This is a genomic window from Micromonospora sp. WMMD710, from assembly GCF_029626045.1.
Taxonomy (GTDB): domain Bacteria; phylum Actinomycetota; class Actinomycetes; order Mycobacteriales; family Micromonosporaceae; genus Micromonospora.
Genome location: NZ_JARUBD010000001.1, coordinates 2549258 through 2606928 on the forward strand (window position 1 = coordinate 2549258; position 57671 = coordinate 2606928).

Genomic DNA, 57671 nt, shown 5'->3' on the forward strand with positions numbered 1-57671 from the left:
GGGTCAACCAGGCGCGGTCCGGACGGACGCCGGCCAACCGCAGCGGCAGCACGATGTTCTCCTCGACGCTGAGCGCGCCGATCAGATTGAACGCCTGGAACACGAACCCGATCCGGGTGCGCCGCAGCTCGGTGAGGCGGGTCTCGGACAGCCGCGACAGGTCGGTGCCGCCGATGAGGACGCGGCCCGCGGAGGGCCGGTCCAGCCCGGCGGCGGTCTGCAGGAGCGTGCTCTTGCCGGAGCCGGAGGGCCCCATCACCGCGGTGAAGGTGCCGCGACCGAACTCGGCGTCCACCCCGGCCAACGCGGTCACCCGGGTGTGGCCGGCCTCGTACACCCTGGTGAGGTGTTCGACGCGGACGGCGGCGTCGATGGATGGTCCCGAATAGTCGGGCATTCTGCTGGCCTCTCTCCCTGTCAGCGACCGGAACTGTGGGCACCGGAAACGCTATTGAGCTGGGAGAACAGCGACCATCCCGCGGGCTGCCAGGTCCGGGTACAGCAGGCGCTACCGCTGGCCGCCGTCCAGGTAGCGCAGCACCGCGGTGACCCGGCGGTCGGCACGGTCGTCCGGCGGGAGCTGCAACTTCGCGAAGATGCTGCGGATGTGCTTGTGCACCGCGCCGTCGGTGACGAACAGCCGCTCGGCGATGGCCGTGTTGCCCAGCCCCTGGGCCATCAGCCCCAGCACCTCGCGCTCACGCGGCGACAGCTCACCCAGCGCCGTGTCCGGCCGGCGGTTGCGGGCGAGCAGCTGCGCCACCACCTCCGGGTCGATCACGCTGCCGCCGTCGGCGACCCGGTGCAGCGCGGCGAGGAACTCCTCGACCCGGCCCACCCGTTCCTTCAACAGATAACCGAGCCCGGCGGCGCCGACCGAGAACAGCTCGGTGGCGAACGCCTGCTCCACGTACGCCGACAGGACCAGCACGGCGAGGCCGGGTCGACGCCGCCGGGCCTCCACCGCCGCCACGATGCCCTCGTCGGTGTGGGTCGGTGGCATCCGTACGTCCACGATCGCCACATCCGGCGCGTGCGCGTCGACCGCGGTCAGGAACTCGCCCGGGGTGCCCGCCGTGGCCACCACATCCAGGTCCTCCGCCCGCAGCAGCAGCGCCAGTCCCTCGCGCAGCAGCGGGTCATCCTCGGCGATCACGATCCGCATGGCAGCTCCACGTGCATCCTCGTCGGGCCCCCGGGCGGGCTGGTCAACGTCATCCGGCCGTCGTACGCCTCGACCCGCCGGCGGATGCCGGTGAGCCCGGAGCCGCGGGCCTCGTCGGCGTCGCCGTGCCCGTCGTCCCGCACGGTCACCAGCAGCCGACCCTGCTCACGGCGCACGGTCACGTCCACCTGGCTCGCACCGCTGTGCCGCACCACGTTGGTCAGCCCCTCGGCCACCACGAAGTACGCGGTGGCCTCGACCGAGGCCGCGCAGCGCACCGCCACGTCCACCTCCAGCCGGCAGGGCACCGCACAGCTGCCGGCCAGGCCCGCCAACGCTCCGGCCAGGCCCCGGTCGTCCAGCACGGGCGGCAGGATCCCGCGCACCACCGTACGCAGTTCGCCGAGCGCCTGTTCCGCCGCGTCCTGTGCCTGCCCGAGGATCTCGTCGGCCCGCTCCGGGTTGCGCCGTACCGCCCGGCGCGCGGCGCCGAGCAGCACGTTGACCGCGACCAGCCGGTTCTGGGTGCCGTCGTGCAGCGACCGCTCGATGCGGCGCAGCTCCACCGCGTGCGCGTCCAGCGCCGCGGCCCGGGTGGCGGTCAGCGCGGCGACCCGCAGCGACAGGTCGACCCCCGGCGGCGGAGGCAGCAGCCACCGGCCCGGCCACTCCTGCACGCGGGCCAGGGCCGGGCTGAACCCGACCGCGGCGGCCAGCCAGCCCAGCCCGACCAGCCCGACCACGAACGCCTCGGAGAGGCTCTCGATGCGCCACCAGCCCATGCCTGGTGCGCCGTCCTCGGGTGGGACCAGCCGGTACCACAGCGGGAACGTGATGTCCTGCAGGGCGTAGAGCGGAAGCGCGAGGCCGACCAGCCCGGACAGCAGGCCGGTGATCGCGTGCAGCGTGACCCAGCCGAGGTCCCGGCGGACGAACGGGTCGCGTACCGCCGCGCGCAACCCGAGCGGCACCGGCCCCGGTGCGGGGATCGGCGTGCCCCGGCGGGACAGCCGGGCGCGCTCCCGGTCGGCCACCGCGCGCACCGCCCGCAGCGCGCCCGGCGCCGCCAGCAGCCCCACCCCGGCCAGGCAGGCCACCGCCACGATCAGCGCCCAGAGCAGCGCGCCCAGCGCCAGCACGGCGGTGCCCAGCCCGCCGACGAGGCGCTCGATGGCGTCGACCACGACGCGGATGCGGCGCCACACGTACGCCATCCACCCCACCTCCAGCGCCAACATAGGCCACCGACCGCCCCGGTGACGGCGCCCGCCGCGGAAAGTACAGCCTGCTGTACCGCCGATCGTCGAGCTGGTGGAATCGTCGCCGCCGGGGCGGCTGCCTTAGCGTCGACGGTGTCGTCGCATCACCCGGCCGACCGGTGCGTCGTACCGCTCAGAGCGGCAGCCACCCGGTGCTGGTCGTGAACTCGGCCAGCACCTCCGGCAGCGGATCGACCCCGATGCCCGGCCCGGTCGGCACCGCCAGGTGCCCGTCGTCCAGGACGAACGGTTCGGCATTCCTGGACGTCCGGCCGGACGGTCCGGAACTTCTCCGGAAAATTTCGGCGGTAGCTCTTCGGATCTTGATCCGACCATCGGGACGCTGAGGTGATCTCGCGAGCGCTGATCGATTACTGACCAGGATGGACGACACTCCCCCAGGTGCCCCGCCGCCGGGCCGAGGTTGCCGCGATGTTTCCGGAAATTGTTGACAGGATGACGACCGGGTCAATACGGTCGCCATCGACGGCGCTCGATTGTCGTCACTCCCACTCACCGCGACCCACTCCTCCGGTCGTCGCGCAGGACGACCGGCCACCACCACCAGGCGGCACCACGCCGGTGGCCGTCACCGGGCCACCGACAGCCGGCCGCCACGAGGAGGAACAGGTTCATGACCGACACCAGTCACACCCCCACCCCACCGAGGAGGCGCGGCCGGATACGGCTGCTCCTCGGCGCCGCATGCGCGGCCGTCCTGGCCCTCACGGGCACGATGACGGCCACCAACGCGTACGCCGAGGCCGACCGGACCCTCACCTCGAACCTCACCGGCACGCACAACGGCTACTTCTTCTCCTTCTGGAAGGACAGCGGCAACGCCAGCATGACGCTGCGGGCCGACGGCCGATACAGCAGCAGTTGGGACAGGAGCACCAACAACTGGGTCGGCGGCAAGGGTTGGGCCACCGGCAGCCGCCGGACCGTCACCTACTCGGGCAGCTACAACCCGGGCAACAACAACACGTACCTCGCGCTGTACGGATGGACGCGCAACCCGCTCATCGAGTACTACGTGGTGGAGAACTTCGGCAGCTACAACCCGAGCAGCGGCGCCCAGCGCATGGGCACCGTCACCACCGACGGTGGCACCTACGACATCCTGCGCAGCCAGCGGGTCAACGCCCCGTCGATCGACGGCAACCAGACGTTCTACCAGTACTGGAGCGTCCGGCAGCAGAAGCGCTCAAGCGGCACCATCACCACCGCCAACCACTTCGACGCCTGGGCCCGCGCCGGCTTGAACCTCGGCACCAACCACAGCTACCAGATCATGGCCACCGAGGGCTACCAGAGCAGCGGAAGCTCCGACATCACCGTCCGGGAGGGCAGTGGCGGCAACCCGACCTCCGGGCCCACCACCGGCAATCCGGGGACCGGCAACTGCACCGCGACGCTCTCCGCCGGCCAGCAGTGGGGCGACCGGTTCAACCTCAACGTGGCGGTCAGCGGCACCAGCACCTGGGTCGTCAGCCTCGGCCTCGGCGGCGGCCAGAGCATCCAGAACAGCTGGAACGCGTCGGTCAGCGGCACGAGCGGCACCGTCACCGCCAGACCGAACGGCAACGGCAACACCTTCGGGATAACGATCATGGCCAACGGCAACTGGACCTGGCCGACCGTCACCTGCAGCACCGGCTGACCTGAAGCATTCCTCGGACACCGCATCTCCGGCGTGGCGGCCCCGGCCGCCACGCCAGAGACGTGTCAGAAAAAGTTCGCGCCGCCATGTCGAGATCTCGACCCCGGCTCCGTCCCCGAGGTGAACGCGACCAGGATGGGTCGCAGCCGCACCGAGGAGAGACAGACCATGGCCAAGTACCTGCTGCTCAAGCACTACCGGGGCGCTCCGGCCGCGGTGAACGACGTGCCGATGGACCAGTGGACGCCGGAGGAGATCTCGGCGCACATCCAGTACATGAACGACTTCGCCGCCCGGCTCGAGCAGACCGGTGAGTTCGTCGACGGTCAGGCACTCGCGCCGGAGGGGACGTTCGTCCGGTACGACGGCGAGGGGAACCCGCCGGTCACCGACGGCCCGTTCGCCGAGACCAAGGACCTCATCGCCGGCTGGATGGTGATCGACGTCGACACGTACGAGCGGGCCGTCGAATTGGCCGGGGAGCTGTCGGCCGCCCCCGGGGCGGGCGGGAAGCCGATCCACGAGTGGCTCGAGCTGCGCCCGTTCCTCACCGAACCGCCCACCATCACGGAATGACCGCACAGCTGGACGAGGCTCTGCTGCGGAGCCTCACGCCGAGCGTGCTCGGGATCCTCGGCCGCCGCGGAGTCGACTTCGCGGCGGCCGAGGACGCCGTGCAGGACGCGCTGGTCGAGGCGGTCCGCGTCTGGCCGACCGACATGCCGCGGGATCCGAAGGGGTGGCTGGTGACCGTGGCGTGGCGCCGGTTCCTCGACGCGACCCGGGCGGACGCGGCCCGCCGACGGCGTGAGGACCTCGTCGACGACGAGCCGGCACCCGGGCCCGCGCCGACCGTGGACGACACGTTGCAGCTCTACTTCCTGTGCGCCCACCCGTCGCTGACACCGTCGTCGGCGGTCGCGCTCACGCTGCGCGCCGTCGGCGGGCTGACCACGCGCCAGATCGCCCATGCCTACCTGGTGCCCGAGGCGACCATGGCGCAACGCATCAGTCGGGCCAAGCGCACCGTCTCCGGCGTGCGGTTCGACCAGCCCGGCGACGTCGCCACCGTGCTGCGCGTGCTCTACCTGGTCTTCAACGAGGGCTACTCCGGCGAGGTCGACCTCGCCGCCGAGGCCATCCGGCTCACCCGGCAACTCGCCGCCACGATCGACCATCCCGAGGTGGCGGGGCTGCTCGCCCTCATGCTGCTGCACCACGCCCGGCGCGCGACCCGTACCGCACCGGACGGCAGCCTCGTGCCGCTCGCCGAGCAGGACCGCCGCCGATGGGACACCGCGTCGATCGCCGAAGGCGTCCAGATCCTCCAGGCCGCCCTCGCCCGGGACCGGCTGGGCGAGTTCCAGGCGCAGGCCGCCATCGCCGCCCTCCACGCCGACGCGCCCACCGCCGAGGAGACCGACTGGGTGCAGATCGTCGAGTGGTACGACGAGCTCGCGCGGCTGACCGACAGCCCGGTCGTACGGCTCAACCGCGCGGTGGCCGTCGGCGAGGCCGATGGACCGCGCGCCGGTCTGGCGGCGCTCGCGGCGCTGGACGACTCGCTGCCCCGCCACTCGGCGGTGGCCGCGTACCTGCACGAGCGCGACGGCGACCTGGCGACGGCGGCGCGGTTGTACGTCGAGGCGGCCCGCAAGGCCCCCAACCTCGCCGAGCGCGACCACCTGACCCGTCAGGCCGCTCGGCTCAACACCAGCCGGCGCCGCTGACCGGCCACATCCGGGACCGGTCCCGATGCGCCGGCCCGCACCGCAGGGGTGGCCGGCGCATCGCCCGGTCGTTCCGGCTCCCCTACCAGGGCAAGTCCCCGGCCTCGTCCTGGAAGGTGCCGGTCGGGCCGTCCACGTCTGGGTTGCCGGCGACCGCCCAGCGGACCCACCGGTCGGCGTCCTTGACGAGGAGCAGGAGATTGCCGATCGAGGTCGAGGGATTTCTCGCCACGGCCTCTCGGACGTGACGATCATGATCCCGAGCCAGCGGTCGCAGTGCCTGCGCGGGCGCGTCCGTGCGGGATGCGACCGCCTTACGGACCACGGCCGACGGGTCGGACGCCAGGTCGATGAGGGTCATCTGTGCGGTCGTGGGGTCCTGCGCGACGACGAGCCGCGTAGCGGCGCCGCCACCCGTCGCACCGTCCGTGGCGGCACCTGACGCACTGTGACGATTGGGCCCGCCGACGTCCTGTTGTTTCCCCATGGGCGCCATCATGTCACGAGCCGATCGGGGGACCGCGGGCGTGACCAGCGCTTACGACGGCGCCGCACCTGTGGCAGCCCATCTCCGGTCAGCACACATCGTCACCCCGCAGTGCCGATCCCATGCTCGGCCAGCCGGCGTACGCCTTCGCCGATGTCCATTTCCGGCCAGAGTTGGTGCGTGACCCAGTCCCGCCACGCGCGCGGCGGCTCATCGGCCTGGAAGTAGGCGATCCCCTCAGCCTCGTCCATGGGCGCGGCCTCCCACCAGTGCCACCACACCATCAGATGCCACTCACCGTCGCCCATGCGCCAGCCAATGCTGTACCGCTCGATCTGCGGGTGGCTCGCCACGGCGGCAGGATCCGCCCGTGGGCATGGAGCTGTTCGCGTACGGCCGCGTCGAGGAGTGCGCGGGTCCGGTCGTCCATCGTCCGGTGCTCCTCAGCTCAGCTCTATCACGGGCCGGGTCAGGACCGCCGATGCTCAGCTCGTATGGGTTGAGCTGCGGGTGTTCATCGGCGTCCTGTTGGACGGTCAGCGAGGCGAGCGAGTCCTCGGGGGCGCGGAGTCGATCGACGGATTTCCCGGCTTCAGTGGGGGTTGGCCGCCAGGTGAGGCTGTGTGCTGGCTGGTGGCGGGTGCGCCTGACTGTCGCGCTGCCGGAGATTCGAGTCCTGCAAAGGACGCGAAGCCGTTGTAGTGGCCGAACGCGAGGCCGCTGTCCGGCCTCTCGGGCCGCTGTCCCCTTCGGGAAGTCGGGGCACCGGTTGCGTGCGGGCCGCGGTCCTGTCGAGGGGCTTCTGCAGCCCTCGGCGGCGCCGTCCTGGCCGTAGCGGGGGCAACGGCCGGGTGGCCGCGCCTGGGACCGGACGGTGGCTCTCCTTGTGGGCTCTGGCCACTGGGAGGTGCTGTCTTCCCTCTTCGTCCGGTAAGGAAGGAGTGAAATGCTCTCTGTAGTAGGCCGACTGACGCCACTGGTTCCAAGATGACGTGATGTCCCGGTTCAGGCGGCAGCAGGGGAGGTGTGCCGGCGATCGGTTCGAAGAAACCGTTGGCGTTCCTGTTCGCCAACGGAAGGTTCGTTTCCGGCTGTTTCGGGTGGTCTGGCTGTGTCATGGGGACGACATCCTCCTCTATGCGATCTGCATCTTCAACGCGTAGCGTTGCGGAACGGTTCATTCCGATGCGTGTGTTGATGGAAGCTCGAGTGTGATTGCGCAGGCGAGGCAGGATCCGTGGTGAGGCTACGGCTCGACGCTTATCACTGCGGTACTGGGCTCGCATGCGGTGAACAGGTTGCGGTGGGCGCCGGTGGCGCGGCGACGGCGGCGGCCATCCGGCGTACCGCTTCGGTGATCAGCTCCGGCGCGGTGGCCAGATTCAGCCGGACGTGACCGGCGCCGCCCGCGCCGAAGGCCGTGCCGGAGTTGAGCGCCACCCGATCACTTCGCGGTCGACCGGATGGTCGCGCAGCGCGCGCTGGAGATCATGCCGGACGCGCAGGAGGCAGGGCGCGCGTGCCGGGCCCTGCTGCGCCGGGTGGTGCGTCATCTGGCGGCCGAGGCCGGCATCCGGCAGTTCCTCGACATCGGTTCGGGGCTACCCACCGAGACCAACGTGCACCAGGTCGCGCACGAGGTTGATCCGGCGGCGCGGGTCGTCTACGTCGACAACGATCCGTCGGTGCTGGTGCACGGGCACGCGCTGCTCGCCGGCGACGGCACCAGCGTGCTGATCGAGGCGGACATCCGCTCCCCCGAGACGATCCTCGGGCACGCCGTCGTGCGGGAGAGGCTCGACTTCACCCAACCGATCGGTCTGCTGCTCTTCTCGGTCCTGCACCATCTGAACGACGCGGAGGACCCGGGCGCGATCGCGGCGACCCTGCGCGACGCGCTGCCGTCCGGCAGCCATCTGGCGATCATTCATTTCTGGGATCCGGCCGAGGAGCATCCGGAGACGTCCGCGACGGTGCGGGACGCCGAGCGGGTGTTCAACGAGAGCCTCGGCACCGGGCGCTGGCGCCGCCGTGCCGAGATCGAGGCGTTCTTCGGCGACTTCGAGCTGATCGAACCGGGGCTGGTGCCGCTGGCCGAGTGGCGGCCCGACGGCGAGGCCGTAGCCGAGCAGAAGGACAGCTACCACACCATGCTCGCTGGGGTCGCCCGCAAGCGCTGACGCACGCGGCCGGGTGGCGGAACGTGAATCTCGCCTGACTCGACAATTCTCCCCCTAGGTTCGATGCGCAGGACGCAGCCGAACCGGGGAGAGACGTGGACAGTTATCCGGCGATCGAGGATCACGGACTCATCGGCGACCTGCAGACCGCCGCGCTGGTGACGTGTGACGGGACGGTCGACTGGTTCTGCGCACCGCGTTTCGACTCGCCGAGCATCTTCGCCGCGCTGTTGGACAAGGAGAAGGGCGGCTACTTCCGGATCGCGCCGCACGACGTGCGGTACGTGACCAAACAGCTCTACCTCCCCGGCACACCGATCCTGATCACCCGGTTCATCAGCGCCGACGGGGTGGCCGAGGTGATGGACTTCATGCCGGTCACCGGCGAGCGGGCCACCGACGCGCACCGTCTGGTCCGCATCGTCACCATGGTCCGGGGCAGCATGCGCTTCCGGGTGGAGTGCCGGCCGCGGTTCGACTACGCCCGCGATGAGCATCGGTTGGAAACCCACCGCAACGGCTACGTCTTTCGCGGCCGGTCGACGTCGCTGACATTCAACCCGGTCGACCCGGCACGGCGGTTGATCTCCGAACGCGGCAGCATCCGCATTGAGGGCGGCGACCTCGTCGGGTACGGCACCCTGAACGAGGGCGACACCGGCGGGGTGGTCCTGGAGACTGCCGGCACCGAGCCGCGGATCATTCCGCCCGAGGAGATCCAGGGCATGTTCGAGTGGACCCGGGACTACTGGCGGCGCTGGCTCGAACGCTCCCGTTACACCGGCCGTTGGCGGGAGATGGTCGAGCGCTCCGCCATCACGTTGAAACTCATGACGTACGCGCCGACCGGCGCGATGATCGCGGCTCCCACCGCCGCGCTGCCCGAACTGGTGGGCGGCACCCGCAACTGGGACTACCGCTACACCTGGGTCCGGGACACGTCGTTCTCGGTGCACGCGCTGCTCGGCCTCGGCTTCACCGAGGAGGTCAGCCGGTACATGGACTGGCTGGACGAGCGGATCCGCGAGGCCGGCGACATGCAGGACCCCCTGAAGATCATGTACCGGGTGGACGGCTCCTCCGACCTGCACGAGGAGGTCCTCGATCACCTGGAGGGCTACCGCGGCTCGCGGCCGGTGCGGATCGGCAACGGTGCCGCCGACCAGCTCCAGCTCGACATCCACGGCGAGGCGCTCTACGCCATGCATCTCGCGGACGAGCAGGGTATCCGCGTCTCGCACCAGGTGTGGAAGAGCACCGTCCGGCTTGTCGACTGGCTCTGCGAGCACTGGGATCAGGCCGACGCCGGCATCTGGGAGAGCCGCCACCACCCCCGCAACTACACCTTCGGCCGGGTGATGTCCTGGGTCGCACTGGACCGGGCCGTCCGCCTGGCTCTTCGGACCGGCCGGCCCGGGAACGTCACCGGCTGGACCGAGCAACGCAACCACATCTACGACCAGGTCATGGCTCGCGGATACGACCGGGGCCGTGGCACGTTCGTGCAGGCGTACGACGAGAGCGTGCTGGACGCGGCCCTGCTCGCCATGCCGTCGGTCGGTTTCGTCACCCCGAGCGACCCCCTGTGGCAGTCCACGTTGGCGGCGATCGAACGCGAACTGGTCTCCGACAGCCTGGTCCACCGGTATGACCCGGTCCACTCCCCGGACGGGCTCCCCGGCCATGAGGGCACGTTCAACATGTGCACCTTCTGGTACGTCGAGGCGCTGGCCCGATCCGGCCGCCTCGACGACGCCCGACTCACGTTCGAGAAGATGTTCACCTTCAGCAACCACCTCGGCCTGTATGCCGAGGAGATCGCCGCGACCGGGGAGCAGATCGGCAACTACCCCCAGGCGTTCAGTCACCTCTCGTTGATCAACTCAGCGCTGACGCTCAACGACCTGCTCGACGAGGAGGCCGCCGCCCGCAGCCGCCGGTAGCGCGGGCCGGTCCCCGGGAAGGGCTTGACGCGTCGGCGTCCATCACGCATGGTCAACCTGCATCGATAGCTACGAATATATCGACACGGGGAGGACTGATGAAGGTCTTCGTCACCACCGCCTCGGCGGCAGCCCTGCTGCTTCTGGCGACGAGCGGCGCAACGTACGGCCAGCCGGCGGCCGACGTGCCCTGCGCCGGGCGGATCCACCCGAACCCGGGGTTCGAGCGCGGCACCACCGGCTGGACCGCCGGGCCCCGCATCGTCGTGTTCGGCGACGCGACCCGGCCCGCGCACACCGGCCACGCGTACGCCACCTTCGCGGGACTGGACGTGACGCGGGGCGATCTGCTGCGCACCACCGTCACCGTGCCGGCCACCTGCGACCTGACGGTCCGCTTCTGGGTGCGGACCACCACCACGGAAATTACCCGCGGTGACTACCTGAACGTCGGGATGGCGGTCACCGGGATACCTCCGAAGACGAGGTTCTCGCTGGCCTTCGACGGCGGGTCGCAGTGGCGTCAATACAGCATGTCGACCGGGACGGCGACGACCGAGCGCACCGCGACGGTCAGCTTCGTCGCCAGCGAGACGGCCGGCAACGGCACCACGGCCTTCGACGTCGACGACGCGTCCTTCACGCTGAGCTGACCCCAGCGCACCTGGGCGACCGGTGGCAGCCCGACGCCGCACGCCCCCGCGGGGCCGGCGGGTGGTTCCCGCCGGCCCCGCGGTCAGGGTCACCGTCCGTAGAGCTCGAATTCGTAGAGCGAGAACCCGTACGAGGTGGCCCGCTTGACCCCGTACACCCGAACGTAACGGGCGCTGACCGGGGCGAACGTGGCGTTGTCGACGCCGCCGTCGCCGGTGGTGGTGGCGAACACCGGCGTCCAGGAACTGCCGTCGCCGGAGACCTCGATCCGGTACGAGGTGGCGTGAGCGGATTCCCACCGCAGCACCGCCCGGCTGACGGTGCGGGCCGCGCCGAGGTCGACCCGGAGCCACTGGTTGTCGTTGTAACTGCTGGCCCACCGGCTGCCGAGGCTGCCGTCGACCGCCTTGCCCGGGGTGTAGCTGGTCAGGAACTGGGTGCTCGACGCGGTGGCCGGGCGGCCCTGGGCCAGGTTGGTGAGGTCGTCGCCCCGACGCGCCGGGAACGAGACGACCTGCTGGTAGGTGGGGCGGTTCTGCCAGGCGATCAGCGGGTGGGTGATGCCGCCCAGGCCGGACTGGGCGATCGAGTCGGCGCACCACTGGTCACCGGCCCCGCAGGACTTGTCGCCGGGATAGACCGTGCCGGCCGGCACCGTCGCGGCGTGGCCGAGCGCGTCGAGCAACGCCTGCCGGCAGGCGCCGAGGTTGCCGTTGCCGCAGTACGCGCGGCCCAGGCCGCCGGCCACCGGGTCGCCGAGCACGGTGCGCAGGTCCTTGTCGACGTAGCCCCACCAGCCGTGCTGGAACGACGAGCCCTTGTGCGCCTGCCCCTGCAACGCCCAGCTCACCGTGCCGTCACGGCCGCCGTTCTGGCCGCCGGACGGCGCCTCGTTCACCTCGATGGCATCGACCAGCGCGGCGTAGAGGTCCGGTCCGAGGCCGGGACGGAACTCGGCCGAGGCCAGCAGCGGCCACCAGGCGTCGAAGATCCGAATGGCGTCGGCGTGCTGGTAGACCTTTGAGCCGGGGGCCGTCTCCACCCGTCGGGTGCCGGCCTGCTGCCAGGCCCGCAGCTTGCCGATCGCGTCGGCCAGCGCCGGGTCGGTGACCGGCGCGCTGTCCAGCACCCGCAGCAGCTCGCCGAGAACCTGCTGGCCGCGCAGGTCGGTCACCGCCGCGTCCGCCATGATCGTGACGACGTCGGCGCGGCCGAGCTTGCGCTGAGCGATCGCGGCGCGCACCGGGCCGTCGAGCAGCTGAGCCCGGTGTACGGAGCCGAAGCTGAAGTTGCCGTCGGCCGCGCCGAAGTCCTTCGCCTGCTTGTTGTTCCAGCTGACGTAGTAGTCCTGGTTGACCGACTGCGGATGGGCCGAAGCCGGGGTGTAGCTGGCGTCGTTGGTGTCCGGGTTCCAGCCGGCCCACTCGTACGCCGGCTCGGCCTTCGTCGGCAGATTCGGGTCGGCGCTGGCGGGTCGGACTGGGTTCGACCCGGAGTTGTAGTACGCCGCCTCCGTCGAGTTGACGTAGAACCAGTTGAACGCGTACCCGACGCTGGCCGCAGACGCCTGGAACGCCGCCGCGCTGCCCATCGCCGACGGGTCGTTGTACGCCTGGAAGCCGATCGCCGAGTCGGCCTCGTGCCGGTAGGTGGAGCGCAGCTTGGTGAACGCGGTCGGCTGCCCGTTCACCAACCCCCGGTACGCGACCAGCCCGTACTTCGTGCGCAGTGCGCGCAGCGTGTACGAGCCGGCCGGGGTGGAGTCGGCCAGCGTCGGCGACCAGGAGTTGCGCTGCTCCAACGCCTCCATGGCGACACACTGCCCGTGGTAGAGGTAGCGGTTGGTGCGCAGCGTCGGCGCGCTGCCGTCGGTGGTGCACAGCGGCACCGCGTACGTGTCGGTCAGGTCCTGGGAGGCGGAGGTGGCGCTCCACGCGTAGTCCTGGCCGCGGCCGAGCAGGACGTAAAGGTTCAGCCCGGCGAACGCGGCACCGCGGGCGCTGATCCCCGGCCCCTGCAGCTCCTGGAGCATGAGCAGTTGCGGGGCGAAGTAACCGGTCTGCGGGCCGAACACGGCCACCGGGTTGCCGGTGGTGGTGTGCCGCCCGGAGACCACCACGGCGTTGGACATGCCGTGCGCGCGCAGGTTGGCCAGGCCGCCGAGCAACCCCTGGGTGGCGGTGCTGCCGCCGGTGCGGGCGGCGGCACCGCCGCTGGCGTCGTAGGCGAGGGGTTCGGCGGTCACCGTGCCGGCGTCCGGAAGCACCGCGCCGGTCGCACCGGGTGGTGTCGCGCCGTACGGGAAGCTCTGCCCGTCGTGCAGCGTGAGCACCGTTTCCGGGTCGTTCTGTGAACGGAACGCCTGCCAGACCCGGTCGCCCTCGGTGGCCCCGTACCTGGCTCGGGCGGCCACCCGGACCAGTGCGGACTGGATCTCGCTGCCGCCACCTCCGCCGAAGAGCCCGCCGACCACACCGGCGGTGGCGATCAGGTCGGTCATGGTGAAGTGCGTCGGTTTGCCGGCGCCGGCCAGCACGTACTCGCCGGGGTAGTTGTCGTCGGCGATCGACTTGTCGATGTAGGCGTTGATGCCGGCGATGTAGTCGACGACGTCGGTGTAGAGCTGCTGGCCCCGGGCGCCCTTGGTGCGCAGCGCGTCCACCTGGGCCTGCAGGTCCGCCTCCGAGTACGGCGAGTTGGCCCAGATGCTCTGCTCCAGCTCGCGGTTGCCGGGTGCGCCGCCGGCGAACGAGGTGAGCGTGCCGCGGCCGGCATGGCGCAGCAGGTCCATCACCCAGAGCCGGTCCTGAGCCCCGGCGTAGCCCGCGCCGAACATGGTGCCGGCGCGGGTCGTGCCGGTGACGTGTGGGACGCCGGTGGCCTTGTCACGCACGATGGTGACGTCCGAGCGTGGCGACACGGTGCTCTCGACCTGGGCGGCGGGGACGCCGAACGAGGCGTCGTTGTAGAAGTGGGCGATCTGCTCGTCGGTCAGCCCGGCGTAGTTGTAGACCAGGTTCGCGTACTCGTCGAGCTGGTCGCTGGAGTGTGCCGGGCGGGTGCCGAGCGCCTGGTGGGCCAGGATGGCGACCAGCGTGGCGTTGCCGTTCTGCCCGGGAGGCAGGATGTCGGCGCACTGGCCGAGGCAGTAGTCGTCGGGGGTGAAGGTGGTGGCCGCGAGCGCCGGCGACGGCGGGGTGACCGTCAGGACGCTCGCGGTCAACGTGGCGGCGGTGAGCGCCGCGAGTCGGGCACGAACTGTGGGTCTGGGCATGGCGATCCTCCGGGGACGCGGAGTCGGGCCGTACGGTACGCCCGGCTGCCGGTGCCGACCTCTCGCCCTCCGCGCCCGGGCGTCCACCAGGAGGTGAGAATGACTCACATCGATCTGTCGCAATGATCGATGCAGGACCACCGTCCGGGATAGCCGTCGTTCACCACGCGCCAATGCCGACGTTTCGCCATCCACCGCCCGTCGCGTTCACCACCTCGACCGACGGGCGTCCCACCGAGAATCACGAGTACATCAGGTGCAGCATCATCCCGGCCTCGGCGTGCGCCAGGTTGTGGCAGTGGTTTGCCCACATCCCCGGGTTGTCGGCCCGAAACGCCACCTCCCACACGTCGCCGGGGCGTACGTCGAAGGAGTCCCACCGCAACGGGCTGCCGGTCGCCGGCCGGCCGTTGCGCGACAGGATCAGGACGTGATGTCCGTGCAGGTGCCACGGGTGCACGACCGGGGACCGGTTGACGATCGTGAACCTCACGACGTCGCCGAGGCGGACGACCTGCGGCGAGATGTCCGGGTCGGCCGCGCCGTTGACGGTGTGGGCGTAGCGCGGAAGCAGTCCGTGCAGGTCGAGACCACGGTCGAGAACGAGGGTGAACCGCCTGTCGAACCGCGGCCATGGCACCGGCGAACTGACGCCGTAGGTGAGCGGATCCAGCACCGGCCAGGCGGCGGTCACCGCCGACACCGACCCGGTCGAGTAGACGGCCCGTCCGTCGACGAACAGCGCCACCGGCGTGGCGGGCGCGGTGAACACCAGGTCGTAGCGGCCCCCGGCCGGGATCTGCACGGCGGTGTCCACCAGCGAGGTCGGGCCGCGCAGGTCGGATCCGTCGATCGCGGCGACGCGGAACGGAGCACCGGCCAACGCGTACCGGTGGGTCGTGCTGTCGGTGTTGATCAGCCGTAGCCGCACGGGCACTCCCGCCCCGACCGCCTCCGTCCTCGGCTCGGGCAGCGCACGGCCCGCCAGCGTGTGCACCGGCACCGTGACGTCGACGCCGGTCACCGGTGCCGGGTGCACCACCAGGACACCGTAGAGGCCCATCCGCACGCCGACGTCGGAGACCGAATGCGTGTGGTACCAGTACGTCCCGACCTGGTCGGCACGGAACCGGTAGACGAACTCCTGCCCGGGCAGGACCGCCGCCTGGGTCACGCCGGGCACACCGTCCTGGCTGTTCGGCACGTCGTAGCCGTGCCAGTGCAGCGTGACGCCCCGATCGATGTCCCGGTTGCGCACCGTCACCTCGATGACCTCGCCGACGGCGGCCGTCAGCTCCGGGCCGGGGACCTGCGCGTTGAACGCCCACGCCGCGACGTCCCGGCCGCCCGCCCGCACCGTGGCGGTCGCGGCCGTCAGCGTGAACCGCCTGGTCGGTTCGCCGACGGTCCGCGCATCCCGATCTGCGTGAGCATGCGGTACGCCGGGCGCGGCGCCCGGGGCGACGACCAGCCCGGTTCCGGTGACCAGCGCCGCGGCGGCCAGCCCGAGGGCCACTCGGGACATCGTGCGGGACGGGCGCGCCCCGAGGGCGAGCCATGAGACCGCGGTGGCCGCGAGCACCCCGGCAACGGCCAGCAGCCCCACTCCCGCCGACGCGGGATAGCCGTGCAGGAGCGTCACGAGCAGGGCGGCGCTCTGGGCGTACCCGGCGAACAGGAGCGCGACCGCGACGGACCGGATGTCGCCCGGGGCCCGCAGCAGCCGCGGCCCGGCGACGGCCACCGCCGCGAGCGACAGGGGGGCGGCGATGAGGATCTTCTCCGCCGCGAACCACCAGCCGGCGCGGGCGAGCGCGGTGATGGTGACCGCCCGGGCGAGGGTGGCGAGCAGCGCCAGGACCGCCAGCCCCAGCGCGAGCGGGCGACGCCGCGCGGCGGACGCCGCGCCACCGCCCAGCCATCCGGCGGCCGCCAGGACCGCGATCACGAGATCCACCGCGAGGAGCGAACCGGTGGTCATGCCGGCTCCCCCTCGCGCACGGGCACGCGGGCGACTGCCGGCGCCGGTCGGTTCAGCTGGCGCGCCGCCCGGAGCACGCCGACCACGACGTGCACCGCCACGATTCCGTTGACCGCGTGCAGCCCGGCGATGGTGAGGCCGAGCGGCGTGCGGGCACCGGCGGCGTCGGTGAACGCGTTCGCGAGCATGGCGATGAGCGCCTGCAGGAACACGAGCCCGATCGGCAGGACCGCCAGGCCGATGAGCCGGCCCGGTGCCTTCGCCAGCGCGGCGGACAGGGCGGTGAGCAGGGCGAGAACGGGGATGACCGCCATGCCGTTGACGCTGTGCAGGGCGTACGCGCCGTCGCCCGCGGGTTTCGTGAACCCAACCACGGCGGCGAAGACGAACTGCAGGGCGAACGAGACGAGCAACAGGGAGCTGACGATGACGAATGCCTTACGCATGATGACCTCCTAGAGGTGCGCTGAGGTGAGTGCCCGGGCGACGTGATCGGTGGCCGTGATCGCCCCATAGGCGACGAGCCGCACGAGGTCGGCGTCCTGCGGATGGGAGAGCCGCCAGAGCGCGACGTCGCCCACGCTGATCGCGCTGGGCGCGAACGCCGCCAGCAACGCGATCCGTGTCCCGACACGGTCCCTGCCGGGTACGTCCCGGACCAGGTCCACGGCCCAGTCCGAGGGCCGGGCCGGGTACCGCCCGTCCTCCCAGCGCACGGTGGCCAGGACGGTCTGGCGTGCCACGTCGCCCAGCAGGTCACCGCCCTGGTTGGCGGCGGTACGCAACGCCGCGTACGCGACGCCGACCGGGCTCTGCCCCGCCCATGCCGGTGGCGCCGTCGTGCCGGTGCCGAGTAGCGGGAGGCTGCGGCCGGGCTCCTTCGGCCCCCGGGCCGTCGTGGCGTAGAGCCGGCCCCCGACCGACCGCACCAGCGGGGAGCGTTGCAGGCCGCCGGGCAGCAGATCGGGCTTGAGGAGCGCCGAGACGATCCGGTTGATGAAGTGGAAGGCGAGCAGGGTGCCGGTGACCTCGGGGGCGTACCGGCTGGTCCAGCCGGTGGCTGTCGGGCTGCGGCTCGCCTCGGCCCAGCCGACCAGCTCGGCTCGCCTCGGCTCGGGCGGCGTCCCACCCCCGGCGATGGTTTCGGCCAGCTCGTGCTCGCCCAGCGCGTGCAGCAGCATGACGTGGGCGTCGACGCAGAACGGGCAGCGGTTGGCCCGGGACACCGCCGACGCGACGAGCTCGCGGTCGACCCGGGACTCGTCCCCGGCGAGCAGGGCCTCGCGCATCAGCGCCCAGGTCGCGGCCAGCACCTCCGGTACGACCGCGAGTGCCTGGAAGGTCGGCGCCGGCCCGAGGAAGTCGTCCCACATCTGCCGGTAGACCTCTGCGGTCAGACCGGTCGCGGCCTTCGCCGGGGCGGGGGTGAAGAAGCGGTATGTCATGGGCTCGATGCTTGCCGCGACGGGCCGGGAACACGTCGTGCCGCCGCAGACACTTGCCCGGCCGCCGATACCGCGTCCGCGGTACGCCCTTCTACCGCAGGCGGCGGATGCTCGCTGATGACCGCCCGTTCTACAGTTCGACCCATGCGCCGCGACCTGCCGTACGCCCTCAGTGGCCTCGCCCTCGGCGGCCTCCTGCTCGGCAACGCCGCGCTCGCGCCGGACGCCGCGGCGATCCGGGCGACCGACGTCGCCCTGGTCCTGGCCATGGCGGCGGCCCTGGCGGTGTGCCGGCGGTACCCGGTGGTGGCGCTGGGCGTGGTGACCGCCGCCATGCTGGCCCTGCACGTCCGGGTCCACCCCGGGTGTCCGCCGCGTTCCCCGTCCTCGGCGCGGTCTACGTCACCGCCTGGCGGGGGCACCGATCGGCCGCCGCCCTGGCCAGCCTCGTCTTTCTCGGCGGCTTCCTGGCCCGCGACATCTCGGTCGCACCCGCCGAACGGCCCGGCCAGCTGATCGTCGAGCGGACCGCCCTCCTGCTGGGCTGGTTCGTGGCGGCCAACGTCGCCGGGCTCGTCGCGCGGCAGCGCCGGGCCTACCTCGAACAGGTCGAGCAGCGGGCCGTCGAGGCGGAGCGCACCCGCGAGGAGATGGCGTTGCGTCGCGCCGGGGAGGAGCGCCTTCGCATCGCCCGGGATCTGCACGACTCGCTGACCCACAGCATCTCGGTGATCAAGGTGCAGGCCGGGATCGCCGTGCACCTGGCCGGCAAACGCGGCGAGGAACCGTCGGCGACGCTGCTGGCGATCCAGGAGGCCAGCAGCGCCGCCATGCGGGAGCTACGCACCACGCTCGACGTCCTGCGCTCCCCCACCGATGACGACCGCGTCGGACTGGCCCGGGTGGGCGAACTCGCCGAGCGGACCCGAGCGGCCGGCGTACCGGTGCAGGTGACCGTCAGCGGTCCGGCACGGGAGCTACCGGCCGAGGTCGACCAGGCCGCGTACCGCGTCGTCCAGGAGGCCCTGACCAACGTGGCCCGCCACGCCGGCCCCGCCACCGCGCAGATCCACGTCGAGTACGCCCCGGCACAGCTGACCGTCTCGGTCACCGACGACGGTCAGGCGTCACCGGGCCGGACGACGACGCCGGGCGTGGGCCTGCGGGGCATGCGGGAACGGGTGACCGGGCTGGGTGGCACCCTGCGGGCCGCCGCCCGCGACGACTGCGGATTCACCGTACGGGCGACGTTCCCGGTGGACGGCCCGGCATGATCCGGGTCCTGCTCGCCGACGACCAGGCGCTGATGCGGGCCGGATTCCGGGCACTCCTCGACGCCGAAGACGACCTGGAGGTCGTCGGCGAAGCCACCGACGGCGCATCGGCCGTCCACCTGTCGCGGCGCCTGCGCCCGGACGTCGTGCTCATGGACGTGCAGATGCCCGGGCTCGACGGCATCGAGGCCACCCGCCGCATCGCCGCTGACCCCGACCTCACCGCGGTCCGCGTCCTCATCCTCACCAACTACGGGCTCGACTCCTACGTGTTCGCCGCACTCCACGCGGGCGCCAGCGGTTTCCTCCTCAAGGACGCCGACCCCGCCGACCTGCTGCAGGCCGTTGCCGTCGTGGCTCGCGGCGACGCGCTGCTCGCCCCGGCCGTCACCCGGACGCTCATCAGCGAGTTCGTGTCCGGTCCACCGCCGGCCGAGCCGGCGGCCGGACGCGAGGTTCTGACCGCCCGCGAACAGGAGATCGTCGAACTCGTCGCCCGCGGGCTGGCCAATGACGAGATCGCCCAGCGGATGGTGATCAGTCCGTTGACCGCCAAGACACACGTCAACCGGGCGATGGCGAAGCTGCACTGCCGCGACCGCGCCCAGTTGGTCGTGTGGGCGTACGAATCGGGACTGGTCACGCCACGCCGCCGGTGACGTTCTCCGCTGTGGCCCCTGGTCGTCTTCTCGTTCGGTTCGACCCTCGCGGCATGCCACCGACCGGACCGGCGTCCACCGCCCGATGACGTTCGTGGGGCGGGCGTCGTCCGGGTGAGAGGCTTGAGTACGTGGGGCTGAATACGGAGACAGCAGCGCGGCTCGCCGACGCACGTCTGGCGGAGTGGCAACGCGTCAGCCACGACGAGTGGCGCGCGATGCTCGACGACAAGGACGTACGCCAGGTGCTTGGCGAGGACGGCAAGCGGTACAGCGTGGTCAGCTACGCCCTCGACGAGGGCGAGGGGCGTATCCGCATGGTGGTGGCCGTGGATGACGGGGGCCGTTCGGCGTTCGTTCCGCTGGTACGTGACGAGATATGGTGCCGGATGGGCTGACGTCCTCGCTGTGAGGGTGGGGCTACCCGATGGAGCTGGCTGAGCGGTCCGCCACCGGAACAACCCTCGTACACATGGCTTCGACATCGCGTAGCCCCTCGTCCTCACCCCCGGCGGCAACCCGTGCGACCGGGTGGAGCGCCCCCGCGTCCTCGCCGCGCAAACCTGAGTACCTCGACTCATGCCCGGGCGGGGTGCAGCCGTCGAGGCTGGACCGCATGACGTCGGAAGCGGTCGGTCGACGGGGCGGCCCGCTTGTGGGATTCCTGGTCCTGGTGTGGATCTGTGGGCTGATCGCGGCGGCTGTGTCGGTGGTGGGTATCAGCCTGGAGCAGTGGAGTGTCAGCTACGACGGCCAGACCGGCGAGGTCGAGGACCTCCAACGTCGGGTGAGACATGCTCTGCTGGTCGTCGGGCTGGTGGCGACCGCCGGGCCGGCCGTCATCGCGCTCGTCGCGTACCGGCTACGGCTGAAACGCACCGCCGTCGTCTTCCTGGTGCTGACCGTCGTGATCGCCGTGCCCGCCGTACCGATCGCCGTCCTCTCCGGCTGGGACCTCGATTCGGCACCGGCACCGACGCCCGGCCCGCCCGGGCACTGCGTGGAACACAGTGGCGGGGACAACCGCTGCCCGGGCGGCTGACGGATCAGAGGAATGGATGTCGTTCCGGTAGGGCGACACGAAATATCGCCCCGCGACCGGCGGTGCACTTCCCACCGCCGGTAAGAGCTGGAACAGCGTAGGGTCGGCATGCAGTGGAAGACTGCCCGCCAGCCGCGGGCCTTCCGTCACCTGCACGCCGCGATCAGGCGAGTACCACGCTGCACGTTCACCGACCTGTTCCAGGAGGTTCGATCATGTCCAAGGACTCGACGACCAAGGCGAACGTCAAGAAGAAGGGTAAGACGATCAAGGAGAAGCAGACTGCGAAGCGCCTGAAGCGCGACGAGCAGAACGGGCACTCCTCAAACATCGTGCCTACCGGGCGCTGACGGTACGAGGTCTTCCCGGACGAAGGCCAATGCCTGCTCCGCCGCGACAACCAGGCCAAGGCCTTCACGGACGCCGGCGAGTTCCTGATCCAGCATCTCGGCGACTGACACCGGACCGTGCGCCGGCGGCCGGGCGCGGTGTCGGTCACTCCTTCGGCACTGGGCCGTGCGCAGACGGCCGCGCTGCGTGTCGGGTCACTCCTCCGGGGCGATCAGCCGGTCGTCGGCGGCGTCGCGGACCGTGATCGCTTCCACCGGGCAGGAGTCGGCGGCGTCGATGATGACCTCGGCCGGGGCGACGACGTCGGCCAGCGGCGCGGACAGGCCGTCGACCAGGCGGAAGTGCTCGGGCGCGGTACCGGCGCAGATGCTCGTGCCGATGCAGCGGCGCGAGTCCACCCCGATCCGCCAGGCGGTACTCACCAGGCCACCGGCATGCCGAGCAGACCCCGCACCAACATGCCGCGCTTCCACTGCAGCTCGGCCTCCGGCACGGCGAGCCGCAGTCCGGGCAGGCGAGTCACGAGGGTGGCGACGGCGACCTGCAACTCCATCCGGGCCAGTTGCGCGCCGACACAGTGGTGGACGCCGTGCCCGAAGCCCAGGTGCGGGTTCTGCTCGCGGCCGAGATCCAGCCGGTCCGGGTCGGCGAAGACGGTACCGTCCCGATTCGCCGACGACAGGGAGCCCAGAACCGGCTCACCTGCCCGGACCAGCACCCCGCCGACCTCGACGTCCTCCTTGGCGTACCGGGCGAAGGAGGAGCCGACGCCGAGCGGCACGTACCGCAACAGTTCCTCGACGGCGGCCGGCACCAGCGACGGGTCGGCCCGCAGCCGTGCGAGCTGGTCCGGATTGTTCAGCAGGACGTAGACGAAGTTGGGGATCTGGGTCACCGTGGTCTCGTGGCCGGCCGCGAGCAGCCCTGCGGCCAACTCCACCAACTCGGTCTCGCTGAGCCGATCCTGATTCTCGTCGCGGGCCCGCACCAACGCGCCGAGCAGGTCGTCGATACCCGGCTCGCGGCGGCGCTCGGCGACCAGATCACCGATGTAGCCCCAGAGATTGTTCAGGTACTCCTGGATCGTTTCCGGCGGCAGCGAGGTGGTCGAGACGATCGCCTCGGACCAGAGGTGGAAGCGGTCGCGGTCGGCGTACGGGACTCCGAGCAGCTCGCAGATCACCTGGATCGGCAGCGGCGTGGCAACGTGCTCCACCAGGTCGGCCGGAGGACCGATCCGGACCATGTCGTCGACCAGTGCGTCGGCGATCTCCTGGGCTCGGGGTCGCAGCGCCCCCACCCGCCGTGCCGTGAACGCCTTCGCCACCAGCCGGCGCAGCCGGGTGTGATCGGGCGGGTCCATGGTCAGCATGCCGCTGTACTGCTGGCGCGGGGTGAGCCTGGGCTCGTCGCGCTGGACGGCCGGGGCGCGGCCGAACCGCACGTCGCCGAGGACCGTGCGGACGTCCTCGTACCGGGTGGCGAGCCACGCCTCCTCGCCGTAGGGGAGCTTCACCCGGGTCATCGGCTCGTTCTCGCGCAGCTCGCCATAGGTCGGATCGACGACGAGGCGGTCGGGCACACTGAACGGGTACGGCCGCGCGGGCGGAACGACTCGGCTGTCGGCGGTCTGCGCGCTCTCCGTCATCCGGATTCCCTTCGTCGAGACGGCGTGATCCTCAGGCCGGCACCACGGTCGCTACGGTGCCGGATTGCCAGCGGCCAGGGCTTGCGAAGAGTCACGCATCAACGCTCAGTGATATTCCGATATCGGATCGTAGCGAGAGACGTCGATGATCGCCATGGAGGCGGGCCCGTTGCCGAGCTTCGGCAAGATGGTCTGGCGCTGGCCGCGGAATCGACGTGGGAGGACGGCAGCAGGTGACCTACGACGCTTCCCCGCCTGCCGTGCCGTCGGGACCGGATCGGATGGTCGCCATCCCGCCAACCCTGGCGGAGATGCCTTCCGGGGTGGCGGAGGCGGTGGCGAAGACCGACGAGGGGCGGCCGGCGGTGTGTCCTTGCTCGACGTCGATCCTGCTCTGGCCGCGGCTCGCGAACAGGTGCGCGGCGAGGCATCCCGTGCTGTTGGCGTTGACGACGTCCTCGTCGACGCCGATCGCTGGTGCGAACATGCGCGCGGTCGCTGCGCCGCCGATCGGGCCGAGGTGGTAGACGAAGCAGCCGAGATAGCCGAGACGGCGGCATTCGGCTGCGAGTCGACGTAGGTCGGGCCGCATGGCGAGCAGGTTCGGCAGCGATCTGACCGGTACGAGCAGGCGTGGTGTTCCCGGTGAGGCGACACACGGGACGTCGTCGGTGGCCAGGTCGTGCGGGCTGACGCCGAGGGCGGCGAGGATGCCGCCGAGTCCTGCGGTCGAGCACCACTGCCTCGATGAGCGACTCCTTGGTCGGGAAGTGCCGGTACACGGTGCCGGCGCCGACGCCCGCGCGGCGGGCGATCTCGTCGATGGGTACGCCGAGACCCTCGGCGGCCAGGATCTCGTAGGCGGCATCCAGGACGCTCTGGCGATTGCAACGCACTGATCCATTACTGCGACCCCGGCGGCCTGCTGGTCGCGTGGTTTCATGGTTGTCCCGACGGGGCCTCGCACCCCACGACTGGAGACGCCCGCCGATGAGAGGCCGCCACCGGAACCTGACCCGGACCCGAACGTTGGACCCGGAGCGCGACTACCTGGACATCTACCAGACCATGCTGCGCTACGAGTTCCCGTGGGACATGAAGCTCGGGCTCAACCTCGCCTTCAACCGGTCCTTCTCCATCCCCGCCATCGCCGCGGTGCACACGGCCACCGGCGAGCTGACCGACCGCACCCAGAAGCGCATCGACGACACCGGCCTCCTGATGTACGAGATGGTGCTCAACGGCTTCGACCAGCCCCGGGGCCGCGACGCGTTGCGGCGCGTCAACCAGATCCACCGCCCATTCGACATCAGCAACGACGACTTCCTCTACGTCCTCAGCTGCCTGGTGGTCATCCCGACGCGGTGGTTGCAGGAGTACGGCTGGCGCCCGCCCTGCTGCCACGAACGTCACGCCACGTACCTGTTCTACCGAGAGCTGGGCCGGAGGATGGGCATCACGGACATCCTCGGGTCGTACGACGAATTCGAGACCTGGTTCGACGCCTACGACGCGGCCCACCTGCGGCCCAACGAGGACGCGGCGGCCATCGAGCGGGCCACCCGGATGCTGATGCTCACCCGGATCCCCGGGCTGCTCGCACCGCTGGGGAACGCGCTGGTCAGCGCCATGTACGACACGCCGCTGCGGCGCGCGATGCGGGTCGACACGCCGGCGTGGCCGGTTCGGGCTGGCCTGCACCTGGTGCTGAAGACGCGCTCGCGGCTGCAGCGGTGCTTCGGAGCGCCACGGACGACGGCGTTGTTCACCGACGGGATCACCACCAAGAGCTACCCCGACGGGTACGAGATCAGCCAACTCGGTCCGCAGCACGGCCGCGTGCAGAAGTAGCACGCCAGGGCTGCTGGGCTCCGCCGTCGCGCGATCGACAGTCCACCGTGGATCGGGACGGTCACCTGGCGGGGGCGGGCGGGCTGGAGCTAGCGTGGACATCGGAGGTAGGCGATGGGCGCACCTCGGCTCAACCAACCGACGTTCCCGGTACGCGGCACCGGGCTCGAGCCCGCGCGGCTGCTGGCAGCCGCCGAGGCCGCGGTGACGTACTACCGTGCCCAGCTCGAACACGCGGGCGGTCCCCGCGCCTACCTCGCCGGACGCGGCCTCGGTGTTGTTGTTCAGCGGGAGTGGCCCTGGCGGGTTGGGTACGCCCCACCAGAGTGGAGTTCCCTGACGCGCCACCTGATCGCCACCGGTTTCACGGCGGAGGAGTTGGTCGGTGCGGGCTTGTCGACGCACAGCCGGCGGCATCCGGATCGACTGATCGACATGTTCCGGGACCGGATCATGTTCCCGGTGCGCGACGAGGTCGGACATGCGGTGGCGTTCCTCGGTCGCGCGGGCCCTGGCTCCGCGAACGGTGTGCCGAAGTACATCAACAGCCCGGACACCGCGATCTACACCAAGGGGCGACTGTTGTTCGGTGTCGCGGAGCAGCAGGAGCGCCTCGACGCACGGTGGGTGCCGGTCCTTGTCGAGGGGCCCGCTGACGTTCTTGCGGTGTGGCTGTCGTACTCCCGGTCGGGCCGCTCCGGCGCGGTCGCCCTCGCGCCCTGCGGCACTGCGCTGACCGACACCCAAGCCGCGATCCTACGGGAGCTACCCGGCGCCGGGCGGGGCGTCGTGGCGGCATTCGATGGCGACCCGGCCGGCCGTAAGGCGGTGGACCGCGCCTGGCAGCTACTCCGGCAGCAACGCATGCCCGGCCCGCTGCGCGCGGCCGAGTTCAGCGCCGGCGCTGACCCCGCCGACCTGCTGCGGCGGCCGGACGGTCGGGCTCAGCTACGGGCCGCGCTGCAGCGGCGGGCGGTGCCCATGCTCGATGCGGTGGTCGACCACCGCCTCGCCCGGCTCGTCAACCGGCACCCTCGGCTGCTGGAGGACATTGGCGGCAGGTGCGCAGCGGTGCGCGCCCTGGTGCCGCTGCTGTTCGAGGCGACGAGCCCCGACGAGGCGGTCCGGGTCGGCCGGCGCATCGTCGCCCACACAGGCACCGGCGTCGACACCGTCGTGATCGCCGCGCTCGAACACATGGAGGACGCGATACGACATGTCCCGCCCGGCACCGACGCAAGCGCGGGGCCCGAGACGGCATGACGAGCAGACCCGCAGAGATTCGGTCCCGTCCAGCCGCGATGAGAACGACGCCGAATACGACAACGCCCTCATCGCCCAGGCGACCGGGGTCGCGGTTGCCAGGCTGTGACGCGGTGGCACTGCCCGCACCGAGTCGCCACCTGGTCGCCCACCCATCAGCCCGGCATGCGACGCTCAAGTTCGGCGACCGACGGGCCCACGCCGCGTGGCCCCCGGTCACCACCGCCACAGCCGCACGATTCCTGGCATGACAGCACGTCACCCCCACCCCCTCTTTGTGCCCGGAGGAACGCAGACCATGGACCACGCGTCTCAGCTCATCCAGGAGCGGAGTGCCCCGCCGGCCACGCTGGTGATCTTCGGTGCCTCCGGTGACCTGACCCGGCGTAAGCTGCTGCCCGCAGTCGAGAGCCTGGCTCGGCATGAGCGGCTGCCGGACCAGTTCGCGCTGGTCGGCGTCGCGCGCACGCCGATGACCGACGAGCAGTTCGCCGAGAGCGCCCTCGGCGAACGCACCCTCGCCAGTAAGCGCCAACTCCAGGGCGGCGTGCGATACGTGGCCGGCGGCTACGACGACCCGGAGACCTACAAGCGGCTCGTGGAGACCCTCGACGAGCTGGACGCACGGCGGGGCACGTCCGGCAATCGGCTCTTCTATTTGTCCACCCCGGCCGGAGCCTTCGAGCCGGTGATCAACGGACTGGCCGGTGTCGGGCTCAACCAACCACGCGACGGCTCCTTCTCCCGCCTGGTCATCGAGAAGCCGTACGGACGCGACCTGGTCACGGCCCGCGAGCTCGACGGCGTCGTGCACAGCGCGTTCGACGAGCACCAGGTCTTTCGTATCGATCACTACCTGGGCAAGGACACCGTCCAGAACGTGCTGGCGCTGCGCTTCGCCAACTCGATCTTCCAGCCCATCTGGGATCGCTCGTGGGTCGACCACGTGCAGATCACCGTCGCCGAGACCCTCGGCGTCGGCAGCCGCGGCGGCTTCTACGAGGATGCCGGGGCGATGCGGGACATCGTGCAGAACCATGTGCTCCAGGTCCTCGCGCTGGCACTGATGGAGCCACCGGCCTCGTTCGAGGCTGAGGGCCTGCGCAACGAGAAGGTGAAGTTGCTGCAGGCGATCCGGCTCCCCACCGACCGGGACATCGCCGAGGCCGCGGTCCGGGGACAGTACACCCGGGGCGGTACCCGCGAGGAGCTGATGGCCGGCTACCGCGAGGAGCCCGGCGTCGACCCCCTGTCGCGCACCGAGACCTACGCCGCTATGCGGCTCAACGTGGACAACTGGCGCTGGGCCGGAGTGCCGTTCTACGTACGCACCGGCAAGCGCCTCCCGGCCCGGCTCACCGAGGTGGCACTACAGTTCCAGCGGCCGCCGCACCTGCCGATCCCGACCGATCAGCTCACCGGCCTCGATGCTGACGCGCTGATCCTGCGGATCCAGCCCAACGAGGGCATCTCGCTGCGCTTCGGTGCCAAAGTGCCGGGCCACTCCTTCCGAGTCCGCACCGCCACGATGGAGTTCTCCTACGACCAGACGTTCGTCGAGGAGTCCCCGGAGGCGTACGAGCGTCTGCTCCTGGACGCGCTGATCGGTGACGCGTCGCTGTTCATCCGCAGCGACGAGGTGCAGCAGTGCTGGCGGATCGTCGACCCGATCATCGACAACTGGGCGAAGGACAACTCGCCGATCCCCACCTACGAGGCCGCCTCCTGGGGCCCCACCGACGCCGACCGGCTCATCGGCCGGCACGGCCGCACCTGGCGCAACTCCGCGTGACCCTGCCGGTGCCCGGAAACCGCCGGCCGTCCGCCACGGCCTGGCCGTAACCGCGGCGGACATCCTGGAGGGGAGGTCACACTCGCATGTGTCGCCCCTTCGGCAGGGGCCGCCCGTCCGGGGGCGCCACGAGCGTCGGGCGCTGACCGATGGTGAGCCACCGTAGCGCCCATTCCAGCGGTCCGTATCGCAGCCGGCGTAGCCAGAGCGCGCTCAACACCAGCTGCCCGGTGAAGGCCGCCGCGACGAAGGCGAACAGCTCCAGTGGCGAGAGCGAGCCGGCCAGCCCGAACCCGATGCCGGAGAAGGCGATCAGGCCGATCAGGGACTGGCCGATGTAGTTGCTCAGCGACATCCGGCCAGCGGGGGCGAGCGCGGACCTGATGAGGCTCGTCCGGCGGCTGTGCATGAGTCGCAGCAGCGTTGCCACGTACGCCGCGGTGAGCAGTGGGGCAGTCGCCACGCTGGCGGCGACGCCGAGGGAGTTGTCGTTGCCGCCGGCTGTGGTGTAGACGAGGGCGCCGAGTAGGCCGATCGGAAAGCCGATTCGCTGGAGGCGGCGGAGGACAGGTTCGCTGCCGGTGATCCGGGCAAGCCATTGCCGGCGGCCGGCGACCATGCCGAGCAGGAACAGCGCCAGGGCGGTCGGGCCCTGCAGGGTGACCGCCTGCAAGATCAGCAGCGGCAGGCCGGCCAGGTGCTCGCCGATGTTCGAGGCCCAGCCGCCGAGAAGCGCCCTGGTGGCCGCCTCGCCGTTGACCAGCGCCTGCGCCTCGCTGGGAAAATACGCCGTCCGGTCGATCAGGAACGCGCCAGCGACCAGACCGGCCAGCACGATCATATAGAGGCCGACGGCGACGCCGATCGCCGTACGGTCCCTGGTCTTCCTGAGCAGCAGCAGGCCGACGCAGGCCACCGCGTACGTCATAAGGACGTCGCCGCCGTAGAGCAGAACCGTATGGAGCGCGCCGATGATGAACAAGCCGCCGATCCGGCGCAGCATGCGGGCCGTGAAGGATGCGCCGGCCCGGCCGGCCGCGGCCATTTGCAGCGTGAAGCTGTAGCCGAAGAGGAACGAGAACAGCACATAGAACTTCATGTCGATGAACACTGAGGACAGCGCGCGGACCAGGTCGTCCAGAGCCGAGCTGAAGCGGGGATCGGTCACCAGATTTCCGGGAAAGCCCGACGCCATGAAGGTGACGTTGACCGCGAAGATGCCGAGAAGTGCGAAGCCTCGAACAGCGTCCACGTCCAGGACACGTCTTGTCATACCCGTACCTCCAAAAACTCTGTATCGCGTACACTGTATGCAATACAGAGTTTCTGGTCGGAGCGTTGAGGACAAGACCGGGCGGCCGACTTAGGGGAAAGGTCAGGGACGTGGAACGCAGGCTCCCACCCGTCGTGGCCCGGTTGTGGGGGCGCGAGATCCCCTCCAGGCGTGGCCCCCGACCCGGCCTCGAGCTGGACACCGTTGTCGGTGCCGCGGTGCGGCTGGCCGACCGTGACGGCCTGGAGGGTGTGACGATGAGCAGTCTCGCCTCGGAGCTCGGGGTGGCGACCATGTCGCTGTACCGCTACGTCGGCAGCAAAGAGGAACTGCTCGTCGTGATGGCCGACGCGGCGACCCCCGAGCCGCCCCCGATCAACGGCCGGGCCTGGCGGCCCTACCTGACCGGGTGGACGAGGGCCAACCGCGACTTCCTCCTCCAGCGGCCCTGGCTGCTGACGCTCGGCCAGCACGCCCCGCCGCTCGGCCCGCGCACGCTGCGCTGGCTCGACCGGGCCCTCGCCGCGCTCGAGAGCACCGGCCTCAGCCACGCCGAGGGCATCAACATCACCACAACCCTGACCGGGTACGCCTCGCGTCAGGCGGCCCTGACCCACGCGATGACCGCGACCACCGGCACCGTGAGCGAGGAGGTCGGCGGGCTGGTCGAGTACGGCGAGATCCTCGGCGCTGTGCTCGACCCCGCCGAGTTCCCGGCGCTCGCCGACGCCGTTCGGGCCAACGCCTTCGGCGCGGCCGAGGTCTGGATCGACGACGCCGACTTCACCTTCGGCCTCCGCCTGCTGCTCGACGGCATCGAAGCGCTCATAGCCCGCAAGGCTGACGATCGGCCGACGTCGACCGCCGCAAACCCGTGAGATCCCCCAAGCTGCACCCCGTCCGAACGGCTGGGGTGGCACTCCGTGAGCCGGCGGAAGGGCCGGGGCTGACGCGGGTGCCGCTGGAGGTCACCAGGCGTCGGCTGGCGTGACCAACGAGCGGTTGGGCGAATACGCCGAGGATGAGCTTCTGGATCGAGCACGAAGCCAATCGGTATGTCCAGCTGTGGGATCTGGCGCGCTCGGCAGGGGGCAATGATCGTGGTTGTACTTGATCGCCCAGTCGGCCCCGAATCGGAGGGACCACGCCGCGTTGGTCTTGGTCTCGTCGTCCGGCTAGTCAGCCATGGCGGCCAGCGCGGCCTCCACGCGCTGGTCAAACCGATGCAGGACGGCTTAATTTGGGCAGACCCGGAATTCTCTGGGTGTCAAGATCGATGTGCCGGAACGCGACACCGAGCAGTTCCGCGCCGGTGAAGTCGTTGTCGCTGAAGGCGTTGCGGTCTCGACCGAGCGCCGCGTTGCGCTCGGTGGTCGTACCCCAGAAGTTGACGTCCTGGATCTTGCCGCGGAAGACGCATCCGACGAACTGTGCATTGTGTGTTGAGGTCAAGTCGCGCAGGCGAGCGCTGTCGAACACGCAGCGCTCGAATCGGACGTTGCCGAAGTAGGCCTCCGGAGGGATGCGGGTGCGAGCGAAGAGGCACTCCCGGAACACCGTCTCCGGCCAGCTCAGCTCGTCCCACCGCTCGGGGCCATAGCCGGTAGCGCCGAACAAGACGTCGTCGAACGCGGTCCGGGAAAAGTCGCACCGCTCGAACACCGAGTCATGCGCTAGGAAGCTGGAAAACTTCAGCCCGGAGAAGTCGACACCAACCATCCGCGCCTGAGCGAACCTGACATCGAGGTTGCCATCCGCTACCCCGAAACGCCCGCCGTTCAACTCGCCCCGGGCCAGCCAGTACCGGCGCAGACCCATCTGCGTCGCCTCGATTTCAAACGCTCCGCTCACGCCACACCGTCTCGCAACCACCTGGGGGCGAGACCATACCGCCATGACGACAGTCTGCCTTTACGGGGCCCCACGAACACACTCAACACGACAGATCCGCGCCGTAGTGCCGGGGCATGTCCTCCGAGGTCCCGCCGAACTGCAGCATCAGGTCACCGGTGTTCCCGCCGGCACGCTTCTACTCGCGGGCGAAGTTGTGCCGCCAGCGGTGGGCGTGCGCGTTCGCGACGCCAGCGGCGAGGCCCAGCCGCTTCAGGCGAATCTTGATGCCGTTGGCCGCCAGCCTCCGGCCGCCGCGCTCCGGTGTTGAAGTGCAGGCGAATAATTGCCTCGTGTCGGCTCCGCCTGAAAACTGGATCCAACCTTCAGCCGGCGTTGACACGCGCAGGCCGTGTGGTCCCACTTGGCCCCCGGGACGCTGGCAGCTTAGAAATTGCACAAGATCGGTTTCAGGGCATGGCGTTTCGCATCGGGTGCTTACGTCAGTGGCGCCCGCGTCTTCTACGAGCGCCTCGGCTTCACTGCTTCGGAGGCTGCGGATCCGGGTCCGGAAGGTGGATCTCGACAGGTCTACCGTCTGACTCTGCCCTGATTCACGACAGGCCGGCCGGCGCGGCCCGCTTGCGGGCCGCCTCGATCCAGAAAGCGAACGATTCGGCAGCCATCCCGGCTGGACACTTGAGACTTGACCGTCGGCTAAGCAGCGCCAGCCAGCTCCAACTTTAATGATCTTGGTCCCCAGAACGGCGAAAGGGCCGACCCGATATCCGGATCAGCCCTCTGACCTGCGTCGGGACGGCCGGATTCGAACCGACGACCCCTTGACCCCCAGTCAAGTGCGCTACCAAGCTGCGCCACGTCCCGCCCCCGCGAGGTTTCCCCCGCGACAGCCGGTACAGCTTAGCGCAGCACCCTCGTCCTGGTCGCACTGGCCCCACCCGTGCCGTGGCGACCGTGAACCACCGCACAACCCCTAGAGCGTCCTAGGAGGGTGGGGTAGTGACGAGCCGGATGGGCCAGGGACGGCCCATCCGGCTCGTCGGTCGGTACGGGTGGGTCAGCCGTGCGCTTTGCCTCGGCCACCGGGGCCGAGCTTCTTGCGCGGGCGGACGGAGATCTCGATGGGGCTGCCCTCGTACCCGAATTCCTCGCGGAGCTTGCGCTCGACGAAGCGCTGGTAGCCGGCATCCAGCGGCCCGGTGGTGAAGAGCACGAACCGCGGCGGCGCCACCCCGGCCTGGGTGGCGAACAGGATCCGCGGCGCACGCCCACCGCGCACCGGGTGCGGGGTGGCCTGTACGAGCGCGGTGAGCCACTGGTTGAGCTGCGCGGTCGGCACCCGGGTTTCCCAACTGGCCAGGGCCTTGTTGAGGGCCGGGGCCAGCTTGTCCACCGCGCGGCCGGTCATGGCCGACAGGTTGAGCCGGATCGCCCAGGGGATGCGGCGCAACTCCCGGTCGATCTCCTTGTCGAGGTAGTAGCGGCGGTCCGCGTCGACCAGGTCCCACTTGTTGAACGCGATGACCAGCGCACGTCCGGCCTCGGTCACCATGGTCAGGATCCGCTGGTCCTGCTCGCTGATCGGCTCGCTGGCGTCCAGCAGCACCACGGCCACCTCGGCGGCCTCGATGGCGCCGGCGGTGCGCAGGCTGGCGTAGTACTCGGTGCCGCTGGCCTTGCCGACCCGCTTGCGCAGGCCGGCCGTGTCCACCAGTTGCCAGGTCTGGCCGCCGATCTCGACGAGGCTGTCGACCGGGTCCACTGTGGTGCCGGCAACCGAGTCGACGACTGCCCGCTCCTCACCGGAGAACCGGTTGAGCAGGCTGGACTTGCCCACGTTCGGCCGGCCGACCAGCGCCACCCGGCGGGGCCCGCGTGGCCGGTTCTCCACGATCGCCGGGGCTTCCGGCAGCGCCGCGAGGATGGCGTCCAGCAGGTCGCCGGAGCCCCGCCCGTGCAGGGCGGACACCGGGAACGGCTCGCCGAGGCCGAGCGACCACAGCGAGGTGGCCTCCATCTCGATGGAGGTGTTGTCGGCCTTGTTCGCCACCAGAATCACCGGTTTGGCGCTGCGCCGCAGCATCTTCACCGCGGCCTCGTCGACGTCGGTGGAGCCGACCATCGAGTCGACCACGAAGAGCACCACGTCGGCGGTGAGCACCGCCGTCTCGGCCTGCGCCGCGATGGCCGCGGCCCGGTCCTTCGCGTCCGGTTCCCAACCGCCGGTGTCCACCACGGTGAACGACCGGCCGTTCCACTGCGCGTCGTACGGCACCCGGTCCCGGGTCACCCCGGGGACGTCCTCGACGACCGCCTGCCGGCGACCGATGATCCGGTTGACCAGTGTGGACTTGCCGACGTTGGGGCGGCCGACCACGGCCACCACCGGCTGCGGGCCGCTGGGTTCCTCGACGGCGAGGTCAGGCTCACGCAGCTCGACCCACCCACCGCCATCGCTACTCATGCCACTCCCCGCTCGGTGAGCAGGTCCCGCAGCCGCGCGACGACCTCGTCGATACCCAGCTCGGTGGTGTCCAGCACGACGGCGTCCGGCGCCTGGGCCAACGGGTTGACCTTGCGGGTCGAGTCGAGCCGGTCCCGACGGGCCAGGTCCGCGGCCGTGGCCGCCACGTCGGCGGCGTCCTCGGCACTGCGCCGGGCCGCGCGGGCCGCCTCGGAGGCGGTCAGGAAGACCTTCAGGTCGGCGTCCGGCGCGACGACCGAGCCGATGTCGCGGCCCTCGACGACCATCCGACCGGCGTTGGCGATCATCTCGCGCTGCCGGGCGACCAGCAGCTCGCGGACGGCCGGCACGGCGGCGACGGCGGAGACCGCACCGGTCACCTCGGGACCACGGATGTCCGCGTCCACGCTCACGCCGTCGGCGGTCACCGCGTACCCCTGCGGGTCGGTGCCGATGCGCAGGTCCACCTCGCCGGCGACCTTCGCCACCGACGCGGCGTCGGTGAGGTCCACGCCGGAGCGCAGAACGGCCCACGTGATCGCCCGGTACATCGCCCCGGTGTCCAGGTAGCGCGCACCGATGCTCGCGGCGAGCCGCCGCGAGACGGTGGACTTACCCGAACCGGACGGCCCATCCACAGCGACCACACATCGCCCGGCCCGTACGTTTTCCTCCACCGTGTCCTCCTCAGCCCGTACCTCACGGATCGCCCGGTGCTGGCGCCGCAAGCGGTTGTCCATCGTCATCAATCATGCCCGGGGTCCGTGGCGGACCCGCGCGCGCCGCCACCGGAGGCGACCCACGCCACCCCCACGGCCGCGCCTCGGCCGTTCCGGAGCCTACCGGCAGCCGTACCCCGAACCCGTGGGCTCAGTCACCCACCGCGTTGAACAGGGCGGCAACCTCGGCGTTGGTCAACCGCCGGATCCGCCCGGTGCGCAGTTCACCGAGCCGGATCGGCCCGATCGAGGTACGCACCAGCCGGGTCACCGGGTGTCCGACCTCCTCCATCAGCCGCCGGACGATGTGCTTGCGCCCCTCGTGCAGGCTCAGCTCCACCTGGGCGGTCTTGCCCAGGGTGTCCACCACCTTGAACGAGTCGACCTTGACCGGCCCGTCCTCCAGCTCGACGCCGGCCAGCAGCCGCTTGCTCAGGTTGCGCGGGATCGGCCCGACCACCTCGGCGAGGTAGGTCTTCAGCACCTCGTACGAGGGGTGCATGAGCTTGTGCGCGAGGGTGCCGTCGTTGGTGAGCAGCAGCAGGCCCTCGCTGTCCGCGTCGAGCCGCCCGACGTGGTAGACCCGCTGCTCCACCCGGTTGCCGATGAACTCGGCAAGCTCGTTGCGGCCCTTGTCGTCCGCCATCGAGGTAACCACCCCGCGTGGCTTGTTCATCGCCACGTAGACCAGGCGAATGTCGACCTGGAGGCGCTCCCCGTCCACGTGGATCACGGCGGTGCTCGGATCGACCTTGTCGCCGAGCTTGGCGACGCGCCCGTCCACGGTGACCCGGCGGCGGAAGATCAGGTCCTCGCAGGCGCGCCGGGAACCCACGCCGGCGGCGGCGAGCACCTTCTGCAGGCGTTCTGCCCCCTCGAAGACGGGAGCGTCGGGTTTCGGGGATCGGTTATCGGGTCGCATCAGCAAGCTCTTCTACGTCGTCGGGCAGGAAAGGGGCGAGCGGCGGCAGTTCGTCGACGGTGTTGAGCCCGAGCTTCTCCAGGAACAGCGTGGTCGTCCGGTAGAGGAACGCCCCGCTGTCCGTTTCGGTGCCGCACTCCTCGACCAGGCCGCGAGTCACCAGCGTACGGATGACCCCGTCGCAGTTCACACCCCGGATGGCTGAGATACGCGAACGCGTCACCGGCTGCTTGTACGCGACCACGGCGAGAGTCTCCAACGCCGCCTGGGTCAGCCGGACGGACTGCCCGTCCAACACGAACCGCTCGACGTACGTAGCGTATTCCGGCCGGGTGTACAGCCGCCAACCGCCGGCCGCCCGGCGCAGCTCGAACCCGTGCCCGGTGGCCGTGTAGCCGGCGGCAATCTCGTCGAGAATCGGCCCGATCCGCTCGGCCGGCTGCTCCAGCACCTGGGCCAGGACGAGCTCGCTGACCGGCTCGTCGACCACCAGCAGGATGGCCTCCAGCGCGCCGCGCAGCTCGGCGTCGGACGGCTCCGGCGCCGGCTCCGGCGCGGCCGTCACCCGCCGCCGCCCCCCAACCGACCGAGAGGGTACGTCCGCAGCGCGACCCGCCTCCCCCGTGTCCGCCTCCTTCTCGCCCGGCTCGGCAGCGTCAAGGTCCTCCGGAGCCGGCAAGTCGGGGACGTTCGGCGGGGCGGTGGGGGTGTTGTCGGGTTCCGGGGCCGGGGGGCGGGGGCGTTCCCACGGGGGGACCCAGGCTGCGGCCTGATCGGCCAGCGAGTCCGGGCGTTGCTCGTCACTCATCGCGTTCACTCTCCGTCGGTCCCGTCCCGTCCGGTCCACCGGGCTCCCCCACCGGCTCCGGCGCGACCGACACCGGCTCCGGGTCGGCCGGGGTGCCGGCGTACTCGTCGACGTGCAGTTCGGTGTCACCGTCGACCGGGCCGGTCCAGCGCACCGTCAGCTCCTCCAGGGCCTGCTCCTGCACGAAGGCGACCAGACCCTCCCGGTACAGCTCCAGCAGCGCCAGGAACCGGGCCACCACCTCGAGGGTGGCCTCGCAGTCGGCGCAGAGCAGCGAGAACGTGGCCGTACCGGCGCGGCGCAGCCGGGTGGCGAGGATCTCCGCGTGCTCCCGGACACTGACCCGGACCATGTGCACGTGGGCGACGGAGACCTCGGGTATCGGCTTCGGGGTCATCGCCCGCACGGCCAGCTTCAACAGCCGCTGCGGGCCGATGCCGAGGACCAGGTCGGGCAGCGCCTCGGCGTAGCGGGGTTCCAGGCTGACGGCCCGCGGATACCGGCGACCGCCGACCGACTCCAGCTCGGCGATGTGCGCCGCCGCCTCCTTGTACGCCTTGTACTGCAACAGCCGGGCGAAGAGCAGGTCCCGGGCCTCCAGCAGGGCGAGGTCCTCCTCGTCCTCCACGTCGGCGGCGGGCAGCAGCCGCGCGGCCTTCAGGTCCAGCAGGGTCGCGGCGATCAGCAGGAACTCGCTGGCCTCGTCGAGGTCCCAGTCGTCGCCCATGGCGCGGATGTAGGCGATGAACTCGTCGGTGACCGTGTGCAGGGCAACCTCGGTCACGTCCAGCTTGTGCTTGCCGATCAGTTGCAGCAGCAGGTCGAACGGGCCGGTGAAGTTGGCCAGCCGCACGGTGAACCCGGCGGAGGGAGCGCCGTCGACCACGGCTGGCGCAGCGGCCTCGGGCGGGTCGAGGGGTGGCGCGGTCACCGCACGACCGTAGACCACGAGACGGACACGGGGCGTTCCGGCTACCGCTCCGACTGGGCGGCGATCACCTCGCGGGCCAGCTGACGGTAGTTGCGTGCCCCGGAGGACGCCGGGTCCATCGTCGTGATCGGGGCACCGGCCACCGTGGACTCGGGGAACTTCACCGTCTTGGTGATGACCGTCTGGTAGACCTTGTCGCCGAACGCCTCCACCACCCGCTGCAGCACCTGGCGGCAGTGGGTGGTGCGGCTGTCGTACATGGTGGCGAGGATGCCTTCCAGCTCCAGGTCGAAGTTGAGTCGCTCGCGCACCTTGTCGATGGTGTCCAGCAGCAGCGCGACACCGCGCAGGCTGAAGAACTCGCACTCCAGCGGGATGAGCACACCGTGCGCGACGGTCAGCGCGTTGATCGCCAGCAGGCCCAGTGAGGGCTGGCAGTCGATCAGGATGTAGTCGTACTCCTTACGGACCGACCGCAGGACCCGGGCGAGGGCCATCTCCCGGGCGACCTCGTTGACGAGCTGGATCTCGGCGGCGGAGAGGTCGATGTTGGCCGGCAGCAGGTGCAGGCCCGCCACGTCGGTCTTGATGAGGACGTCCTCGGCGGTCACGTCGTCCTGCATGAGCAGGTTGTAGACGGACAGGTCGAGGTTGTGCGGGTTGACGCCCAGACCCACCGACAGCGCGCCCTGCGGGTCGAAGTCGACCAGCAGCACCTTGCGGCCGTACTCGGCCAGGGCGGCGCCCAGATTGATGGTGGTGGTGGTCTTTCCAACGCCACCCTTCTGGTTGGCCATCGCGATGATGCGCGCCGGGCCGTGCCGATCGGTGGGCATCGGCTCGGGGATGGGCTTGCGCATCGTGTAGGCCGCCGGATCCGCAGGACCGAGGTCCGCACCGAGCGTGGCCTGCTGCTCGCGGAGCTCCGACGTCCAGGTCTCGGCACGGTCACCGTTGCCAGCCATGTCCTCGTTGCCCCCTCCCGACGACCCACCCGGCGTCGGAGCCGTCCGACGTCCTTCGCGGCGCCGCTGCGCACCCCGGTCGTATCGCCCCAGGAGGTCCGCGCCGATGCCGACTGTACGCCACCGACCAGCAGGGGGTTCGGCACCGGCCCGGCGTGTCGGGACCGACCGCGACCGGCGGCCTCAGCCCCGGGCGCGCGGGTGGGCGGTGGCGTACACCTCGCGCAGCCGTTCGACGGTGACCAGGGTGTAGACCTGGGTGGTGGTCACCGAGGCGTGACCGAGCAGCTCCTGCACCACCCGCACGTCGGCGCCGCCGTCGAGCAGGTGCGTGGCGTACGAGTGGCGCAGGGTGTGCGGGGACACCGCCGCGGGTCCGTCGACCGGCAGACCGGCGGCGACGGCGGCCCGACGCAGGATGCCCCAGGCGCCCTGGCGCGACAGCGCCCCGCCGCGGGCGTTGAGGAACACCGCGGGGGTGCCCCTGCCCGCCGCGGCCAGCCCGGGCCGGGCCCGCACCAGGTAGGCGCGCACCGCCTCGACGGCGTACCCGCCGATCGGCACCAGCCGCATCCGGCCGCCCTTGCCGCGCAGCAGCACCGTGCCCTCGTCGACGTCCAGGTCGTCGACGGCGGCGCCGACCGCCTCGGAGATGCGCGCCCCGGTGCCGTACAGAAACTCCACCAGCGCCCGGTCGCGCAGCGCGAGCGGCACGTCGTCGCCGGTGGCGGTGACCGGGCCGGCGGTCTCCAGCAGCCGGATCACGTCATCGACTCCCAGGGCGCGGGGCAGCCGGCGCGGCGGGGTGGGCGGGCGGACGTCGCGGCTCGGGTCGACGCCGGTCAGCCCCTCGCGCAGCGCGAAGCGGTGCAGGCCGCGGACCGCGCTGGCGGCGCGGGCGGCGGACGAGACGGCGAGCGGCGGATGCTCGTCGTCGCCGGCTCGCAGCCGGGCCACGTGCGATTCGACGACGCCGGCGCCGACCGACGTGAGGTCGGCGACGCCGGCGTCGGCGAGGGTCGCGAGGTAGCGGTCCAGGTCGCGGCGGTACGAGGCGAGCGTGTTCGCGGACAGGCCACGCTCGACGGTGAGGTGGTCGAGGTAGGCCCGCACGGCACGGCGCAACGCCGGCGCGGACCGCTCGTCCGCGCCGGCGGAGGCCGGGGTGCCGGTCAGACCGCCACCGCTCAGGCCAGCGCGTCGGCCAGCGGCAGCACGTCCATGCCGTGTGCCTCGGCCACCGGGCCGTAGGTGACCCGGCCGGCATGGGTGTTGAGGCCCAGCGCGAGGGCCGGGTCGGTGCGCAGCGCCTCGCGCCAGCCCTGGTTGGCCAGCTCCAGGGCGTACGGCAGGGTGACGTTGGTCAGCGCGTAGGTGCTGGTGTTCGGCACCGCGCCGGGCATGTTCGCGACGCAGTAGAAGATCGACTCGTGGACCTTGTAGACCGGGTCGGCGTGCGTGGTGGGGCGCGAGTCCTCGAAGCAGCCGCCCTGGTCGATGGCGATGTCGACGAGCACGCTGCCCGGCTTCATCCGGGAGACCAGCTCGTTGGAGATCAGCGTCGGGGCCTTCGCGCCGGGCACCAGCACCGCGCCGATGACCAGGTCGGCGTCGAGCACGGCCCGCTCGACCTCGTACGCGTTGGAGGCGACGGTCTGCAGGTGGCCCCGGTAGATGGCATCGGCCTGGCGCAGCCGGGCGACGTTCTTGTCCAGCAGCAGCACCTCGGACTGCAGGCCCAGCGCGATGGCGGCGGCGTTCATGCCGGAGACGCCGGCGCCGATGACGACGGTCTTGGCCGCGTACACGCCGGAGACACCGCCGGGCAGCACACCGCGCCCACCGCCGGTACGCATCATGTAGAAGGCGCCCACCTGCGGGGCGAGCCGGCCGGCGACCTCGGACATCGGGGCGAGCAGCGGCAACGACCGGTCGGGCAGTTCGACGGTCTCGTACGCGATGCCGGTGACCTTGCGGTCGATCAGCGCGTCGGTGCACTCCTTCGAGGCGGCCAGGTGCAGGTAGGTGAAGAGCACCTGCCCCTCGCGCATCCGGTGGTACTCCTCGGCGATCGGCTCCTTGACCTTGAGCACCAGCTCAGCGGTCTCCCACACCTCGTCGGCGGTGGCGAGGATCGTCGCGCCGGCGGCGGCGAACTCCTCGTCGGTGATGCTGGAGCCGACACCGGCGCCGGACTCGACGAAGACCTGGTGGCCGCTGCGGGTGAACTCGTTGACGCCCGCTGGCGTGATCGCCACGCGGTACTCGTGGTTCTTGACCTCGCGTGGGATTCCGACCTTCACGATGCAGACACCTCTCTTCGGGGCTGCTCTCCCCCGACTGCTCGGTGCCGCAATGGCCCCTTTGCCACCGCGGTCCACCGGTCCCGCCGGCGGCAGTCTAGGCGCGCCCGGCGCCGCCGCGAGCCAGCACAGTGCCATCCGGTGGTCGGGTGTCCTGACGATGTGTCAGGGCACCAACCGGACCCGGCGGAGCGGCGCCGCCTCAACCGTCAGGACAGTGTTCGACCATTATCGTCCCATCTGACGGGTGGCGGTGCGGACAGCGGACGAGTGGATCACTAATGTGACCGCCCATGACCACTCCTCCTTACCAGCCCGGGTACGCCCCGGGTTACTCCGACAAGAGCAAGGTCGTCGCGGGCATCCTCGGCATCCTGCTGGGCACCTTCGGGGCCGGTCGGTTCTACACCGGACACACCAAGATCGCCGTTCTTCAGCTCGTCGTGAGCCTGGTGACCTGCGGTGTCGGCGCCCTGTGGGGCGTCATCGACGGCATCCTCATCCTGGTCAACGGCGGCACGGACGCGCAGGGTCGCCCGCTGCGCGACTGATACGACCGGACACCGGAAAAGGGGCCCCGCGGTTGACCGCGGGGCCCCTTTTCGCGCGTACTCCCGCCGGCTGGACCGGCGGCGGCGCTCAGCGCGACAGCGGCGCGTCCGCCCGGCGCAGAGCCGCGAAGCCGGTGTCCCGGGCGCGGGCCGCAGCCAGCAGCCCGGCCACCGCGGACGCGTTGGTGATCTCGCCGGCGAGGACCATGGCGACCGCCTCGTCCAGGTCGATCCGCACGATCTGTAGGTCGGCCTCCTCGTCGCGGCGCTCGTGCCGCTCGTCGGCCGGCACGTCGGCGAGGTCCCGGGCCAGGAACACCCGGACGATCTCGTTGGTGAACCCGGGTGAGCTGTGCAGGTCGACGAGCACGTCGACCCGCCCGGCGGTCAGGTCGGCCTCCTCGGCCAGCTCCCGCAGCGCGGCCGCCGGCAACTCCTCGCCGGTGACGTCCATCAGCCCGGCCGGCAGCTCCCACAGGTGCCGCCCCACGGGATGCCGGTACTGGCGGATCAACACCACCTGGTCGGCGTCGTCGAGCGCCACCACGGCCACCGCCCCGACGTGCCGGACCAGGTCACGCCGGGCGGTCCCGCCGCCGGGCATGGTCACCTCCTCGGTGACCACGTCGAAGATCCGCCCCCGGTACCGCTCCTGGCGGGAACGCACCTCGTAGCGGTGCTCGACAGCGCTCATGCCGTCGCCTCGCTGCGCTCGACGACGACGTGCGGCACCCCACTGAGCCTGCTGGTTCGCTCGCTGCGCCCGCTCACGAGGCGGACGCGGCCTTCGTGGCGGCGCCGTTGCGGGCGGCCTTGCGCGTCGTCGGGGCCTCCGCCGCGTCCAGGTCGACCGGCAGCTGGTCGGCCTGCGAGTACGCCACCGCCGCCTTGACGAACGAGGCGAACAGCGGGTGCGGGCGGGTCGGGCGGCTCTTCAGCTCCGGGTGCGCCTGGGTGGCTACGAAGAACGGGTGCAGACTCCGGTCGAGTTCGATGAACTCGACCAGCCGGCCGTCCGGCGAGGTGCCGGAGATGTGCAGGCCGGCCTTGGTCAAAGCGTCCCGGTAGGCGTTGTTCACCTCGTAGCGGTGCCGGTGGCGCTCACTGATCTCGGTGCTGCCGTACGCCTCGGCCACGATCGAGCCCTCGGTCAACGCCGCCGGGTACGCCCCCAGCCGCATCGTGCCGCCCAGGTCGCCCTTGCCGGCGACGATGTCCTCCTGGTCGGCCATCGTGGCGATGACCGGGTGCGCGGCCTGCTCGTCGAACTCCAACGAGTTGGCGCCGTCCAGGCCGGCCAAATGCCGGGCCACGTCGATGGTCATGCACTGCAGGCCGAGGCAGAGGCCGAGCAGCGGGATGCCGTTCTCGCGGGCGTACCGGGCGGTGCCGATCTTGCCCTCGATGCCGCGCACCCCGAACCCGCCGGGGATGAGGACGCCGTCCACGCCGGCCAGGGCCGCCGCCGCGCCGGCCGGGGTGACGCACTCGTCGCTGGGCACCCAGCGCAACTGCACCCGCGCCCGGTGGCCGAAGCCGGCCGCCCGGATCGCCTCACTCACCGACAGGTACGCGTCGGGCAGGTCGACGTACTTGCCGACCACCGCGACGGTGACCGTGTGCCGGGGCCGGTGCACCCGCTCCAGCAGGTCGTCCCAACTGGCCCAGTCCACGTCCCGGAAGGAGAGGTTGAGCCGGCGCACCACGTACGCGTCCAGCCCCTCACGGTGCAGCACCTTCGGGATGTCGTAGATGCTGGGCGCGTCCGGCGCGGCCACGACCGCCTCGGTGTCCACGTCGCAGTAGAGCGACAGCTTCTCCTTGAGCTTCACCGGGATCTCCCGGTCGCAGCGCAGCACGATGGCGTCCGGCTGGATACCGATGTTGCGCAGCTGCGCCACCGAGTGCTGCGTCGGCTTGGTCTTCAGCTCACCCGAGGGCGCCAGGTACGGCACCAGCGACACGTGCAGGTAGAAGCAGTTGTCGCGGCCCAGGTCGTGGCGGACCTGGCGGATCGCCTCCAGGAACGGCAGCGACTCGATGTCGCCGACCGTGCCGCCGACCTCGGTGATCACCACGTCGGGCAGCTGGCCGTCGTCGTCCGGGTCGGCCATCGCCAGGATCCGCGACTTGATCTCGTTGGTGATGTGCGGGATGACCTGGACGGTGTCGCCCAGATACTCACCGCGCCGCTCCTTGGCGATCACGTCGGAGTAGATCTGGCCGGTGGTGACGTTCGCCTTGCCGGACAGCGCCCGGTCCAGGAAACGCTCGTAGTGCCCGACGTCGAGGTCGGTCTCGGCGCCGTCCTCGGTGACGAAGACCTCACCGTGCTGGAACGGGTTCATCGTCCCCGGGTCGACGTTCAGGTAGGGGTCGAGCTTCTGCATCACCACGCGCAACCCGCGCGCGGTCAGCAGGTTGCCGAGGCTGGAGGCGGTGAGGCCCTTACCCAGCGAGGAGGCGACGCCCCCGGTGACGAAAATGTGCCTGGTCGTCCGTGCTGATGGGGCCAAGGCCTGCTCCCGTGTCGTCTGTCGCGGTCATGCAGACCGCCGTGCTTGATCAGCAAAGTGATCACGCGATCCACGGGATTCGACGGTAACACCTCCCGGGCGGGTACCCGCAGGCCGCACCCCGGGTGCGACACCACCGGGTCACCACGACGACGCCCGACGCTCAGGGAGCGGCAACCTCGGTCGATGATCGGGTGACCTGCCGGGGCGGTAGCACCGCGGTGGGCTCCGGCGCGTCGTCGTCGTCCGCGGGCCGCTCGGCCGCCGCACCCTCGGGCGGCGTCACCGACGACCGGGATGGGCTCGCGGGCGGGCCGCTGATCGGGCGGGGATGCACCGCCCCCAACGGCCCACCACCACCGGTCGGGCCGCCGCCACCGGCCGGGCCGACGCCACCGCTGCCCGCGTCACCGCCCGGTCCCGCGTCACCGCCCGAGCCCGCGCCGGAGCCCGCGTCGTCGTCGCGCAGGCGGCCCACACCCGGACGGGTCCGGTCCGCGGCGTGCCCGAGCACCCGCAGCGACGCGAGGGCGGCCATCGGCACCACCAGTGCGGTGGCGGCACCGGCGACGTCCAGCGCCGCACCGTCGAGCACCCCACCCAGCACGGCCGCGACCGCCGTGCCGGCCAGCGCGGCCCGGACCGCCGGATAGATGCCGAACAGCCGCATCAGGCCGCCCCACGGCTGCAACAGGGCGAACCACACCAGCAGGCCACCGGCCAACGCCAGCACGGTCAGCGGGCTGTTCACCAGCGTCTCGAAGTTCTCCGTGCTCGACCGGTGCACGGTGAAGCCGCCGGTGCCGTCGCCGACGGCGGACAGGAACCGACCCAGGCTGCCCCGCTCCGCGGGCGGACGGCGCAGGTCCACCACGGCGAAGCCGACACCGACCGCCAGGGCCGCCATGGTCGCCCACGCCAGCCTGCTGATGGTCAGCCACCCGCCGGCACTGATCACCGCGGCCACGCTCAGTCCGGCGGTGAGCGCGATCGCCCCGACCGGATCGGCGCCCAGGTACGGACTGCCGACGACCACCACGGCGAGACCGCCCACGGCCACCATCACCGCGGGCCGCCAACCCCGGGGGACCCGCTGGGCGAGCCAGCCCCCGCTGACCAGCGCCCCGGCGAGGAGCACGCCCAGCCCGACGGTGCTCAGTCCCGCGTACCGGCCACCCTGCAACGCCGAGTAGCCCACCACGCCGTTGAGCTGCAGCCGCGCCCCGGTGAGCACGTCCAACCCCACGACGAGGGTGGCGAGACCGGCCACCGCGCCGAGCGGGCCGAGGGTGCCCGCGTACCCGGAGGCGAACCGGACCGCCGCCGTGCCGGCCACCACCAGCAGCGCGGTCACCCCCGCGAAGATCCACCCGGGATGCTCGCCCCGCCACCAGGGCACCGCGTCGGCGAGCAGCGCGGCCGGCACGGTCAACGCCGCCGCCACCAGCAGCACCTCGACCACCGCCACGAGCCGCGCGGGCGCCGGCGTCGGCCCGGTCGGCCCGGCGTGCGGCCGCGCCCGGCGCAGCAACGGCAACACCGCCAGCGCCAGCAGCACCTGCACCACGGCCAGCACGGTGAAGAACTCGCCGGACACGCTCCGCTGGGCGGCCGCCTTCCGGTCGGCGTCGGCCGGCGCGTTGATCGCGTCGGCCAGGTCTGCCGGCCGGCCACCGGCGCTGACCGCGGGCCGGCCGAGGAAGAGCCGCTCCGGCATCGGCCGACCCAGCGCGGCGAGGGCGGTCGGCGCGAGGTCGACGAGTTGCAGGTAGCCGTCCCGGCCGGTGCTGGACGACGTCAGCCACCCCCGCTCCCAGCCCGGCCCGTCGGCGACCACCACGTGCAGCCGCGACGGGCGGGCCGTGTCGGAGATCCCGGCGACCAGCACCAGCGACCGCGGCGGCCGGGCGGCCACCACGCGGGCGAGCTCGGCGTCCGCCGCGCGGGCCGCCTCGGCGCGCGTCGCCGGGTCGGTCCCCTCGACCGTGCCGAGGTCGACGATGCTCAGCACACAGGCCCCGAGCAGCGCGCGCGGGTCGTCTGGCAGCGCCGAGGCGTACCGGTCGACTCGGCCGAACGGACGGGCGGCGGCCACCGCCGCGCCCGGACCCACCGCGACCGAACAGCGCACCGACTCCGACAGCGACCCGGGCAACGTGTTCCACGGCAGCCGCTGCTGGTTGTACTGGACCACGCTCTCCTGGTCGGGAAGATTCGCGCCGATGCCGTCGGGTTGCTCCACGGCCACCCCGGCCGCCGGGCAGCCGCCGTCGAGTCGGCTGCCGTTCCAGGCGGCGAAGCTGCCCGCGCCGAGCGTCAGCCACCCGTCCACCGGGCAGGTGGGCCGGTGCGCGGACCGCACCGACAGCGAACCGATCGACCCCTCCTGGGCCATCCGCCACAGCGTCGGGGTGCGCTGCGGGTCGACGTCCTCCCAGCGCAGGCCGGCGATCCCGGCGAGCACCACGAAGTCTGCGGTGCGCTGCGGCGCGCCCTGCGGCGGCCGGACGGCCAGCGCGGCGACACCCAGCGCCACCACGAGCACCGTCAACACGGCGGGCGCGAGTCGACGCAGCATCAGCGGTGTTCCGTTCTCGGTGCCCGGGTGTCCGGGGCCGTCGGGCCGGTGGGGGCCGCGGTCAGCTCGGTGTAGAGCGCGGCCAGCGCGGCGACGGTGTCCGCCTCGGTGGGCCACGTCGCCGACCGCTCGGCGCCGCGCCGGCCCAGCTCGGCGCGGGCCGCCGGATCGTCCAGCAGGGCGCGCACCGCCGCGTCGAGGGCGTCGACATCACCGGCCGGGATCAGCGCCGCGGCGTCGCCGACCAGCTCCGGCAGCCCACCGACCGCGGTCGCCACCAGGGGTACGCCGGCGCGCAGCGCCTCCTGCGCGAAGAGCTGCCGGGCCTCCCAGTCGCTGCTCACCACCGCCAAGTCGGCGCCGGCGAGCAGGTCCGCCACGTCGGTGCGGTGCCCCAGCAGGGTCACCGGGGCACGGGCCGCGGACGTGCGGGCCGCCAACGGCAGGTACGCCGGGCCACTGCCGGCGATCACCACCACCGGTGGAGGTGTCCGGGTACGCCAGCGGGCCGCCGCGTCGATCAGCACGTCGTAGCGTTTCTGCGGGTGCAACCGGCCCACCGACACGATCAACGGCTGGTCCGGTCGTACGCCGAACTCGGCCCGGACCGCCGCCGGACGTCGGCGGGGCGCGGGCAGGGTCGGCGCGGCGACCGGGGCGAGCCGGGCGTCGGTGGCGCCCAGCGCCGCGGCCCGGTCCACCAGGTCCGCCGAGGCGCCGAGAGCGACCCGGGCGCCCCGGGCCACCACCCGTTCGACGAGACGGGAGACGCCGCCGCGCAACCCGCCGGCGAGCACCGCGTTGTGCCAGGTCACCACCAGCGGGGCCGCCGGCCGGGCCAGCACGGCGACCAGCCCGGCGCGCAGGCCGTGGGCGTGCACCACGTCGACCTGGGCGTCGGCGAGGACCCGGCGCACGGCGAGCACCGCGCGCGCGTCGGCGGGGGTCGGGCTGGCCGGGATCTCCACCGGCTCGAACCGCGCGCCCACGCCCACGAAGTCGAACTGTTCCTGCGTCGCCGCCGGCCCGCACACCAGCACCCGCGCGCCGGCCGCGACGAGCCCCCGCGCCACCGAACGGACGTGCTGGCCGACCCCACCGGTGCTGGAGGCGAGCAGCAGGGCGACACTGCCCGACCAGCCGGTGGACAGAGGTGGCTCACTCATCGCGCCGCCGTCTCCTTCCCGTCACCCCGCTCCGGGGAGACCCCGCCCGGCGTCGGCCCGCCGCCGCGACTCCGCCGGCTCAGGCGGCGCAGCACCCCGGCGAGCAGCGGCTGTACGTCCCGCCGGTCGACGAACCAGACCACGGCGAGGAACACCACCCCGACCAGAACCCCGGACAGCATGCCCTGACCGAGTGCCGCCGCCATCGTCGGGGTGCCGCCACCCGGCGTGTCGAGCAACCGGACGACGCCCAACCCGGCGAGCGCGGCGAGCACTCCGGCCAGGCCGCCGGCCGCCCCGGCCCGGGTCGTGCCGGCCAGCGCCGGACGCCCGGCGGCGCGCAGCACCGCCGTGACCAGCAGCGCCCCGAGTACGAGCATGCCCACCGAGTTCGCTGACGTCACCGCGAGCACCCGGTCGGCGGTGGGAAGCAGGGCGGTCAACGGCAGCGCCACGGCCGGGACGACCAGCCAGCCCAGCGTGATCGCCACGGTCGCCGGCCGGGTGTCGCCGCGCGCGTACAGCGCGCGGGACAGGACCGCGAACAGCCCGTAGCCGAGCAGGCCGGGGGCGAAGCCGGTGATGGCCGCCGCGGTGGACGCCGGATTGTCCGGGTAGAAGACGGCCGCGACGGGCTGCGCGGTCGCGATCAGCGCGGCGACACCCAGGCAGCTGAACAGCAGCACGCCGCGCACCGTCGTCGACAGGGTCCGCCGGTAGCCGGTCTCGTCGCCGGCGGCGGAGGCGGTGGCGAGCGTCGGATAGGACGCTACCGCCAGCGGTACGGCGAGCACCGCCCACGGCAACAGGAAGATGGCCTGGGCCAGGTTGAACACCTGCGGGGAGCCGGTGGGGCCACCGGAGACGCGGTTCAGGATCACCAGGAGCGCGACCTGCTGCGCCGCCACCGTCACCGCGCCGGCCGTGGCGAGCCCGCCGATCCGCGTCCGCGCGTCGGCGGTGAAGGCGTACCCGAACCGGGGCCGCAGCCGCAGCCGCCGCAGCGGGATCAGCAGCGACAGGGACAGCACGACCACGCCCAGCGTGGTGCCGGCGGACAGCAGCAGCTCACCGCCGCGGCTGACCTGGGCCACCGACGCGCCACGCCCCTGCGCGGTGCCGAAGGCCAGGTAGACGACGACCACGGTGAGGCTGGACAGCAGCGGCGCGATGACCGGCCAGGCGAAACGCCGGTGCGCCTGCAGGACACCGGTGAGCACGATGCCGATCCCGTAGAGGGGCAACTGCGGGGCGAACACCCGCAGCATCCGGGCACCGGCGGCGAGTTCCGACGCCGAGCGTCCCTCGCTGATCAGCGAGATGATCGGATCGGCGAACAGGACGACCAGCACGGCGAGCGGAACCAGCAGGCTCACCGTCCAGGTGAGCAGCGCGCCGGTGGTCGCGGCCACCGCCCGCCGGTCCTCCGCCGCGACCGCCCCGGCCAGCAGCGGTACGACCAGACTGGCCAGCGCCCCACCCGCGACGATCTCGAAGACGATGTTCGGGACCGTGTTCGCGATCACGTACATGCCGCCGAGGTCGCTCTGCTGGACCACCCAGGTGAACACGGCGGTACGGCCGAAGCCGGCGAGTCGGCTGGCCACGGTGAGGACGGCGATGAGCGCGGCTGCTCCGGCCAGCCGGCCGGCGCCGGCGAGGGGTGCCGGTCTGGTCACGTCAGTCGGCGCGTCGGCCCAGTGCGTCAAGCTCCCGCAGCCCGGGGGTCCGCTGGATCACCGACGTGAAGCTGACCTTCTCGCTGGCGGCGGTGAGCCCGGCGAGCACGGCCAGCAGGCCGGCCCGGCCGAGCGGGCCGCTGCGGGCGGCGAGCGCGACGCCGAGCAGCGCACCGAGGGCGTTCGCACCGCTGTCGCCGAGCATGACGTCCTCGGCCAGGTCGTCGCGGAGCAGGCCCGCGGCGGCACCGGCCGCACCGGCGGCGATCCCGCCGTGCGGGCCACCGGTCAGCGGCGCGGCGAGCAGCAGCCCGGACTTGATGGCCCGGCCCGGCCGCAGGTCGAGCAGGTTGAGCAGGTTGGCGGTGCCGGCGATGACCCCGGCGCCGAGCAGTACGTCGACACCCCGGCCGAACGCGCCGTGGCGCTGCCGGCGCGGGTGCGCCGCGACCCGGGGGTCGGCGGCGAGGAGCGCGGCGGCGCCCAGCCCGGCGGCACCCACCCCGACGACCTTGACCAGGCCGGCGGTGACCCGGCCCTCGCGCAGCGCGGCGAGGTGACCGGCGAAGCCCTTCGCCGCCTTCTGCTCCGGTCGGGCGCCGACCACGTCGTCGTACAGCCCGACGCCACCCGCGCCGAGGCCGGCGACCAGGGCGGCACCACCGGAGGCACCGCTGGTCGCGCCGAACGCGCCGGCGGCGGCCGCACCGGCGGCGAGCGCCGGGCCGGCGGCCAGGGTCACCGTCCGACCGCGGAAGTTCGTGCGTTCCAGCGCGGGCCCGACCGGGGCGGTACGCACCTCGCGCAGCGCGTACCGGGCGGCGGCAACACCGGCGCCGGCGATCAGCAGCCGACCCAGGGCGCTCACGCCGCCGCCTCGTCGATTACGGACACGGGGGTACGTCGTTCGCTCACTGGGGCAGTCTAGGCAGCAGGGAGGCGGCGTTGTCGCCGACGCCGTACTGGCCCGCCTTCTTCTCGGTGAGCTGCTGCACCAGGGCGAGGCTGGTGACCAGTTGGCCCTGCACGGTGTTGGCGTTGTCGACCGTGGAGATCGTCTGAGCGAGGACCGGGTCACCGCGGACCACGGCCACCAGGTTGCCGCCGACGGAGCCGTTGCCGCCCACCACGATCGACCCGGTCCGGTCGAACTGCTCGGCGATCTTGACGACCGACTCGTCCCGCTTGTCGGAGTCCTTGTCGACGTACGGCTGCCCGCTGACCACGACGACCGCCTCCGCCGAGCCGGTCACCTTGTTGCTGTCGGTGGTCAGGTAGCCGGCGTTGTTGTACGCGGCGAGCACCGCCCGCCGGTCGGCGTCGCTGACCGGCGCGGTGCCCTGCGCCCGGTCCAGCAGGACGCTGGCCAGCAGTGCGCTGGACGTCTCCACGCCGTGCCCGTTACCGGGCAGGCCGGTGGTCTGCGCGGTGGGCCGGGCGGCGGTGACGGCCAGCTCCAGCAGGTTGGAATTGTTGTCCGGGTTGATGAACTTGTCCTGCAGGTCGACGCGGCCGGTGATGGTGGCGCCGGCGAGCTGGAGCTTCTTGAGCACACCCTCGGTGTGGTCACGCCCATTGGGCAGGCTGAGCACCACGACCCGACGCCCGGTGAGGGTGCCCGGCAGGACGACCTGTGACATCTCCTCGGCGAACTCCTCCTCCAGACCCAGTTGCTTCTCCATGTTGCTGACCGTCTGGCGCCACTGCTGGTTGTCCTTACGCAGCCCGGTGACCTGCTCCTTGAGCGAGTCGGCGACCGGGCCGTTGAGGGCGGCCGTGCCGACCACCAGGCCGATCGCCAGAGCCAGGAAGACCGCGGTGAGGGACACCACGTGGTAGCGGAAGTTGATCACGCTTGCAGCCTCTTGATCGGTCGGGAACTAGAAAAGCCGGTACAGCTGGAACACGAAATTGTCCCACCACTCGGCGACCACGCCCAGGTACGCCTTCCCGACGGTCGAGACGGCCACCGCCGACGCCATCGCCGCGATCGCCGAGAGCACCAGCAGCAGCAGCGACGAACCGGAGATGCTCTGCCGGTAGAGCCGGCTCACACCCTTGGCGTCGACGAGTTTGCCACCGACCTTCAGGCGGGTCAGGAACGTCGAGGCCATCCCGCCGCGACCCTTGTCGAGGAACTCGACAAGGGTGGCGTGGGTGCCGACGGCGACCAGCAGCGACGCGCCCTTCTCGTCGGCCAGCAACATCGCGAGGTCCTCGCTGGTCGCCGCGGCCGGGAAGGTGATCGCCGGGACGCCGAGGCCGTTGACCCGGGGCAGACCGGGCGCCCGCCCGTCCGGGTAGGCGTGCACGATCACCTCGGCGCCGCAGCGCAGCACGTCGTCGGTGACCGAATCCATGTCCCCGATGATCATGTCGGGGGTGTAGCCGGCCTCGACCAGCGCGTCGGCGCCGCCGTCGACACCGATCAGCACCGGCTTGAACTCCCGGATGTACGGGCGCAGCACGTCCAGGTCGGCCTTGTAGTCGTAGCCACGCACCACGATCAGACAGTGCCGACCCTGCATCTGGGTCTCGATGTCCGGAACGCCGACGCCGTCGAGCAGCAGGTCGCGCTCCTGGCGCAGGTAGTCCATCGTGTTGGCGGCGAACGCCTCCAGCTGCACCGACAGACCCTCCCGCGCGTCGGCCATCGCCTTGGCGACCGACTCGGCGTCCTGCAGGCTGCCGTGTGCCACCGGCTCGTCGCCGGCGAAGACCGTGTTGCCCTCGATGCGCACCTGGTCGCCCTCGCGGATCTGCTCGAAGACGCCCTCACCCAGGTCGTCGAGCAGCGGGATGCCGGCGGCGACCAGCACCTCCGGGCCGAGGTTCGGGTACCGGCCGGACACCGACGGCTTGGCGTTGAGCACCGCCCCGACACCGACGGCGACCAACGAATCGGCCGCCACCCGGTCCAGATCGACGTGGTCGATGACCGCGATGTCACCCGGGCGCAGCCGGCCGACCAGGCGCTTTGTCCGGCGATCGAGGCGCGCGGTGCCGAGGACTCTGCCTGGCTCCGCGTTTCGGTTCCGGCGCAACGTGGGTAGACGCATCGTGACCATCCTGGCATGTGAGGCAGGCTTTTCTGTCGCGACATGCCTGAGCAGGGCCGCCTACCCAGGGAAGCACACGTCGGCACAAGCCGGTGTGCTTGCGCTCACAATACGCGGCGTCACGGCCGCCTTTCCTTCGCGGCCACGGCCAAAAGCTCCTCGGCGTGGGCGATACCCAGATCCGAGTCGGGCAAACCGGCGAGCATCCGGGCCAGCTCCCGGGCGCGTTCGGTGTCCTCCACGACCCGGACACCGCTGGTGGTCACCGCGCCACCGGTGTCCTTCGCCACCACCAGGTGCCGGTCGGCGAACGCGGCCACCTGCGGCAGGTGGGTGACCACCAACACCTGGTGACTGCGGGCCAACCGGGCCAGCCGCCGGCCGATCTCCACCGCCGCCTGGCCACCGACACCGGCGTCGACCTCGTCGAAGACCAGGGTCGGCGGACCGCCCGAACCCGCGAAGACCACCTCGATGGCGAGCATCACCCGGGACAATTCACCACCGGAGGCGCCCCGCTGCAACGGCAACGACGGCGCACCCGGGTGGGCCAGCAACCGCAGCTCCACCTCGTCGCCGCCGTCCGGGCCGACACCCACCTCGACGCCGTTGACCGGCAGCGCCGGCTCGGCCCGCCCGGCCGGGCGGGGCAGCACCGCCACCTCGATCCGGGCGTGCGGCATGGCCAGCCCGGCAAGCTCGATCGTGACCTGCTCGGCGAAACGCACCGCCGCCTCCTGCCGCGAGGCCGACACCCGACCGGCCAGGTCGGCCACCTCGGCGGCCAACCGCTGACCCTCGCGCTCCAACTCGTCGAGCAGATCGTCGGATGTGTCCAGATCGGACAGACGGGCACGTGCCCGGTCGGCCCAGGCAATCACCCCGTCGACGTCGTCGGCGTACTTGCGGGTCAACGCGCGCAGCGCCGCCCGCCGCTCGTAGAGGTGCTGCAACCGGGCCGGGTCCGCGTCCAGCGTCGCCAGGTACGCCGACAGCTCCGCGGAAACGTCGGTCACCAGGGTGGCCGCCTCCTCCAGCCGGGCCGCCAACTCGCCCAGCGCCGGGTCGGTGCCGGCCTGCGCCTCCAGCGTGCGCCGGGCCGTGCCGAGCAGCGCCGCCGCGTCCGGCGTCTCGTCGGCCGCCTCCGCGCCGCCCGCCACGCACAGCTGGGCCAGCTGCGCCGCCGTCCGCAACCCCTCGGCGTGCTCCAGCCGCTGCGCCTCGGTCTTCAGCTCGTCGTCCTCACCGGGCTGCGGGTCGACCCGGGTGATCTCGTCGAGGCCGAGCCGCAGCAGATCGGCCTCCTGGTTGCGCTCGCGGGCGTTGCGCCGCCGGTCGGCCAGGTCGTCGACGATCCGCCGCCACCCCGTGTACGCCTCGCGCAACGCGTCGAGCAACTTCTCGTGCGCCGGGCCGGCGAACCGGTCCAACGCGGCGCGCTGCTCGGCCGGACGCAGCAGCCGCAGCTGGTCGGACTGACCGTGCACGGCCACCGCCTGCTCGCCGACCTCGGCGAGCATCGACACCGGCATGCTCCGACCACCGACGTGCGCGCGGGAGCGGCCCTCCACCGTCACGGTGCGGCTCAGCAGCAGCGAGCCGTCCTCGTCGGGCTCACCGCCGGCGTCGCCGATGCGGGCGTGCACCGCGTCGGCGACCCGGCCCTCCAGCCGCAGCCGACCCTCCACGACGGCCCGCCCGGGTTGGGCACGGACCCGCCCGGCGTCGGCCCGACCCCCGAAGAGCAGGCCGAGACCGGTCACCACCATCGTCTTGCCCGCACCGGTCTCGCCGGTGATGACGTTCATGCCGCCGGTCAACGGCAGCGTCGTGTCGTCGATGACGCCCAGCCCGGTGATGCGCAGCTCTTCCAGCACAGCACCCGACAGTAGACGCGAGGCCCGACAGTTGACCAGCCGACGGGCCCCGCCGGTGGGCCGCGATCCGGCCGTCACCTGGCCGACGTACAGTTCTGCCCCGTGTTGGACGTGATCGGCCTGACCCCCGCCGAGGAGGAGCTGTACCGCTGCCTGCTACAGCTCACCACGGCCCGGATCGACGAGTTGGTCCGCCGGCTGCACCGGCCGCGCGCACAGGTCGTCGCCGAGGTGGAGACGCTGCGTGGCAAGGGTCTCGTGCAGCCCACCGACACCGACCCGGACGCCCCGCTGCGCCCGAACGCCCCGGACGTCGCCCTCGGCGCGGCACTGCTGCGCCGGCAGGAGGACCTGGAGGCGGCCCGTCGGCGGGTCACCCACCTGGCCGAGGAGTACCGCGCCGGGCTACGCCGACATCACGTCGACCACCTGGTCGAGGTGATCACCGGCGCCCAGACGCTCCGCGACCGGCTGCGCGACCTGCAGAACTCGGCGCGGACGGAGGTGCTCTGGTTCTGCAAGGTCAACCCCCTTGCCCTGACCGGACCGGAGAACGTGGAGGAGTTCGACGCGCTGGCCCGGGGCGTGCGCTACCGGGCCATCTACGAGCGGGAGCTGATGTTGGCGCCGGGCGGGCTCGCCGACCTTGCCAACGGTGTCGCCGCCGGCGAACAGGCCCGTGTCCTGGACCGCCTGCCGGTCCGACTGTGCATCGTGGACGCCCGCACCGCCATCTGCCCGCTCGTGCCCGACCTCGAGGGCGGCGAGCCGACCGCCGCGGTGATCGGCCGCAGTCAACTGCTCGACGCGCTGCTCGCCCTGTTCGAGAGCCACTGGCGGGTCGCCACCCGGCTGCGGCTGGAGGACCTCACCGACGGTCGCGCCGATCCCGACGACCACCCCGTGGACGGCTACCGGCCGGACACCGACGAGGCGCGGCTGCTGTCGATGTTCGTCGCCGGCGTACCGGACAAGTCCATCGCCTCGCAGCTCGGGGTGAGCCGGCGGACCGTGCAGCGGCGCCTCGCCAACCTGATGGACGTCGCCGGCGTGGACACCCGACCCGGGCTGGCGTTCCAGGTGGCCCGGCGCGGCTGGATCTGACGCCGGCCGGGCCCGTCGCCCGGCAGGGGCGGGGCGGCCGCGGCCGCCCCGCCCCCGAACCTCAGCGCAGCCCGTACGCGTCGACCACGGTCTGGTCGACGGTGTTACCGGCCCGGTCGCGGGCGTGCACCCGCACCGAGACGGTTCCTCGCCCGGCCGGCACCGTCGCGATGTACCGGGTCCCCGACCCCGTGGTCCGCGCGGACCGCCAGGTGACGCCCCCGTCGAAGGAGACCTCCACCCGGACGCTGGTGCCCGTCGGCGCGGGCACCCCGGCCGGCTGGCGCAGGGTCAGCCCCAGCTGGTGCGACCGGTTGCCGCGCACCGTGTTGAGCAGGTCGGCCGGCACCCGGTAGTCCACCTGCAGCAGCGACAGCGGCGTGGCCGTGTCACCCGACGGTCGAGCCGAGGTGAACTCCCAGGCCGTCTCCGTACGCGTGGCGTGCCGCCACTCGGGCGAGGACCGCCGGGTGCTCACGTCCAGGCGGTAGCGGGCCACCCCGGCGCTGGTCTGCACCGGCGCCCAGCCGCCGGACAGGTCGGCGATCTGCTGCCCGTCGCGGCTGACCCGGACCCCCACGGTGTCCGACTCCTCGCCCTCGCCGGCCACGCCGTAGTGCCCCTCGGCGTCGACGAACTCCGGCACCCGCAGGTCCAGGCTGTCCCCGGTCCGCGTGGGCACCGGCGCCCCACTCGCCGGTACGGCCGGACGGACGACCGGCGCGTGCCAGGTCTCGGTCTCCCGGTCGTCGGCGGCGTACCGCCGGGGCTCCTCGGTCAGGCCGCCGGCCAACTGCCCCCACTGCATGAACATGAACTTGTGCAGCACCCGGTGCTGCCACCAGTTGTCCCCGGCGCTGACGAACTCCTGCCGGGTGGTTCCGTTGCGGACCATCCGCTGGTCGTCGTTCCAGGCGTACTCCTGCCACGGCCGCCAGCCGAACCGCTGCTCGCTGGCCCAGCCCGCACCCATGTCGCCGTAGCTCGCGGTCACCTCGGCGGTGTTCTTCGCGGTCACCGTGTGCACGACCCGCTCCGGCACCCGCCCCTTCGACACCTGCCACACGTCGTACAGGTAGGGGCTGTCCACGGTCAACGTCAGGTCGAGCGTCGCCCGGCCCTTACGCGCCGCCGCGATCAGCTTCTGCCCGTCGTCGTACGCGACCACCATCGACGGGATCGGCAGCCGGTCTCCGGTGGGCCGCCAGACCGTCCAGGCGGTCTGGTCCTCCGGGCGGACGATCAGCACCGCGGCGGCACCGGCCGCCGCGACGGCGGCCACCTGCTCCTCCTCCGAGCGGTCCGGGTCGGCGGCGAGCAGCACGGCGGCGTCCCGCACCCGGGTCAGCTCGGCGGGGGTGCCGGTGCCGGCCCACACCAGCGGCAGCCGGTGCCGACCGGTCGGCGCCGGCGACGTGCCCTTCAGGTTGATGTCCGACGGACCGGACACCCCGCTGATCGTGGCGTCGACCATGGGCGCGACGAGCTGCCAACGCGAGGCGAACTCGAACTCGCCCTGCCGCACCTGGCGGGTCGGCGTCACGTTGACCTGCTGCACGACGCTGTAGGCCAGCACACCGTGGTCGATCTGCCGGCCGTTGCCCAGCACCCGGTGCACGTAGTAGCTGAGCGTGGCCCGCTGCTCGCTGGGCTTCGGCGTCTCGATCCGCACCGGCGTGCCCTTGCGCGCGTCGAGCACCACGGTCAGGTCCCGGTCGACGGTCACCTCCGGCTCGATGATCTGGGTCACCTGCTCGTCCAGGGGAACGCCGTGCTCGACGAGCGCCGTCAGCACGTACGTGCCCTCCTCGACCTGTAGGGTTCCCTCGCCGCCCCACAGGCCCCAGTAGTCCGACTCGGGCTGCTCACCGAAGACGGTCAACCCCGGCGAGATGCCCGGCTGACCCTGCCGGTCCAGCAGCTTGATGGTGACACTGTGCTGCGGACCGCTGACGGTGAGCCCGACCGGGGTGCGCACCGCGACGCCATCCGAACCGGTCGCCACCAGCCAGCCGCCATGCACGCCCCGGGCCAGCTTCGCCGGGTCGGCCCGCAGCGGCACGACCACGCTGCCGCCCGCCGGCACGCTCACCTCGCCGGATCCGACGGAGACCCCGTCGGTCTCGGCCGCACCGGTGTCCAGGTTGCGCAGTTCCAGGGCCAGCCGCAGGGTCCGCGCGGCCGTCGTGCCGTTGGTGTACGTCACGGTCCGCTCGACCGCCGCGCCCCCGGTGGAGATCCGGCCGAAGTCCGCGGTGGCCGACGCGTACACCTGCTGCTTGAGTGCCCGCGCCACGTCGACGCGACCGCCGCCCTGCTCGAAGACGGTCAGCGCCGGGTTGACCTTGGTGGTGCTGACCAGGGCGTCCTTGAGCTTCCCGGCAGCCCAGTCCGGGTGTTCCTGGGCGAGGATCGCCGCCGCGCCGGCCACGTGCGGCGTGGCCATCGAGGTGCCGGACGCGGTCGTGTAGGCGTCACCCACCGGCGTACCCATGGTGGTGCCGGCGGCCCGCGCGGCGACGATGCCGACGCCCGGCGCGGTGATCTCCGGCTTGAGGCCGTTGTCACCGACCCGCGGGCCGCGGCTGGAGAACTCGGCCAGGTTGTCGTCGCGGTCCACCGCGCCGACGGTGAGCGCGGCGGCGGCCGCGCCCGGTGAGCCGACGGTACGCGCGGCGCCGGAGTTGCCGGCGGCGATCACGAAGAGCGCGCCGGTCTCGGCGGTCAGGTCGTTGACCGCCTGGCTCATCGGGTCGGTGCCGTCGGTCGGGTCACCGCCGAGGCTCATGCTGACGACCTTCGCGCCGGCGTGGGCCGCCCACTCCATGCCGGCGATGATGGACGAGTCGTAGCCCGAGCCGCCGTCGTCGAGCACCTTGCCGACCAGCAGTCGCGCGCCCGGCGCCACGCCCTTGCGCAGCCCCGCCGACGCGGCGCCACTGCCGGCGATGGTCGCCGCCACGTGCGTGCCGTGGCCGTGGCCGTCGCGGGCGCTGCCGCTGCCGGAGAAGTCCTGCGCCTCGGCGATCCGCCCGGCCAGGTCGGGGTGGGTGGCGTCGACGCCGGTGTCGAGCACGGCCACCGTGACGCCGCTGCCGTCCCGGCCGGCCGCCCAGGCTGCCGGGGCGCCGATCTGCGGCACGCTGTGCTCCAGCGTGGGGCGGACCCGGCCGTCGAGCCAGACGCGGGCGATGCCGCCACCCAGCGTCGCGGCGGCGGCGCTGCCCCGGTTCGTCGGCGTGGC

49 protein-coding genes, 1 tRNA gene and 2 pseudogenes (2 of these 52 running past the window's edge) are annotated in these 57671 nt (G+C 71.9%); 17 read left to right on the plus strand and 35 right to left on the minus strand.

The window, feature by feature from the left end:
• From O7620_RS11685 to O7620_RS11695, 3 genes are all read right to left on the minus strand, one after another.
• Positions 1-397: the 5' portion of an ABC transporter ATP-binding protein gene (locus O7620_RS11685; protein ID WP_151489006.1), read on the minus strand. Its footprint begins 365 nt before the window's first position; only the first 397 of its 762 coding nucleotides appear in the window; it begins with the start codon at positions 395-397; its stop codon lies beyond the left edge, outside the window.
• 111 nt (positions 398-508) lie between these two features.
• Complete coding sequence (locus O7620_RS11690; protein WP_278123057.1) at positions 509-1165, minus strand: response regulator transcription factor; 657 nt, start codon at positions 1163-1165, stop codon at positions 509-511.
• Positions 1153-2379: a sensor histidine kinase gene (locus O7620_RS11695; RefSeq protein WP_151489004.1), complete on the minus strand. Its 1227-nt coding sequence runs from the start codon at positions 2377-2379 to the stop codon at positions 1153-1155. Before O7620_RS11695 ends, O7620_RS11690 begins: the two co-directional genes overlap by 13 nt.
• A gap of 679 nt (positions 2380-3058) precedes the next feature.
• Here O7620_RS11695 and O7620_RS11700 point away from each other — a divergent pair.
• The 3 genes from O7620_RS11700 to O7620_RS11710 all read left to right on the plus strand — a co-directional run bounded on the left by O7620_RS11700 (position 3059) and on the right by O7620_RS11710 (position 5817).
• Entirely contained in the window at positions 3059-4087 is a 1029-nt protein-coding gene (locus O7620_RS11700; protein ID WP_278123058.1) for a glycoside hydrolase family 11 protein, read from the plus strand.
• A 168-nt stretch (positions 4088-4255) separates the two neighbouring features.
• On the plus strand, positions 4256-4663 hold the full coding sequence (locus tag O7620_RS11705; protein WP_151489002.1) for a YciI family protein: 408 nt from the start codon (positions 4256-4258) through the stop codon (positions 4661-4663).
• Positions 4664-4671: 8 nt separating this feature from the next.
• Positions 4672-5817 (plus strand): DUF6596 domain-containing protein, encoded by a 1146-nt coding sequence (locus O7620_RS11710; protein WP_278126962.1) that lies wholly within the window; start codon positions 4672-4674, stop codon positions 5815-5817.
• Between the two features lie 82 nt (positions 5818-5899).
• On the opposite strand, the gene O7620_RS11715 is transcribed toward O7620_RS11710, so the two are convergent.
• The 3 genes and pseudogenes from O7620_RS11715 to O7620_RS11725 all read right to left on the minus strand — a co-directional run.
• The gene (locus O7620_RS11715) at positions 5900-6178 is read right to left on the minus strand and encodes a hypothetical protein (RefSeq protein ID WP_278123059.1); all 279 of its coding nucleotides are present in this window, start codon (positions 6176-6178) and stop codon (positions 5900-5902) included.
• Positions 6179-6405: 227 nt separating this feature from the next.
• A complete protein-coding gene (locus O7620_RS11720; protein ID WP_278123060.1) occupies positions 6406-6657 on the minus strand; it encodes a hypothetical protein in 252 nt (83 codons plus the stop codon).
• Between the two features lie 910 nt (positions 6658-7567).
• A pseudogene (locus tag O7620_RS11725) lies at positions 7568-7747 on the minus strand (hypothetical protein); the annotation flags it as partial.
• A 20-nt stretch (positions 7748-7767) separates the two neighbouring features.
• On the opposite strand from O7620_RS11725, the gene O7620_RS11730 reads away from it, so the two are divergent.
• The 3 genes from O7620_RS11730 to O7620_RS11740 all read left to right on the plus strand — a co-directional run bounded on the left by O7620_RS11730 (position 7768) and on the right by O7620_RS11740 (position 11080).
• A complete protein-coding gene (locus O7620_RS11730; RefSeq protein ID WP_278123061.1) occupies positions 7768-8484 on the plus strand; it encodes an SAM-dependent methyltransferase in 717 nt (238 codons plus the stop codon).
• A gap of 95 nt (positions 8485-8579) precedes the next feature.
• Positions 8580-10427: a glycoside hydrolase family 15 protein gene (locus tag O7620_RS11735; protein WP_278123062.1), complete on the plus strand. Its 1848-nt coding sequence runs from the start codon at positions 8580-8582 to the stop codon at positions 10425-10427.
• Between the two features lie 98 nt (positions 10428-10525).
• The gene (locus O7620_RS11740; RefSeq protein ID WP_278123063.1) at positions 10526-11080 is read left to right on the plus strand and encodes a hypothetical protein; all 555 of its coding nucleotides are present in this window, start codon (positions 10526-10528) and stop codon (positions 11078-11080) included.
• A gap of 89 nt (positions 11081-11169) precedes the next feature.
• Here O7620_RS11740 and O7620_RS11745 read toward each other — a convergent pair whose 3' ends face one another.
• From O7620_RS11745 to O7620_RS11760, 4 genes are all read right to left on the minus strand, one after another.
• Complete coding sequence (locus O7620_RS11745) at positions 11170-14355, minus strand: penicillin acylase family protein (protein WP_278123064.1); 3186 nt, start codon at positions 14353-14355, stop codon at positions 11170-11172.
• Positions 14356-14596: 241 nt separating this feature from the next.
• Positions 14597-16336: a multicopper oxidase family protein gene (locus O7620_RS11750; RefSeq protein WP_278123065.1), complete on the minus strand. Its 1740-nt coding sequence runs from the start codon at positions 16334-16336 to the stop codon at positions 14597-14599.
• Entirely contained in the window at positions 16333-16782 is a 450-nt protein-coding gene (locus O7620_RS11755) for a DUF6220 domain-containing protein (protein WP_278123066.1), read from the minus strand. Before O7620_RS11755 ends, O7620_RS11750 begins: the two co-directional genes overlap by 4 nt.
• Before the next feature lie 9 nt (positions 16783-16791).
• Complete coding sequence (locus O7620_RS11760) at positions 16792-17781, minus strand: carboxymuconolactone decarboxylase family protein (RefSeq protein WP_278123067.1); 990 nt, start codon at positions 17779-17781, stop codon at positions 16792-16794.
• Positions 17782-18146: 365 nt separating this feature from the next.
• On the opposite strand from O7620_RS11760, the gene O7620_RS11765 reads away from it, so the two are divergent.
• From O7620_RS11765 to O7620_RS11785, 5 genes are all read left to right on the plus strand, one after another.
• Positions 18147-19055 (plus strand): sensor histidine kinase, encoded by a 909-nt coding sequence (locus tag O7620_RS11765; RefSeq protein WP_278123068.1) that lies wholly within the window; start codon positions 18147-18149, stop codon positions 19053-19055.
• Positions 19052-19714 carry a response regulator transcription factor gene (locus O7620_RS11770; protein ID WP_278123069.1) on the plus strand — a complete coding sequence of 221 codons (663 nt, stop codon included), beginning with the start codon at positions 19052-19054 and terminating at the stop codon, positions 19712-19714. The genes O7620_RS11765 and O7620_RS11770 overlap by 4 nt, the downstream gene beginning before the upstream one ends.
• Positions 19715-19845: 131 nt before the next feature.
• The gene (locus O7620_RS11775) at positions 19846-20112 is read left to right on the plus strand and encodes a hypothetical protein (protein ID WP_278123070.1); all 267 of its coding nucleotides are present in this window, start codon (positions 19846-19848) and stop codon (positions 20110-20112) included.
• A gap of 218 nt (positions 20113-20330) precedes the next feature.
• Positions 20331-20756, plus strand: coding sequence for a hypothetical protein (locus O7620_RS11780; RefSeq protein WP_278123072.1), 426 nt, complete (start codon positions 20331-20333; stop codon positions 20754-20756).
• A gap of 215 nt (positions 20757-20971) precedes the next feature.
• Complete coding sequence (locus O7620_RS11785) at positions 20972-21106, plus strand: hypothetical protein (RefSeq protein WP_255473660.1); 135 nt, start codon at positions 20972-20974, stop codon at positions 21104-21106.
• A 195-nt stretch (positions 21107-21301) separates the two neighbouring features.
• On the opposite strand, the gene O7620_RS11790 is transcribed toward O7620_RS11785, so the two are convergent.
• From O7620_RS11790 to O7620_RS11805, 4 genes and pseudogenes are all read right to left on the minus strand, one after another.
• A complete protein-coding gene (locus tag O7620_RS11790) occupies positions 21302-21529 on the minus strand; it encodes a ferredoxin (RefSeq protein WP_151488985.1) in 228 nt (75 codons plus the stop codon).
• The gene (locus tag O7620_RS11795) at positions 21526-22755 is read right to left on the minus strand and encodes a cytochrome P450 (RefSeq protein ID WP_278123073.1); all 1230 of its coding nucleotides are present in this window, start codon (positions 22753-22755) and stop codon (positions 21526-21528) included. The genes O7620_RS11790 and O7620_RS11795 overlap by 4 nt, the downstream gene beginning before the upstream one ends.
• 238 nt (positions 22756-22993) lie before the next feature.
• On the minus strand, positions 22994-23467 hold the full coding sequence (locus tag O7620_RS11800; RefSeq protein WP_278126964.1) for a PhzF family phenazine biosynthesis protein: 474 nt from the start codon (positions 23465-23467) through the stop codon (positions 22994-22996).
• Positions 23468-23552: 85 nt separating this feature from the next.
• Positions 23553-23651: pseudogene (locus O7620_RS11805) on the minus strand (TetR/AcrR family transcriptional regulator); the annotation flags it as partial.
• Between the two features lie 94 nt (positions 23652-23745).
• On the opposite strand from O7620_RS11805, the gene O7620_RS11810 reads away from it, so the two are divergent.
• The 3 genes from O7620_RS11810 (at position 23746) to zwf (ending at position 27661) form a co-directional block, all read left to right on the plus strand.
• Complete coding sequence (locus tag O7620_RS11810; RefSeq protein WP_278123074.1) at positions 23746-24606, plus strand: oxygenase MpaB family protein; 861 nt, start codon at positions 23746-23748, stop codon at positions 24604-24606.
• Between the two features lie 114 nt (positions 24607-24720).
• Positions 24721-25869, plus strand: coding sequence for a toprim domain-containing protein (locus O7620_RS11815; RefSeq protein WP_278123075.1), 1149 nt, complete (start codon positions 24721-24723; stop codon positions 25867-25869).
• A gap of 298 nt (positions 25870-26167) precedes the next feature.
• Positions 26168-27661, plus strand: coding sequence for a glucose-6-phosphate dehydrogenase (zwf, locus tag O7620_RS11820; protein WP_278123076.1), 1494 nt, complete (start codon positions 26168-26170; stop codon positions 27659-27661).
• Positions 27662-27737: 76 nt separating this feature from the next.
• Here zwf and O7620_RS11825 read toward each other — a convergent pair whose 3' ends face one another.
• Positions 27738-28934, minus strand: a complete 1197-nt coding sequence (locus O7620_RS11825; protein WP_278123077.1) for a DUF418 domain-containing protein — start codon at positions 28932-28934, stop codon at positions 27738-27740.
• Positions 28935-29044: 110 nt separating this feature from the next.
• Here O7620_RS11825 and O7620_RS11830 point away from each other — a divergent pair, with 110 nt between their 5' ends.
• Positions 29045-29812, plus strand: a complete 768-nt coding sequence (locus O7620_RS11830) for a TetR/AcrR family transcriptional regulator (RefSeq protein ID WP_278123078.1) — start codon at positions 29045-29047, stop codon at positions 29810-29812.
• Between the two features lie 337 nt (positions 29813-30149).
• On the opposite strand, the gene O7620_RS11835 is transcribed toward O7620_RS11830, so the two are convergent.
• The 10 genes from O7620_RS11835 to ald form a co-directional block, all read right to left on the minus strand.
• Positions 30150-30785 (minus strand): hypothetical protein, encoded by a 636-nt coding sequence (locus O7620_RS11835; protein WP_278123079.1) that lies wholly within the window; start codon positions 30783-30785, stop codon positions 30150-30152.
• 790 nt (positions 30786-31575) lie between these two features.
• Positions 31576-31649, minus strand: a tRNA-Pro gene (locus O7620_RS11840).
• Between the two features lie 193 nt (positions 31650-31842).
• Positions 31843-33249 carry a ribosome biogenesis GTPase Der gene (gene der, locus O7620_RS11845; RefSeq protein ID WP_151493116.1) on the minus strand — a complete coding sequence of 469 codons (1407 nt, stop codon included), beginning with the start codon at positions 33247-33249 and terminating at the stop codon, positions 31843-31845.
• On the minus strand, positions 33246-33926 hold the full coding sequence (gene cmk, locus O7620_RS11850) for a (d)CMP kinase (RefSeq protein WP_278126965.1): 681 nt from the start codon (positions 33924-33926) through the stop codon (positions 33246-33248). The genes der and cmk overlap by 4 nt, the downstream gene beginning before the upstream one ends.
• Before the next feature lie 193 nt (positions 33927-34119).
• On the minus strand, positions 34120-34890 hold the full coding sequence (locus O7620_RS11855) for a pseudouridine synthase (protein ID WP_151493117.1): 771 nt from the start codon (positions 34888-34890) through the stop codon (positions 34120-34122).
• Complete coding sequence (scpB, locus tag O7620_RS11860) at positions 34877-35698, minus strand: SMC-Scp complex subunit ScpB (protein ID WP_278123080.1); 822 nt, start codon at positions 35696-35698, stop codon at positions 34877-34879. Before scpB ends, O7620_RS11855 begins: the two co-directional genes overlap by 14 nt.
• The gene (locus O7620_RS11865; protein WP_278123081.1) at positions 35691-36629 is read right to left on the minus strand and encodes a segregation/condensation protein A; all 939 of its coding nucleotides are present in this window, start codon (positions 36627-36629) and stop codon (positions 35691-35693) included. The genes scpB and O7620_RS11865 overlap by 8 nt, the downstream gene beginning before the upstream one ends.
• A gap of 41 nt (positions 36630-36670) precedes the next feature.
• Positions 36671-37594, minus strand: a complete 924-nt coding sequence (locus O7620_RS11870) for a ParA family protein (RefSeq protein ID WP_088990243.1) — start codon at positions 37592-37594, stop codon at positions 36671-36673.
• A gap of 183 nt (positions 37595-37777) precedes the next feature.
• Positions 37778-38770 carry a site-specific tyrosine recombinase XerD gene (locus O7620_RS11875; RefSeq protein ID WP_278126967.1) on the minus strand — a complete coding sequence of 331 codons (993 nt, stop codon included), beginning with the start codon at positions 38768-38770 and terminating at the stop codon, positions 37778-37780.
• An 11-nt stretch (positions 38771-38781) separates the two neighbouring features.
• Positions 38782-39897: an alanine dehydrogenase gene (gene ald, locus O7620_RS11880; protein ID WP_151490083.1), complete on the minus strand. Its 1116-nt coding sequence runs from the start codon at positions 39895-39897 to the stop codon at positions 38782-38784.
• A gap of 293 nt (positions 39898-40190) precedes the next feature.
• On the opposite strand from ald, the gene O7620_RS11885 reads away from it, so the two are divergent.
• A complete protein-coding gene (locus tag O7620_RS11885; RefSeq protein WP_151490084.1) occupies positions 40191-40448 on the plus strand; it encodes a TM2 domain-containing protein in 258 nt (85 codons plus the stop codon).
• A gap of 88 nt (positions 40449-40536) precedes the next feature.
• Here the strand turns inward: O7620_RS11885 and O7620_RS11890 are convergent, their stop codons facing one another.
• The 9 genes from O7620_RS11890 to recN all read right to left on the minus strand — a co-directional run bounded on the left by O7620_RS11890 (position 40537) and on the right by recN (position 53323).
• Positions 40537-41142: an NUDIX hydrolase gene (locus O7620_RS11890; protein WP_278123082.1), complete on the minus strand. Its 606-nt coding sequence runs from the start codon at positions 41140-41142 to the stop codon at positions 40537-40539.
• Positions 41143-41215: 73 nt separating this feature from the next.
• The gene (locus tag O7620_RS11895; protein WP_278123083.1) at positions 41216-42964 is read right to left on the minus strand and encodes a CTP synthase; all 1749 of its coding nucleotides are present in this window, start codon (positions 42962-42964) and stop codon (positions 41216-41218) included.
• A gap of 163 nt (positions 42965-43127) precedes the next feature.
• Positions 43128-45542 carry a hypothetical protein gene (locus O7620_RS11900; RefSeq protein ID WP_278123084.1) on the minus strand — a complete coding sequence of 805 codons (2415 nt, stop codon included), beginning with the start codon at positions 45540-45542 and terminating at the stop codon, positions 43128-43130.
• The gene (locus O7620_RS11905) at positions 45542-46708 is read right to left on the minus strand and encodes a glycosyltransferase family 4 protein (RefSeq protein ID WP_278123085.1); all 1167 of its coding nucleotides are present in this window, start codon (positions 46706-46708) and stop codon (positions 45542-45544) included. The genes O7620_RS11900 and O7620_RS11905 overlap by 1 nt, the downstream gene beginning before the upstream one ends.
• Positions 46705-48387: a lipid II flippase MurJ gene (locus O7620_RS11910; protein WP_278123086.1), complete on the minus strand. Its 1683-nt coding sequence runs from the start codon at positions 48385-48387 to the stop codon at positions 46705-46707. The genes O7620_RS11905 and O7620_RS11910 overlap by 4 nt, the downstream gene beginning before the upstream one ends.
• 1 nt (position 48388) lies before the next feature.
• Positions 48389-49255, minus strand: a complete 867-nt coding sequence (locus O7620_RS11915) for a hypothetical protein (protein ID WP_278123087.1) — start codon at positions 49253-49255, stop codon at positions 48389-48391.
• 43 nt (positions 49256-49298) lie between these two features.
• Positions 49299-50240 (minus strand): copper transporter, encoded by a 942-nt coding sequence (locus O7620_RS11920; protein WP_278123088.1) that lies wholly within the window; start codon positions 50238-50240, stop codon positions 49299-49301.
• 27 nt (positions 50241-50267) lie between these two features.
• Entirely contained in the window at positions 50268-51446 is a 1179-nt protein-coding gene (gene steA / locus O7620_RS11925) for a putative cytokinetic ring protein SteA (protein ID WP_278123089.1), read from the minus strand.
• Positions 51447-51565: 119 nt separating this feature from the next.
• Entirely contained in the window at positions 51566-53323 is a 1758-nt protein-coding gene (gene recN / locus O7620_RS11930; protein WP_278123090.1) for a DNA repair protein RecN, read from the minus strand.
• Positions 53324-53425: 102 nt separating this feature from the next.
• Here recN and O7620_RS11935 point away from each other — a divergent pair, with 102 nt between their 5' ends.
• Positions 53426-54427, plus strand: a complete 1002-nt coding sequence (locus tag O7620_RS11935) for a helix-turn-helix domain-containing protein (RefSeq protein WP_278123091.1) — start codon at positions 53426-53428, stop codon at positions 54425-54427.
• Between the two features lie 61 nt (positions 54428-54488).
• Here O7620_RS11935 and O7620_RS11940 read toward each other — a convergent pair whose 3' ends face one another.
• A protein-coding gene (locus tag O7620_RS11940) for a S8 family serine peptidase (protein WP_278123092.1) crosses the window boundary here: on the minus strand, positions 54489-57671 show its 3' portion. Its footprint extends 537 nt past the window's final position; the window shows 3183 of its 3720 coding nt (coding positions 538-3720); its start codon lies beyond the right edge, outside the window — the gene reads right to left on this strand; the stop codon is at positions 54489-54491.

Excerpts from the sequence above, each read along its gene's own strand:
- O7620_RS11690 (WP_278123057.1), bottom strand. The coding sequence starts at position 1,165 with ATGCGGATCGTGATCGCCGAGGATGACCCGCTGCTGCGCGAGGGACTG.
- O7620_RS11695 (WP_151489004.1), bottom strand. The coding sequence starts at position 2,379 with ATGGCGTACGTGTGGCGCCGCATCCGCGTCGTGGTCGACGCCATCGAG.
- O7620_RS11700 (WP_278123058.1), top strand. The coding sequence starts at position 3,059 with ATGACCGACACCAGTCACACCCCCACCCCACCGAGGAGGCGCGGCCGG.
- O7620_RS11705 (WP_151489002.1), top strand. The coding sequence starts at position 4,256 with ATGGCCAAGTACCTGCTGCTCAAGCACTACCGGGGCGCTCCGGCCGCG.
- O7620_RS11715 (WP_278123059.1), bottom strand. The coding sequence starts at position 6,178 with ATGACCCTCATCGACCTGGCGTCCGACCCGTCGGCCGTGGTCCGTAAG.
- O7620_RS11730 (WP_278123061.1), top strand. The coding sequence starts at position 7,768 with ATGGTCGCGCAGCGCGCGCTGGAGATCATGCCGGACGCGCAGGAGGCA.
- O7620_RS11740 (WP_278123063.1), top strand. The coding sequence starts at position 10,526 with ATGAAGGTCTTCGTCACCACCGCCTCGGCGGCAGCCCTGCTGCTTCTG.
- O7620_RS11745 (WP_278123064.1), bottom strand. The coding sequence starts at position 14,355 with ATGCCCAGACCCACAGTTCGTGCCCGACTCGCGGCGCTCACCGCCGCC.
- O7620_RS11750 (WP_278123065.1), bottom strand. The coding sequence starts at position 16,336 with ATGACCACCGGTTCGCTCCTCGCGGTGGATCTCGTGATCGCGGTCCTG.
- O7620_RS11755 (WP_278123066.1), bottom strand. The coding sequence starts at position 16,782 with ATGCGTAAGGCATTCGTCATCGTCAGCTCCCTGTTGCTCGTCTCGTTC.
- O7620_RS11760 (WP_278123067.1), bottom strand. The coding sequence starts at position 17,781 with ATGACATACCGCTTCTTCACCCCCGCCCCGGCGAAGGCCGCGACCGGT.
- O7620_RS11770 (WP_278123069.1), top strand. The coding sequence starts at position 19,052 with ATGATCCGGGTCCTGCTCGCCGACGACCAGGCGCTGATGCGGGCCGGA.
- O7620_RS11780 (WP_278123072.1), top strand. The coding sequence starts at position 20,331 with ATGACGTCGGAAGCGGTCGGTCGACGGGGCGGCCCGCTTGTGGGATTC.
- O7620_RS11785 (WP_255473660.1), top strand. The coding sequence starts at position 20,972 with ATGTCCAAGGACTCGACGACCAAGGCGAACGTCAAGAAGAAGGGTAAG.
- O7620_RS11795 (WP_278123073.1), bottom strand. The coding sequence starts at position 22,755 with ATGACGGAGAGCGCGCAGACCGCCGACAGCCGAGTCGTTCCGCCCGCG.
- O7620_RS11810 (WP_278123074.1), top strand. The coding sequence starts at position 23,746 with ATGAGAGGCCGCCACCGGAACCTGACCCGGACCCGAACGTTGGACCCG.
- O7620_RS11815 (WP_278123075.1), top strand. The coding sequence starts at position 24,721 with ATGGGCGCACCTCGGCTCAACCAACCGACGTTCCCGGTACGCGGCACC.
- zwf (WP_278123076.1), top strand. The coding sequence starts at position 26,168 with ATGGACCACGCGTCTCAGCTCATCCAGGAGCGGAGTGCCCCGCCGGCC.
- O7620_RS11825 (WP_278123077.1), bottom strand. The coding sequence starts at position 28,934 with ATGACAAGACGTGTCCTGGACGTGGACGCTGTTCGAGGCTTCGCACTT.
- der (WP_151493116.1), bottom strand. The coding sequence starts at position 33,249 with ATGAGTAGCGATGGCGGTGGGTGGGTCGAGCTGCGTGAGCCTGACCTC.
- O7620_RS11855 (WP_151493117.1), bottom strand. The coding sequence starts at position 34,890 with ATGCGACCCGATAACCGATCCCCGAAACCCGACGCTCCCGTCTTCGAG.
- scpB (WP_278123080.1), bottom strand. The coding sequence starts at position 35,698 with ATGAGTGACGAGCAACGCCCGGACTCGCTGGCCGATCAGGCCGCAGCC.
- O7620_RS11870 (WP_088990243.1), bottom strand. The coding sequence starts at position 37,594 with ATGGCTGGCAACGGTGACCGTGCCGAGACCTGGACGTCGGAGCTCCGC.
- O7620_RS11885 (WP_151490084.1), top strand. The coding sequence starts at position 40,191 with ATGACCACTCCTCCTTACCAGCCCGGGTACGCCCCGGGTTACTCCGAC.
- O7620_RS11890 (WP_278123082.1), bottom strand. The coding sequence starts at position 41,142 with ATGAGCGCTGTCGAGCACCGCTACGAGGTGCGTTCCCGCCAGGAGCGG.
- O7620_RS11900 (WP_278123084.1), bottom strand. The coding sequence starts at position 45,542 with ATGCTGCGTCGACTCGCGCCCGCCGTGTTGACGGTGCTCGTGGTGGCG.
- O7620_RS11905 (WP_278123085.1), bottom strand. The coding sequence starts at position 46,708 with ATGAGTGAGCCACCTCTGTCCACCGGCTGGTCGGGCAGTGTCGCCCTG.
- steA (WP_278123089.1), bottom strand. The coding sequence starts at position 51,446 with ATGCGTCTACCCACGTTGCGCCGGAACCGAAACGCGGAGCCAGGCAGA.